The 57,671-nt window shown below is 41.3% G+C and carries 56 protein-coding genes and 2 pseudogenes (1 of these 58 running past the window's edge); 11 read left to right on the top strand and 47 right to left on the bottom strand.

Going from position 1 to position 57,671, the window contains the following annotated elements; all coding sequences use genetic code 11:
* Together metH and KH943_RS00285 are read left to right on the top strand one after the other, a co-directional pair.
* Positions 1-3,113: pseudogene (metH, locus tag KH943_RS00290) on the top strand (methionine synthase); it begins 555 nt to the left of the window's first position.
* Positions 3,114-3,226: 113 nt separating this feature from the next.
* The gene (locus KH943_RS00285) at positions 3,227-3,421 is read left to right on the top strand and encodes a hypothetical protein (protein ID WP_304106211.1); all 195 of its coding nucleotides are present in this window, start codon (positions 3,227-3,229) and stop codon (positions 3,419-3,421) included.
* A 52-nt stretch (positions 3,422-3,473) separates the two neighbouring features.
* On the opposite strand, the gene purL is transcribed toward KH943_RS00285, so the two are convergent.
* From purL to rsmH, 17 genes are all read right to left on the bottom strand, one after another.
* Complete coding sequence (gene purL, locus KH943_RS00280) at positions 3,474-7,370, bottom strand: phosphoribosylformylglycinamidine synthase (protein WP_304106209.1); 3,897 nt, start codon at positions 7,368-7,370, stop codon at positions 3,474-3,476.
* A 267-nt stretch (positions 7,371-7,637) separates the two neighbouring features.
* A complete protein-coding gene (lpxC, locus tag KH943_RS00275; RefSeq protein ID WP_304106207.1) occupies positions 7,638-8,558 on the bottom strand; it encodes a UDP-3-O-acyl-N-acetylglucosamine deacetylase in 921 nt (306 codons plus the stop codon).
* A 26-nt stretch (positions 8,559-8,584) separates the two neighbouring features.
* A complete protein-coding gene (gene ftsZ / locus KH943_RS00270; RefSeq protein WP_304106205.1) occupies positions 8,585-9,814 on the bottom strand; it encodes a cell division protein FtsZ in 1,230 nt (409 codons plus the stop codon).
* A gap of 42 nt (positions 9,815-9,856) precedes the next feature.
* Positions 9,857-11,143: a cell division protein FtsA gene (ftsA, locus tag KH943_RS00265; protein WP_304106204.1), complete on the bottom strand. Its 1,287-nt coding sequence runs from the start codon at positions 11,141-11,143 to the stop codon at positions 9,857-9,859.
* 17 nt (positions 11,144-11,160) lie between these two features.
* Positions 11,161-11,928, bottom strand: a complete 768-nt coding sequence (locus KH943_RS00260) for a cell division protein FtsQ/DivIB (protein WP_438359812.1) — start codon at positions 11,926-11,928, stop codon at positions 11,161-11,163.
* 41 nt (positions 11,929-11,969) lie between these two features.
* Positions 11,970-12,881: a D-alanine--D-alanine ligase gene (locus tag KH943_RS00255; RefSeq protein ID WP_304106202.1), complete on the bottom strand. Its 912-nt coding sequence runs from the start codon at positions 12,879-12,881 to the stop codon at positions 11,970-11,972.
* 114 nt (positions 12,882-12,995) lie between these two features.
* Positions 12,996-14,423: a UDP-N-acetylmuramate--L-alanine ligase gene (gene murC, locus KH943_RS00250; protein ID WP_304106200.1), complete on the bottom strand. Its 1,428-nt coding sequence runs from the start codon at positions 14,421-14,423 to the stop codon at positions 12,996-12,998.
* Between the two features lie 15 nt (positions 14,424-14,438).
* Positions 14,439-15,494, bottom strand: coding sequence for an undecaprenyldiphospho-muramoylpentapeptide beta-N-acetylglucosaminyltransferase (gene murG / locus KH943_RS00245; protein WP_304106198.1), 1,056 nt, complete (start codon positions 15,492-15,494; stop codon positions 14,439-14,441).
* A gap of 141 nt (positions 15,495-15,635) precedes the next feature.
* Positions 15,636-16,814 carry a putative lipid II flippase FtsW gene (gene ftsW / locus KH943_RS00240; RefSeq protein ID WP_304106197.1) on the bottom strand — a complete coding sequence of 393 codons (1,179 nt, stop codon included), beginning with the start codon at positions 16,812-16,814 and terminating at the stop codon, positions 15,636-15,638.
* Positions 16,814-18,115: a UDP-N-acetylmuramoyl-L-alanine--D-glutamate ligase gene (gene murD / locus KH943_RS00235; protein WP_304106196.1), complete on the bottom strand. Its 1,302-nt coding sequence runs from the start codon at positions 18,113-18,115 to the stop codon at positions 16,814-16,816. The genes ftsW and murD overlap by 1 nt, the downstream gene beginning before the upstream one ends.
* Positions 18,116-18,177: 62 nt before the next feature.
* On the bottom strand, positions 18,178-18,609 hold the full coding sequence (locus KH943_RS00230) for a hypothetical protein (protein WP_304106194.1): 432 nt from the start codon (positions 18,607-18,609) through the stop codon (positions 18,178-18,180).
* Between the two features lie 148 nt (positions 18,610-18,757).
* On the bottom strand, positions 18,758-19,840 hold the full coding sequence (mraY, locus tag KH943_RS00225) for a phospho-N-acetylmuramoyl-pentapeptide-transferase (protein WP_005707185.1): 1,083 nt from the start codon (positions 19,838-19,840) through the stop codon (positions 18,758-18,760).
* Between the two features lie 9 nt (positions 19,841-19,849).
* Positions 19,850-21,244 carry a UDP-N-acetylmuramoyl-tripeptide--D-alanyl-D-alanine ligase gene (gene murF / locus KH943_RS00220; protein WP_304106191.1) on the bottom strand — a complete coding sequence of 465 codons (1,395 nt, stop codon included), beginning with the start codon at positions 21,242-21,244 and terminating at the stop codon, positions 19,850-19,852.
* 215 nt (positions 21,245-21,459) lie between these two features.
* On the bottom strand, positions 21,460-22,932 hold the full coding sequence (gene murE, locus KH943_RS00215; protein WP_304106189.1) for a UDP-N-acetylmuramoyl-L-alanyl-D-glutamate--2,6-diaminopimelate ligase: 1,473 nt from the start codon (positions 22,930-22,932) through the stop codon (positions 21,460-21,462).
* A 10-nt stretch (positions 22,933-22,942) separates the two neighbouring features.
* A complete protein-coding gene (locus KH943_RS00210; protein WP_438359811.1) occupies positions 22,943-25,000 on the bottom strand; it encodes a penicillin-binding transpeptidase domain-containing protein in 2,058 nt (685 codons plus the stop codon).
* Between the two features lie 9 nt (positions 25,001-25,009).
* A complete protein-coding gene (ftsL, locus tag KH943_RS00205; RefSeq protein ID WP_304106186.1) occupies positions 25,010-25,330 on the bottom strand; it encodes a cell division protein FtsL in 321 nt (106 codons plus the stop codon).
* A gap of 9 nt (positions 25,331-25,339) precedes the next feature.
* Positions 25,340-26,281, bottom strand: coding sequence for a 16S rRNA (cytosine(1402)-N(4))-methyltransferase RsmH (rsmH, locus tag KH943_RS00200; protein WP_304106184.1), 942 nt, complete (start codon positions 26,279-26,281; stop codon positions 25,340-25,342).
* 337 nt (positions 26,282-26,618) lie between these two features.
* Between rsmH and rnr the strand changes: the two genes are divergently transcribed.
* On the top strand, positions 26,619-28,979 hold the full coding sequence (rnr, locus tag KH943_RS00195) for a ribonuclease R (RefSeq protein WP_304106183.1): 2,361 nt from the start codon (positions 26,619-26,621) through the stop codon (positions 28,977-28,979).
* A gap of 87 nt (positions 28,980-29,066) precedes the next feature.
* On the opposite strand, the gene KH943_RS00190 is transcribed toward rnr, so the two are convergent.
* Positions 29,067-29,447 carry a cupin domain-containing protein gene (locus tag KH943_RS00190; protein WP_304106182.1) on the bottom strand — a complete coding sequence of 127 codons (381 nt, stop codon included), beginning with the start codon at positions 29,445-29,447 and terminating at the stop codon, positions 29,067-29,069.
* A gap of 164 nt (positions 29,448-29,611) precedes the next feature.
* The gene (gene thrC / locus KH943_RS00185; RefSeq protein ID WP_304106180.1) at positions 29,612-30,886 is read right to left on the bottom strand and encodes a threonine synthase; all 1,275 of its coding nucleotides are present in this window, start codon (positions 30,884-30,886) and stop codon (positions 29,612-29,614) included.
* 262 nt (positions 30,887-31,148) lie between these two features.
* Between thrC and mgsA the strand changes: the two genes are divergently transcribed.
* Positions 31,149-31,610, top strand: a complete 462-nt coding sequence (mgsA, locus tag KH943_RS00180; protein ID WP_304106178.1) for a methylglyoxal synthase — start codon at positions 31,149-31,151, stop codon at positions 31,608-31,610.
* An 18-nt stretch (positions 31,611-31,628) separates the two neighbouring features.
* On the top strand, positions 31,629-33,869 hold the full coding sequence (gene yccS, locus KH943_RS00175; RefSeq protein WP_304106177.1) for a YccS family putative transporter: 2,241 nt from the start codon (positions 31,629-31,631) through the stop codon (positions 33,867-33,869).
* An 85-nt stretch (positions 33,870-33,954) separates the two neighbouring features.
* On the opposite strand, the gene accA is transcribed toward yccS, so the two are convergent.
* The 3 genes from accA to KH943_RS00160 form a co-directional block, all read right to left on the bottom strand.
* Positions 33,955-34,902 (bottom strand): acetyl-CoA carboxylase carboxyl transferase subunit alpha, encoded by a 948-nt coding sequence (gene accA, locus KH943_RS00170; protein ID WP_304106176.1) that lies wholly within the window; start codon positions 34,900-34,902, stop codon positions 33,955-33,957.
* Between the two features lie 230 nt (positions 34,903-35,132).
* Entirely contained in the window at positions 35,133-36,554 is a 1,422-nt protein-coding gene (locus KH943_RS00165; protein ID WP_304106175.1) for a multicopper oxidase domain-containing protein, read from the bottom strand.
* Between the two features lie 59 nt (positions 36,555-36,613).
* Positions 36,614-37,333: a 1-acylglycerol-3-phosphate O-acyltransferase gene (locus tag KH943_RS00160; RefSeq protein WP_304106174.1), complete on the bottom strand. Its 720-nt coding sequence runs from the start codon at positions 37,331-37,333 to the stop codon at positions 36,614-36,616.
* Between the two features lie 132 nt (positions 37,334-37,465).
* Here KH943_RS00160 and tpx point away from each other — a divergent pair, with 132 nt between their 5' ends.
* Positions 37,466-37,963, top strand: coding sequence for a thiol peroxidase (gene tpx / locus KH943_RS00155; RefSeq protein ID WP_304106173.1), 498 nt, complete (start codon positions 37,466-37,468; stop codon positions 37,961-37,963).
* Between the two features lie 54 nt (positions 37,964-38,017).
* Here tpx and rppH read toward each other — a convergent pair whose 3' ends face one another.
* The 3 genes from rppH to KH943_RS00140 form a co-directional block, all read right to left on the bottom strand.
* Complete coding sequence (gene rppH / locus KH943_RS00150) at positions 38,018-38,662, bottom strand: RNA pyrophosphohydrolase (protein ID WP_304106172.1); 645 nt, start codon at positions 38,660-38,662, stop codon at positions 38,018-38,020.
* 618 nt (positions 38,663-39,280) lie between these two features.
* A complete protein-coding gene (locus KH943_RS00145) occupies positions 39,281-39,421 on the bottom strand; it encodes a hypothetical protein (RefSeq protein WP_304106171.1) in 141 nt (46 codons plus the stop codon).
* 210 nt (positions 39,422-39,631) lie between these two features.
* On the bottom strand, positions 39,632-40,375 hold the full coding sequence (locus KH943_RS00140) for an MlaA family lipoprotein (protein WP_304106170.1): 744 nt from the start codon (positions 40,373-40,375) through the stop codon (positions 39,632-39,634).
* A gap of 156 nt (positions 40,376-40,531) precedes the next feature.
* Between KH943_RS00140 and metJ the strand changes: the two genes are divergently transcribed.
* The 5 genes and pseudogenes from metJ to KH943_RS00115 all read left to right on the top strand — a co-directional run.
* A complete protein-coding gene (gene metJ / locus KH943_RS00135; RefSeq protein WP_005709104.1) occupies positions 40,532-40,849 on the top strand; it encodes a met regulon transcriptional regulator MetJ in 318 nt (105 codons plus the stop codon).
* 58 nt (positions 40,850-40,907) lie between these two features.
* Positions 40,908-41,144, top strand: a complete 237-nt coding sequence (locus tag KH943_RS00130) for a YhdT family protein (RefSeq protein ID WP_304106168.1) — start codon at positions 40,908-40,910, stop codon at positions 41,142-41,144.
* Positions 41,145-41,147: 3 nt separating this feature from the next.
* Complete coding sequence (gene panF, locus KH943_RS00125; protein ID WP_304106166.1) at positions 41,148-42,590, top strand: sodium/pantothenate symporter; 1,443 nt, start codon at positions 41,148-41,150, stop codon at positions 42,588-42,590.
* Positions 42,591-42,618: 28 nt separating this feature from the next.
* The gene (locus KH943_RS00120; protein WP_304106164.1) at positions 42,619-42,984 is read left to right on the top strand and encodes a DUF4870 family protein; all 366 of its coding nucleotides are present in this window, start codon (positions 42,619-42,621) and stop codon (positions 42,982-42,984) included.
* Positions 42,985-43,205: 221 nt separating this feature from the next.
* A pseudogene (locus KH943_RS00115) lies at positions 43,206-43,409 on the top strand (IS3 family transposase); the annotation flags it as partial.
* A 131-nt stretch (positions 43,410-43,540) separates the two neighbouring features.
* On the opposite strand, the gene rplQ reads toward KH943_RS00115, so the two are convergent.
* The 22 genes from rplQ to KH943_RS00005 all read right to left on the bottom strand — a co-directional run bounded on the left by rplQ (position 43,541) and on the right by KH943_RS00005 (position 57,405).
* Positions 43,541-43,924, bottom strand: coding sequence for a 50S ribosomal protein L17 (gene rplQ / locus KH943_RS00110; RefSeq protein ID WP_005708118.1), 384 nt, complete (start codon positions 43,922-43,924; stop codon positions 43,541-43,543).
* 36 nt (positions 43,925-43,960) lie between these two features.
* The gene (locus KH943_RS00105) at positions 43,961-44,950 is read right to left on the bottom strand and encodes a DNA-directed RNA polymerase subunit alpha (protein WP_304106160.1); all 990 of its coding nucleotides are present in this window, start codon (positions 44,948-44,950) and stop codon (positions 43,961-43,963) included.
* A gap of 64 nt (positions 44,951-45,014) precedes the next feature.
* Positions 45,015-45,641: a 30S ribosomal protein S4 gene (gene rpsD, locus KH943_RS00100; protein WP_005705947.1), complete on the bottom strand. Its 627-nt coding sequence runs from the start codon at positions 45,639-45,641 to the stop codon at positions 45,015-45,017.
* Between the two features lie 28 nt (positions 45,642-45,669).
* The gene (gene rpsK, locus KH943_RS00095; protein WP_005705959.1) at positions 45,670-46,059 is read right to left on the bottom strand and encodes a 30S ribosomal protein S11; all 390 of its coding nucleotides are present in this window, start codon (positions 46,057-46,059) and stop codon (positions 45,670-45,672) included.
* Between the two features lie 15 nt (positions 46,060-46,074).
* A complete protein-coding gene (rpsM, locus tag KH943_RS00090; RefSeq protein ID WP_005705966.1) occupies positions 46,075-46,431 on the bottom strand; it encodes a 30S ribosomal protein S13 in 357 nt (118 codons plus the stop codon).
* 135 nt (positions 46,432-46,566) lie between these two features.
* Positions 46,567-46,680: a 50S ribosomal protein L36 gene (gene rpmJ / locus KH943_RS00085; protein WP_005705974.1), complete on the bottom strand. Its 114-nt coding sequence runs from the start codon at positions 46,678-46,680 to the stop codon at positions 46,567-46,569.
* 20 nt (positions 46,681-46,700) lie between these two features.
* A complete protein-coding gene (secY, locus tag KH943_RS00080; RefSeq protein ID WP_005705999.1) occupies positions 46,701-48,026 on the bottom strand; it encodes a preprotein translocase subunit SecY in 1,326 nt (441 codons plus the stop codon).
* Between the two features lie 3 nt (positions 48,027-48,029).
* Positions 48,030-48,464, bottom strand: coding sequence for a 50S ribosomal protein L15 (gene rplO / locus KH943_RS00075; protein WP_304106148.1), 435 nt, complete (start codon positions 48,462-48,464; stop codon positions 48,030-48,032).
* A 4-nt stretch (positions 48,465-48,468) separates the two neighbouring features.
* A complete protein-coding gene (gene rpmD / locus KH943_RS00070) occupies positions 48,469-48,645 on the bottom strand; it encodes a 50S ribosomal protein L30 (RefSeq protein WP_006250021.1) in 177 nt (58 codons plus the stop codon).
* Positions 48,646-48,651: 6 nt separating this feature from the next.
* On the bottom strand, positions 48,652-49,152 hold the full coding sequence (gene rpsE, locus KH943_RS00065; protein ID WP_005705945.1) for a 30S ribosomal protein S5: 501 nt from the start codon (positions 49,150-49,152) through the stop codon (positions 48,652-48,654).
* Positions 49,153-49,166: 14 nt separating this feature from the next.
* A complete protein-coding gene (gene rplR, locus KH943_RS00060; protein WP_005706001.1) occupies positions 49,167-49,520 on the bottom strand; it encodes a 50S ribosomal protein L18 in 354 nt (117 codons plus the stop codon).
* A 14-nt stretch (positions 49,521-49,534) separates the two neighbouring features.
* Positions 49,535-50,068, bottom strand: coding sequence for a 50S ribosomal protein L6 (gene rplF / locus KH943_RS00055; RefSeq protein ID WP_005705968.1), 534 nt, complete (start codon positions 50,066-50,068; stop codon positions 49,535-49,537).
* Positions 50,069-50,084: 16 nt separating this feature from the next.
* Positions 50,085-50,477, bottom strand: coding sequence for a 30S ribosomal protein S8 (gene rpsH / locus KH943_RS00050; RefSeq protein ID WP_005705955.1), 393 nt, complete (start codon positions 50,475-50,477; stop codon positions 50,085-50,087).
* 36 nt (positions 50,478-50,513) lie between these two features.
* A complete protein-coding gene (gene rpsN, locus KH943_RS00045; RefSeq protein ID WP_005705950.1) occupies positions 50,514-50,819 on the bottom strand; it encodes a 30S ribosomal protein S14 in 306 nt (101 codons plus the stop codon).
* A gap of 11 nt (positions 50,820-50,830) precedes the next feature.
* Positions 50,831-51,370: a 50S ribosomal protein L5 gene (gene rplE, locus KH943_RS00040; protein ID WP_005705961.1), complete on the bottom strand. Its 540-nt coding sequence runs from the start codon at positions 51,368-51,370 to the stop codon at positions 50,831-50,833.
* Positions 51,371-51,389: 19 nt separating this feature from the next.
* Positions 51,390-51,701 (bottom strand): 50S ribosomal protein L24, encoded by a 312-nt coding sequence (rplX, locus tag KH943_RS00035; RefSeq protein ID WP_005705990.1) that lies wholly within the window; start codon positions 51,699-51,701, stop codon positions 51,390-51,392.
* A 10-nt stretch (positions 51,702-51,711) separates the two neighbouring features.
* Positions 51,712-52,083, bottom strand: a complete 372-nt coding sequence (gene rplN, locus KH943_RS00030; protein WP_005619403.1) for a 50S ribosomal protein L14 — start codon at positions 52,081-52,083, stop codon at positions 51,712-51,714.
* Positions 52,084-52,296: 213 nt separating this feature from the next.
* On the bottom strand, positions 52,297-53,418 hold the full coding sequence (locus KH943_RS00025; protein ID WP_304106086.1) for a hypothetical protein: 1,122 nt from the start codon (positions 53,416-53,418) through the stop codon (positions 52,297-52,299).
* A gap of 58 nt (positions 53,419-53,476) precedes the next feature.
* A complete protein-coding gene (locus tag KH943_RS00020) occupies positions 53,477-54,205 on the bottom strand; it encodes a hypothetical protein (protein WP_304106085.1) in 729 nt (242 codons plus the stop codon).
* Between the two features lie 266 nt (positions 54,206-54,471).
* Positions 54,472-54,840, bottom strand: coding sequence for a 50S ribosomal protein L7/L12 (gene rplL / locus KH943_RS00015; protein WP_304106083.1), 369 nt, complete (start codon positions 54,838-54,840; stop codon positions 54,472-54,474).
* 54 nt (positions 54,841-54,894) lie between these two features.
* Positions 54,895-55,389 (bottom strand): 50S ribosomal protein L10, encoded by a 495-nt coding sequence (gene rplJ / locus KH943_RS00010; RefSeq protein ID WP_005705978.1) that lies wholly within the window; start codon positions 55,387-55,389, stop codon positions 54,895-54,897.
* Between the two features lie 348 nt (positions 55,390-55,737).
* On the bottom strand, positions 55,738-57,405 hold the full coding sequence (locus KH943_RS00005) for an anaerobic C4-dicarboxylate transporter (protein ID WP_304106079.1): 1,668 nt from the start codon (positions 57,403-57,405) through the stop codon (positions 55,738-55,740).
* Positions 57,406-57,671 lie beyond the last annotated feature (266 nt).

Raw genomic sequence — 57,671 nt, 5'->3', positions numbered from 1 at the left:
AACGCCAAAGCAGCAGTATTCGCCATTGAAAACGTGTTTGAGGAAATAGGCGTAGAATTGCCGATTATGATTTCTGGCACAATTACTGATGCATCAGGACGTACACTTTCGGGACAAACTACGGAAGCCTTCTACAACTCTCTTTGCCACGCCAAACCGCTGACTTTCGGATTGAACTGTGCGTTGGTCCGAAAGAGCTTCGCCAATATGCCGAGCAACTTTCCAAAGTGAGCGAAACCTACGTTTCCGTTCACCCGAATGCAGGCTTGCCAAATGCTTTTGGTGGTTATGATTTAGGGGCAGAAGAGATGGCTGCTCACTTAAAAGAGTGGGCTGAAAGTGGTTTTGTAAACATTATCGGAGGTTGTTGTGGTACGACACCAGAGCACATTAAAGCCTTTGCCGAGGCGGTAGAGGGCGTTCCCCCACGTAAACTCCCTGAAATCAAAACTGCCATGCGTTTATCAGGTTTAGAACCTATCAATATTGATGATAAAAGCCTGTTTGTGAACGTGGGCGAACGTAATAATGTAACAGGTTCAGCAAAATTCAAACGCTTAATCAAGGAAGAAAAATTCGCAGAAGCTATTGAAATTGCCATCGATCAAGTAGAAAACGGTGCACAAGTGATCGACGTAAACCTGGACGAAGCCTTGCTTGACAGTAAAAAATGTATGACCCGTTTTCTCAACATTATGGCGACCGAACCTGATGCAGCCAAAGTACCAGTGATGATAGACTCCTCCAAATGGGAAGTGATTGAAGCGGGTTTGCAATCAGTACAAGGTAAACCAATCGTTAACTCTATTTCCTTAAAAGAGGGCGAGGAAAAATTTATTCATCAGGCTAAATTGGTGCGTAAATACGGTGCGGCAGTTGTGGTGGGCAAGCTGATACCGAAGAGCGTAAAGTGGAAATCTGTACCCGTGCCTATCGTATTTTGGTAGATCAGCTTAACTTCCCACCTGAAGACATTATTTTCGACCCGAATATTTTTGCCATCGGCACGGGTATTGAAGAACACAACAACTACAACGTAGATTTTATCAACGCCACGGGTCGCATTAAACGCTTGTTGCCACACGCCAAAATTTCGGGCGGAGTATCAAACGTGTCCTTTTCCTTCCGCGGAAACAACGTGATGCGCGAGGCAATTCATGCTGTATTCCTGTATCATGCCATCAAACAAGGTATGGATATGGGGATCGTAAATGCGGTGCAGCTCGCCATTTATGACGATCTCGATCCTGAATTACGTGAAATTGTGGAAGATGCGGTATTAAACCGCAGCCCAGATGCAACTGAAAAATTACTCGATATTGCGGAAAAATATCGTAACCAAGGCAACGATGAAAGTGCGGTCGATTCTGTCGCAGAATGGCGCACTTGGCCAGTGGAAGAACGTTTAAAACACGCTCTTGTGAAAGGGATTACTACTCATATTGTGGAAGATACTGAAGAAGCTCGCCAAACATTACCAAGTCCATTAGATGTGATTGAAGGCCCGTTGATGGCTGGCATGGACGTAGTAGGCGATTTATTCGGTGACGGAAAAATGTTCCTACCACAAGTGGTGAAATCGGCACGTGTGATGAAGCAATCGGTCGCCTATTTAGAGCCATTCATCAATGCTACTAAACAGAAAGGATCAAGCAACGGCAAAGTGGTGATCGCCACGGTAAAAGGCGACGTGCATGACATCGGCAAAAACATCGTGAGCGTAGTGATGCAATGTAATAACTTTGAAGTGATTGATTTGGGCGTAATGGTGCCAGCAGACAAAATCATTCAAACCGCTATCGACGAAAAAGCAGACATCATCGCTCTAAGTGGTTTAATCACGCCATCTTTGGACGAAATGGAATATTTCTTAGGCGAAATGACCCGTTTAGGCTTAAATCTGCCAGTAATGATCGGCGGGGCGACCACGTCCAAAGAACACACGGCGATTAAACTTTATCCAAAATATAAAGAACATGGCGTGTTTTACACCTCCAACGCCTCCCGTGCTGTAACGGTGTGTGCCACCTTGATGAACCCAGAAAGCCGTGCAACGTCGTGGGAGCAGTTCAAAGCGGATTACGAGAAAATACAAAAATCCTTCGCCAACCGCAAACCGTTACGCAAGCAACTTAGCATTTCAGACGCAAGAAATAACCGCTTGCGTGCTTTCGAGGGCGAATGGGCGGATTATGTGCCGCCAGTGCCGAATCAGACAGGCATTGTGGAATATAAAAACGTGCCGATTGCCGAGCTGCGCAAATTTATCGACTGGTCACCGTTCTTCCGCGTATGGGGCTTAATGGGCGGCTACCCTGATGCATTCGATTACCCAGAAGGCGGCGAAGAAGCACGTAAAGTGTGGAACGATGCCCAAATGGTGTTAGATGAATTAGAGCAAAACCACAAGCTCAACCCAAGTGGCATTTTAGGTATTTTCCCTGCGGAACGTGTGGGCGATGATGTGGTACTTTTCGCTGATGAAGAACGCAAACAACCAATCGGCACCGCTTACGGCTTACGCCAACAAACCGAACGTGGCAAAAACAGCAAAAGCCCGTTTAACTTTGCCTTAAGCGACTTTATTGCCGATCGCGAAAGCGGCAAAAAAGACTGGATGGGGATGTTCGCCGTCTGTGCGGGTATTGAAGAAATGGAATTAGTGGAAGGCTATAAAGCAGCAGGCGATGACTACAACGCTATCTTGCTACAAGCTGTGGGCGACCGTTTAGCCGAAGCCATGGCGGAGTACCTGCATTTTGAACTGCGTACCAAAGTGTGGGGCTACTCTAATGAAACCTTCGACAACGCAGGCTTAATTTCCGAAAACTACCAGGGCATCCGCCCTGCCCCTGGCTACCCAAGTTGCCCAGAACACACAGAAAAAGCCTTGATTTGGGATTTACTGGGAGTAGAACAACGCATCGGTATGCGCTTAACTGAAAGTTATGCCATGTACCCAGCGGCTTCCGTCTGCGGTTGGTACTTCATCCACCCAGCAAGCAACTATTTCACTCTTGGACGCATTGATGAAGACCAAGCAGTGGATTACGCGAAGCGTAAAGGCTGGGATGAGAGAGATGGTGAAGTGGTTAGGTGTGGCGATGAAGTAAAAAAATCTTTTTTTAACTCTTCGTAAGAGTACAACTATACTGTTTATAATCATAGGTAAGAATGGCGTACTTAATAAATTTTCACACTTCATCTTTACTGCAAGACAAGTAATGTGAATCAAGGCTTAACTTTTAAAGCACAAGATAGCACCTCTGCGACGAAGAAACTAAGCAAGATCTTAGATGTAGTCTGCGAAAACCGCATTATGACAACAATTATAGCAGCAGACGAATTAACCGATAACAATATTGGCGTTGAAGCGGATAGTAACGATATGTTACGCATAAAATTAGTAAAAAACGGATAAAAAAATCGCTTATTATCCGTTTTACTCAGAAATTACTGTGATTTAACTTAAATTACTTCAACGCCACTCTCGCATTTCTAAACAATCTCATCCACGGACCATCTTCTGTCCAGTCTTCTGGATGCCATGAGTTGCTTACTGCACGGAATACACGTTCTGGGTGTGGCATCATAATGGCAACGCGACCGTCCACGTTGGTAATCGCGGTAATACCTTCCACCGAGCCGTTCGGGTTAGCTGGATACACTTCGGTTGGATTGCCGTTGTTGTCGATGTATTGTGCAGCAATTAAGCCTTGTGCTTTTAAGCCCGCTAATTGAGTAGCGAATTTGAACTCAACTTGACCTTCCCCGTGTGCAACCGCGATTGGCATATGCGAACCTGCCATTCCCGCAAACCAAGGTGATGCCACTTCATTGATTTTCACTAAGCCCACGCGTGCTTCATAACGTTCAGATTTGTTGCGAACGAAACGTGGCCAATTTTCTGTGCCAGGGATAATTTCCGCTAAGTTTGACACCATTTGGCAACCGTTACATACGCCTAAAGTAAGGGTATTCGGGTTCGCAAAAAACTGGCTAAATTGGTCACGTAGTTGTGGATTGAAGAGAATTGATTTCGCCCAGCCACCACCTGCACCTAATACGTCGCCGTAAGAGAAACCACCACACGCTACTAATGCGTTGAAGTCGGCAAGATTGCGACGACTAGACATTAAGTCAGACATATGCACATCAATCGCATTGAAGCCTGCACGGTCGAATGCCGCCGCCATTTCGTAATGACTGTTCACGCCTTGTTCACGTAGAATCGCAATGGTTGGTTTCGTACCTTTGTTGATAAATGGAGCTGCAATATCTTCGTTCACATCGTAAGTTAAGAATGCTGATAAACCTTTATCCGTTGGGTTTTTCTTAGCTTCAAACTCTTGGTCGGCACACTCAGGATTATCGCGTAAACGTTGCATTTGGTGGGTTAATTCTGCCCAAATGCCGCGTAATTCAGAGCGTTTTTCGCTGAGTAATTTACGGCTGCTGCGGCTAATCTCAAAGCGGTCATCAGCAGTTACCGCACCAAGTTCGTGGGTGATGCCAAGCAAGTTATGTGCTTTTAACACTTCACGCACGCTTTCTAATTGGCTATCAGCAACTTGGATTACCGCACCTAACTCTTCGTTGAATAATACTGCTAAGTCGTTATCGCCCAAAGCTGAAATATCCACTTCCACCCCGCAATGTCCCGCAAACGCCATTTCTGCTAATGTCGTAATTAAACCGCCATCTGAACGGTCGTGATACGCCAACAATTGATCTTCTGCCACTAACGCTTGCATTGCGTTGTAAAAATCTTTTAAGCGTTGCACGTTGACTACGTCCGCTGGTTTATCGCCCAATTGTTTATACACTTGAGCCAGAGCGGTTGCACCTAAACGGTTTTTACCTTCGCCCAAGTCAATGAATAAGAGGCTAGATAAACCTTTATCGGTGCGAAGTTGTGGCGTGATAGTTTTACGTACATCTTCCACGCGTGCAAACGCAGAAATTACTAATGAAAGTGGTGCAGTCACCGCTTTTTGCTCGCCATTTTCTTCCCAAGTGGTACGCATTGACATGGAGTCTTTACCCACTGGAATAGTTAAGCCTAATGCAGGGCAAAGCTCTTCGCCCACCGCTTTCACGGCTTCGTATAAGCCTGCATCTTCGCCTGTATGACCTGCGGCACTCATCCAGTTCGCAGAAAGTTTAATGCGTTTGATGTCGCCAATGTTGGTTGCGGCGATATTGGTAATAGATTCCGCCACTGCTAAACGTGCAGAAGCCCCGAAGTCTAATAAAGCAACAGGTGCACGTTCGCCCATCGTCATTGCCTCACCGTGATAGCTGTCTAATGAAGCGGTAGTTATGGCAACATCAGACACTGGGATTTGCCACGGACCGACCATCTGATCTCGTGCTACCATCCCTGTAACAGACCTGTCACCGATGGTGATTAAGAAGGTTTTTTCTGCCACTACGGGTAAGCGTAACACACGGTGCAGTGCTTCTTTTAATTGAATGCCTTGCTGATCAAGCGGTTGATTTTCCACAGTTTTTGACGAAACTTCACGGTGCATTTTCGGGGTTTTGCCGAGCAACACATTCATTGGTAAATCAATCGGATTATTGTCAAAATGGTTGTCGTGTAAGGTTAAGTGTTTCTCTTCAGTCGCCTCCCCAATTACCGCATAAGGTGCACGCTCACGGCGGCAGATCTCTTCAAATTGAGCTAATTTATCTGCGGCAACCGCTAACACATAACGCTCTTGCGATTCGTTACACCAAATTTCAAGCGGCGACATCCCTTTTTCATCGCACAGGATTGAGCGTAAATCGAACTTACCACCGCGATCGCCATCGTGAACCAGTTCAGGCATCGCATTTGATAAACCGCCCGCACCCACATCATGGATGAATGCGATTGGATTTTCTTCGCCTAACTGCCAGCAACGGTCGATTACCTCTTGGCAACGACGTTCCATCTCTGGATTCTCACGCTGTACGGAAGCAAAATCTAAATCTTCTTTTGATTTGCCAGAAGCCATTGAAGAAGCCGCACCACCGCCTAAACCGATGTTCATTGCAGGGCCACCAAGCACCACGAGTTTTGCACCTACTGGAATTTCGCCTTTTTTAACGTGTTCGGCACGAATGTTACCAATACCGCCTGCCAACATAATTGGCTTGTGGTAGCCACGCACTTCTTCGCCCGCAAAGCTGTTTACTTTTTCTTCATAGGTACGGAAATAACCAAGCAACGCAGGGCGACCAAATTCGTTGTTAAACGCAGCACCGCCTAATGGACCTTCGATCATAATATCTAAAGCGGAAGCGATGCGATTTGGTTTAGAGAGATCATTTTCCCACGGCTGTTTGAAGTCTGGAATCACAAGGTTAGATACCGAAAAGCCTGTTAAACCTGCTTTTGGTTTTGCACCACGCCCTGTTGCGCCTTCATCGCGAATTTCCCCGCCCGAACCTGTTGCCGCACCAGGGAATGGCGAAATCGCCGTTGGGTGATTATGGGTTTCTACTTTCATTAATATGTGGGCATCTTCTTGATGTGCACGATATTGCCCATCTTGATCTGGGAACCAACGCCCTACAGTTGAACCTTCCATTACCGCAGCGTTATCTTTATACGCAGAAAGAACGTAGTCTGGCGTTTGTTCAAAGGTGTTTTTGATCATTTTGAATAACGATTTTTCTTGTTTTTCACCGTCGATTGTCCAGTCTGCATTGAAGATTTTGTGGCGGCAGTGTTCTGAGTTTGCCTGTGCGAACATATAGAGTTCGATGTCGTTCGGATTGCGGTTTAACACCGTAAAATTTTCCACCAAATAATCCATCTCATCATCAGCTAATGCTAAGCCCAACTCGATATTTGCTTGTTCTAATGCTTGACGGCCACCGTTTAAAATGTCGATAGTGGTAAACGGTTTTGGCTCTTGTTGCGTGAACAGCGAACCTGCCTCCTCTTCATTATTTAACACCGTTTCTAACATACGGTCGTGCAATAAACCTTTTAGCGTTGCCAATTCTGCTTCGGTTAACTCACGTTCAAAGCTGAAATAGTACGCCAAACCACGCTCAATACGGCTCACATTTGCCAAACCGCAGTTGTGAGCGATATCGGTCGCTTTAGAAGACCAAGAGGAAATCGTCCCTATACGAGGGGTCACAATTAAACAAAAACCCGTGGGATCGTGTTCTGTAAGGGTTGGACCGTAGTGCAATAATTCTTGTAATTTAGTAATTTCGCCTTCTGCAAGCGGTGCATTTTGCTCAACAAAATGCAAATACTCTGCATACACTGAAGTGACAGGCAGCTGATGTTGCTGGAATTTTTGTTGAAGTTGGGTTAAACGAAATTCTGAAAGGGCAGGAGAGCCGCGAAAGGTTTTTACAGTCATATTGCAGTTCCGTATTAAGAAAAGTAAAAAATCGGGCGTATTATAACGGATAACGCAAACGTTTGCATTTTAAAAATGCACAAGTGTGATTGACTCCTTATTATGTGGGTGGGTAGTAATTCAGGAACGAGAGATAGTTTGGAATTGCGTAATGTAATTTCAGGAAGAGAGAGAAGGAAGAAAATAGAGAATGAAAGTGACTTTGTAAAAAAGCGGTCAAAATCGACCGCTTACCCCTCTTTCACAAGGAAAGAGGGGTAGAATTGATTAGATAAAAACTAAATCTTTTAAGCGATAACCTTGCGGCACGGTTTCTTTGTCCTCGAAAGTGACAAATTCCCACGCATTTTCATTCGCAAGCACGGCACGGAGTAACTTATTGTTCACACCGTGACCCGATTTATACGCTCTGAAATCGCCTAAGATGTTGTAACCGCACATAAAAAGATCGCCGATAGAATCGAGCATTTTATGTTTTACTAATTCATCTTTATAGCGTAAGCCATCTTCATTCAAAATGCGGTAATCATCTAACACGATGGCATTATCTAAGCTACCGCCTAGTGCTAAACCAATTGATTGGAGATATTCCACATCTTTCATAAAAGTAAAGGTTCTTGCACGGCTAATTTGCTGAATGAAATTTTCGGCTGAAAGATCCATCGTAAAATGGCGTACATCTTTGCTAATCATCGGGTGATTGAAATCAATGGTGAAATCTAATTTTAAGCCATTTGCATAAGGTCTGATTTCTGCCCATTTATCACCCTCTTCCACACGTACAGTTTCTTTAATGCGGATGAATTTTTTCGGAGCATTTTGTTCTTCGATACCCGCATCTAAGAAGAGATAGATAAACGGACTTGCACTGCCATCCATAATTGGAATTTCAGGAGCATCAACTTCCACGATAAGGTTGTCTAACCCTAATGCTGCCATCGCCGCATTTAAGTGTTCAACGGTTGAAATACGCACACCGTCATCGTTGATCATACAAGTACAAAGCTGTGTATCACGAATCGATTCCGCACTTGCAGGGAAGTAAACTGCAGGTTCTAAATCGGTTCGAGCATAAATAATCCCCGTATTGGCAGGTGCAGGACGCAAAGTAAGCGTCACTTTTTTACCGCTGTGCAAACCAATGCCAGTGACTTTGGTTGCTTGTTTTAGGGTTCTTTGTTTAATCATTTTTTATTCCTCGCAAGCGGTCGAAATTAACGACCGTTTCGCATAAATCCTGGAATAGAGCTCGGTGAGAACACTTGGTTTGGATCAATTGTTCTTGGCTGTTGCGTTGTTCCAGCATTTTGTGGTGCTTGGTTAAAGCCAGTTGGTTGTGGTTGATGACCATAACCAAGATTAGGTTGAGTAGGCTGAACAGGTTGTTGAATGCCATATCCTACAGGTTTTTGAGTAGGTTGTTGAGCAGGTGCAGGCTGTTCTAACATACCTGTTCTCGGCATAGCAAGTTCTTCGGTCTGACCTAAACCTGTTGCTACTAATGTTACACGGATTTGACCTTCCATTTCAGGATAGAATGTTGTACCAAAGATGATGGTTGCATCAGGATCTGCTGCTTCTGTTACATATTTTACGACAGCATCTACTTCATTCAGTTCTAAATCATCACCTGCAGAGATGTTAATTAATACGCCTTTTGCACCAGATAAATCTACATCTTCTAATAATGGGCTTGCAACCGCATCCATTGCTGCACGTTCTGCACGACCTTCACCTTCAGCAACACCTGTTCCCATCATTGCACGCCCCATTTCAGACATTACCTTTTTCACGTCGGCAAAGTCTACGTTTACTAAGCCTTCTTTAGTAATCATATCTGTGATACCTAATACGGCATTGCGTAATACATCATCAGCATAAGCGTAGGCTTCTTTAAATTTAATATTTTTAGGAAGTACTTTTAGTAATTTTTCATTTTGGATAATAATGAGAGAGTCTACGTTTTTAGACAACTCTTTAATACCTTGTTCTGCAAAATGAGCACGTTTTTTACCTTCAAAGTTAAACGGTTTGGTCACAATTGCAACGGTCAATGCTTCTTGGCTTTTCGCAATTTCTGCAATCACAGGTGCGGCACCAGTACCTGTGCCACCACCCATACCTGCTGCGATAAACACCATATCAGCACCATTAATCATGTTGCTTAATGCTTCACGATCTTCTTCAGCAGATTGATAACCAATGTTTGGATCAGCCCCAGCACCTAAACCATTGGTTATATTCGCCCCGATTTGAACAGTGTTACGAACAGAGCTTGAACGTAAAACTTGTGCATCTGTATTGACAGAGAAAAACTCAACACTACCAATATCATCTTCTTGGCAGCTCTTTACCATATGGTTAAGAGCATTACCGCCACCGCCACCAACACCAACGACTTTAATGATCGCATCAGGTGTCATTTCAAAAACTGGTTCGAACATTCTTTTACTCCCTAAAAATAAGTACTGTATCGACTTATTAATTTAAAAATTTGATTTAATCCAATTCAGAGCTTTACGTGTTTTTTTCTTCACGCCTTCAAATACATCCGCAACATTTTGATTGCTAATTAGTGCCGTATTTTTAAGTTGTATTGGATAGTGATAATGATATTGCAAAAGCCCTAAAACCGTAGCATATTGTGGTTTGTTTACATAATCAGTTAACCCTGTAATATGTAATGGACTCCCTACACGCACATGCGCATCAAAGACATTTTTTGCACATTTTACAATATCTTCTATTTGTGAACCACCACCAGTTAACACAAAACCTGCAATTAATTCCTGTTTTATTCCCTGCATATACAAATCTTGACGTAATTGCATTAAATCGGCATTAATTACTTTGAATAAATCGCTATAACATTTAGCAGTTACTTCTGCAACATGTGCTTTAGTATAAATGCGAGGCGCACCACCTGCTAATCCTGCAATTGAGAATTTTTTATCAGGATTATTAGACGGTGGTGAAACGGTACTCCCATAATTAATTTTAATATTTTCTGCTTCTTTACGTGATGTTGTAAAAGTACGAGCGAGGAAATCGGTTACATCGTTTCCACCAAAGGGATAAACTTTACTAAAACGTAGCGCACCATCGGTATACACCATCACATCCATCGTGCCTGCACCAATATCAACTAAGCAAACACCTAACTCTTTTTCATCTTCCGTCAATACGGAGCAAGCTGAAGCCAAACCAGAAAAAACAACACCTGCCACTTCTGATTTTTTATCGCGTTCGACAGCATTAACTAAATTGCGTTTCCAATCTTGATGAGCCGCAATTAAGTGAATGTGGGCGGTTAATCGGCTACCAGATAACCCCACTGGATTTTTAGTTGAGGGTAAGCGATCCACCTTAAACTCCTGAGGAATAATATGTAACATTTCTAATCCATCAGGTAAACGCACGGAACTGGCATTGTATTTTGCATCATCAACATCTTCCTTTCTTACAATATTTTCTAAAGGAATCTGTCCAACTTCATTTAGACCCGTAATATGTGGACCTGAAATGGCAAGCATTACTTGGAAGAAATCCAGATTTGAAACGGATTCAGCTTCTTCAATAGCATTGCGAATGGAGCGCACCACAGCATCTAAATCAATAATACCACCACGATCTACACCTTTTGAAGGTGATACGCCAGTGCCCAATACTTTAATTACGCCGTCAGGTAAGATTTCTCCAATTACGGCGACCGTCTTAGATGTACCAATATCAAGCCCTACAACGGTATCTAGCTCATCTCTATTATCACTCATTTTCTCTTTCGTTTTATTTATAATTTAGGTTTTTGTATTGGATAGAAGCCGACTGCAGCACCATGTTCATAACGTAAATCAACATAGGCAACACGCTGCCCCTCAGGCACTTCTATTTCTGGGAAAATCATTATAAAGCGGTCAATTTTAGGAATCCATTCACCGCGCCCTAATTTTAATTCAATATTATTTGCCAGCGTAATCGACCAAGAGCCGCGATTATCTACGGCAAGTGATTTCAGTGATAAATCTCTTGAAGTCAGTTCTTTTTGGATTTTACTCCATGCTTCAAGCACATCTTTACTTTCTGCGTCAGGTCCAAACATAACAGGTAAATCTGCTTTATCAAAGCGATCTGCTGGCAAACTAAACACAACCCCTTGGTCAGACAAATAATGAACATTATTCCATACGGCAACAGGTTTATATTCAACAATACCAATGCTTAAACGATCAGGATAAGATTTCCGTACAACAACATCTTTTACCCAAGAAAGCTGCTTTAATTTCTCTTTAACTTCTTGAATATCCTGAGAAAAATAGCCTTTAAGCACAGGTTCTTTAGCTAATACTTCACGAATATCTGCATTGGTTGTAAATTGGGTTTTATGTGTTAATGCATAAGCACGAATAGGTGTTCTATCTAAACTTTCTAATATCGTCGACCAACTTGCATATAAAGCATATATCACAATGAAACAAAATAACAGAATCAACGGCTTAAATGAAGTTAGCCATTTCATTGGCAATAAATGAATTTTTGCTACCACATGCTCTTTAACCATATGGGCATAGTTGGGTTTTCTCTTTCGAGCAAACTTAGCCATTACGCACTTAACTCCAATACGCGTTCAACTAAACGTTCAAAGCTATAACCCACGGTTGCTGCCGATTTCGGGAAGATGCTGTGGCTTGTCATACCTGGGCAGGTATTTACTTCCACCAAACGGAATTTGCCATTTGCATCTTCCATCACATCAATACGACTCCAACCACGACAACCCACCACATCAAAGGCTTGTTTCACAATTTTTGCCACTTCTGCTTGGCGTTCATCGTTTAATGCAGGCACCACATATTGGGTGTTGTCTGAAATATATTTGGCGTGGTAATCATAAAACTCACCTTCTGGAATCACTTGCACCGCTGGCAATACTTCGCCATCTAACACTGGCACAGAATATTCCGCCCCTGCTAAAAATTCTTCAACTAACACAATACTGTCAAATTTTAACGCCTCTTCAATCGCAGGTTGTAATTCCGCTTCAGTTTTTACCTTGAACACGCCAACGCTTGAGCCTTCACAAGAAGGTTTAACAAACACTGGCAAGCCTAATTTTGCAATAATTGCTGCAGAATCGACCGCTTGTCCGCGTTTTACCACCACCATTTCTGCGGTCGGTAAACCAACAGCTTGCCACAATAATTTGGTGCGGAATTTATCTAAAGTAATTGCTGATGCCATCACGCCACAGCCTGTGTAAGGAATGCCCATCTGTTCCAAAGCACCTTGCAACACACCGTTCTCACCAATGCCGCCGTGTAAAATGTTGAAAACCCGTTGAATCCCTTTTTCTTTTAATTTTTCAATTGGGAACTCTTTGGTATCAATGCCTTCCACATTATAGCCAAGGCTTTTAAGGGCTTCGGTTACCGCTGCACCAGAGTTTAACGATACCTCGCGTTCCATTGAAACGCCACCAAATAACACTGCAATTTTTTCGTTTTTAATGCTCATTGTATTCTCAATTTTCTATAAAGTGGGCTTTCTTGCCCTCTATGATATTTGGTGGGCAAGAAAACCCACCCTACAAGCGATGTAATTTGCAAAATATATTGTAAAAACAACCGCTTACGCTTTCCAACTCTCTGCTAAATCACGCGACAGTTTGCTCACGTTACCTGCACCTTGTGCCAAAATTAAATCGCCATCTTGAATAATCTGGTCGAGAACTTCACCTAGCTGGCTGATATCCGACACCAAAATCGGATCAACCTTACCCAAGTTACGGATGGAACGACACAACGCTTTACTATCCGCCCCAACAATTGGAGCTTCACCTGCGGCATACACATCCAACATCACTAAAGCGTCTACTTGTGAAAGCACTTGCACAAAATCGTCAAACAAATCACGAGTACGCGAATAACGGTGCGGTTGGAATACCATCACAATGCGTTTACCATCCCAACCTTGGCGAGCGGCTTTAATTGTTACGTCCACCTCAGTTGGATGGTGACCATAATCATCCACCAACATCACTTTACCATTCGGGCGAATAAATGAACCCAGCTGGTCAAAGCGGCGTCCTGCCCCTTGGAAATCCGCAAGGGCAGCTAAAATTGCCTCATTAGCAATGCCTTCTTCTTTAGCAACCGCAAGTGCCGCAGTCGCATTCAATGCATTATGACGACCAGGTACGTTTAACAGCACCTCAATACGTTCCCCGTTCGGGCAAATCACCGTGTAGTGTCCTTGGAAGCCTGTTTGTTGGTAATCTTCAATACGGTAATCTGCATTTTCACTAAATCCGTAAGTAATCACTTGGCGACCTACTTTCGGTGCGATTTCCATCACTGTTGCATCATCAGCACACATTACTGCCAAGCCGTAGAAAGGCAAGTTACGCAAGAATTTAACGTAAGTCTCTTTCATCTTCTCGAAGTCGCCACCGTAGGTGTCCATATGGTCTGGCTCAATGTTAGTGACAACAGAAACCATTGGTTGTAAATGTAAGAATGACGCATCACTTTCATCTGCCTCCGCCACTAAATAACGGCTTGCACCTAAGTGAGCATTTTTACCCGCAGATTTTACTAAACCGCCGTTTACGAAGGTTGGATCTAAACCAGCTTCGGTGTAAATCATTGAGATCATTGCAGTGGTTGTGGTTTTGCCATGGGTGCCCGCAATCGCAATTCCGTGGCGGAAACGCATAATTTCTGCCAACATTTGTGCACGTTGAATCACAGGAATACGTGCTTCTTTTGCTGCTTTTACTTCAGAGTTTTCTTCGTTAATCGCACTGGATGCCACCACTACGCTTGCCCCTGCAATATTTTCCGCACTGTGACCAATAAAAATATGTGCCCCTGCAGCAGCTAGGCGTTTGGTAACCACACCATCGGCAATATCTGAACCGCTGATTTTGTAGCCTGCATTCAGTAATACTTCAGCAATACCGCTCATCCCCGCACCGCCAATCCCGATAAAGTGAATTTGGCTCACACGGCGCATTTCAGGCACGAGTTTTTTTATATTATCTTGGAAATTTTTCATTTTATATTCTCTAAATTAATGACTTTCTTCTACAATTACTTCCGCCACGCGTTTTGCAGCAGTTGGCGTGGCTTTTGCTCTGGCTTTGATTGCCATCTCGGTTAATTTAGTACGATCAGCAATCAACGGCTCTAACACCGCTAACAGTTTTTCTGGCGTAAATTCAGGTTGCTCAATCACATAAGCTGCCCCCGCTTCCACCAAATATTCCGCATTTAAAAATTGCTGTCTATCTTTATGTTGGAACGGCACAAAAATAGCAGGCAAACCCGCGGCAGCAATTTCGCATACCGTTAATGCCCCCGAACGGCAAATGACTAAATCCGCCCATTCGTAAGCCGCTTTCATATCATCGATAAACTCGCTTGCCACGCCATTGCCTGTAGTGTGATAAACCTCTTCAACGCCCGCTAATTTGCCTTTACCCACTTGATGGCTAATGAACACCTGATTGCCCAACATTTTCGCCACTTCGGGGACAGTTTGGTTAATCACTTGTGCACCTTGGCTGCCACCCATCACTAAAATGTTAATCGGATAATCACGCGCTGCAAAACGCTGTTCTGGTGCTTCAATCTCAAATAAATCTTGGCGAACAGGATTGCCCACCACTTCTGCATTCGGGAAAGCATTTGGAAAGGCTTGCAACACACAGCGAGCAATTTTTGAAAGCCACACATTGGTTAGCCCTGCCACCGCATTTTGCTCGTGTAAGATCACAGGCACACCACACAATTTCGCAGCAATCCCACCAGGGCCTGAAACATAACCGCCCATCCCGAGCACCGCATCTGGCTTAAATTTTTTAATGATTTTGTATGCTTGCAACACCGCCCTTAGAATGGCAAAAGGGGCTGTCAGTAAGGCTTTTACGCCCTTACCTTTTAGCCCTGAAATTTGGATAAATTCAATCGGAATACCGTGCTTGGGAACAAGATCTGCTTCCATTCGATCTTTTGTGCCTAACCAACAAATTTCCCATCCTTGTTGCTGTAATTCACGTGCAACAGCAATGGCTGGAAATACGTGTCCGCCTGTTCCACCTGCCATCACTAATAATTTTTTTGCCATCGGTATTCTCTTTTCGGTTTATTTTTAGACTATTTTCAGCTGTAAAGAAAAAATTATGGATATTGTACAAGAATTTACACATTTTCGGAAAAAGAAAGCGGTTGAATTTGTACATTTTCTTACAAAATTAACTGCTTAAATTTAATTTTTCTTCGCACGGGTGTAGCCTATTCTTTCCAATCGGTTTTCGTGATCAATTCGAACTAAAATTGCCATTGCAATAGAAAGGAGAATTAAACTTGAACCACCGTAACTGATAAAAGGAAATGTCAGCCCTTTTGTCGGTAACAGCCCAGTGGCTACACCTAAATTAATTACGCCTTGCAAAAACATCCATACCGAAATACCAAAGGCAAAGTAGCCTTTAAAGCGAGCCTCCATTTGTAACGATTCTCGACTAATTTTTATGCTTCGTATCAATAAACAAATCATTAAGAAAATGATGAATAATATTCCAATTAATCCAAATTCTTCGCCCACGACCGCCATAATAAAATCGGTATGTGCTTCAGGTAAATAGTCTAATTTTTGGATTGAGTTGCCTAAGCCCCGACCAAAAATCTCACCTTGCCCAAATGCCATTTGAGAGTTGGCTAGTTGATGTCCATCACCATAAACATCCGCAAAAGGATCAAGATAAGATGTTACCCTTTTCATTCGATATTCCGAAGAATAGACATAACCGAAGAAACCTAAAACGCCAACGATGCCTAGAGCAATAAATTGTTGCCATTTCGCTCCCATAATAAAGAGCATACTAAAGGTAAGTACGAATAAAATAAAAATACTCCCTAAGTCTGATTGGGCGGTTAAAATCGCAATAAAAATTAAAACAACAACAAATGGTCGAATAAAACTCAAAGTTTTTTGGCGGATTTCATCGTAACGTCGAACATAGAAGCTAGAGAAATAGCAAATAATTGCTAATTTAGCTAATTCCGATGCTTGGAAATTAACAAAACCTAAAGAAATCCAACGTTTTGCACCATTTACAGCTTGTCCAAAAAATAATACGGAAAGCAGCATAGCAAACGAAATAAAAAATAAAGCAACATTGTATTTTTCCCATCTTTTTATTGGTTGTTGAATAAAAAAGGCAAAAATACATAATGCCATTCCAATATATATGGCATCATTAATTGCAAAATGAAAAGCTTCTTTATATAAGCGCCAGCTTACAGGAATGGATGCTGAGCTAACTGCAATTAGTCCAATGGTCATTAGACTGACATAGATCCAAAGTAATGTGCGATCATAAAGCGAGTCTTTAGGGGTAATACGAAACCAATTATCAACCCCCGTTTTGATTGCTTGCCACATTAAGCTTCTTCTCCTTTCGCTAATGCCATAAAAATATCGCCACGTTGTTCAAAGTTTTTGAACTGATCTAAGCTTGCACAAGCAGGAGAAAGCAACACCATATCGCCTCGTTTTAACTGCGGGCGGATTTTTTCCACCGCTTCATACATCGTTTCTACCAACACGCTTTGGCTAGAGAGTTTCGCCAACGCTGCTCCATCTTGCCCAAAGCAGTAGCAAACGATATTCGGTTTGTTGATTAACGGTTTCAGTTCTGAAAAATCTGCAGCTTTACCGTCTCCGCCTAATAATAAATATAGCTTACCCGCTACCTCTAAGCCGTTCAGTGCTGCCACCGTGCTGCCCACATTGGTCGCTTTGGAATCGTTCACCCAACGCACGCCATCATTAGTTGGCACAGCTTGGAAGCGGTGTGCTAATCCACCGTAAGTTTGCAAGGCTTTCACTATGCCTTCGCGAGGAATACCCGCCGCATCAGCTAATGCCATTGCCGCTAAAGCGTTCATCTCATTATGGCGACCGTGAATCAGCATCTGTTTCGTACCCATCACCGCAGTTTCACCCGCATAAAGCACACCGTGGCGTAAGGTGTATTCCGCATTGTGTTCTGCAAAACGAATCAGATTTTTGACCGCTTGTTCAGGATATGTTTGGGGATCTTCGCCATTCACAATGACATTTTCTGCATTGTTATAAATTTTAAGTTTTGCTGCACGGTAATCAGCAATTGAATCATATCGGTCCATATGATCTTCACTCACATTCAGTACAGTTGCCGCAACCGCTTTGAGTGAAGAAGTCGTTTCAAGCTGGAAGCTTGAAAGTTCCAATACATAAAGTGCATAATCACCATTTAACAGGCTTAATGCAGGCACGCCGATATTGCCGCCCATTCCGACTTTAATACTCGCTTGCTTTGCCATTTCGGTCACCAAGGTTGTGACCGTGCTTTTACCATTTGAGCCTGTAATCGCAATAATTGGTGCGGTTGCCTCACGGCAAAACAGCTCAATATCGCCCACCACTTCTACGCCTGCGTTAATCGCTTGCTGAATTTCAGGCGTTGCCAATGCAAGCCCTGGACTAATCACGATTAAATCGGAATTAAGCAACCACTCAATATTTAATCCGCCTATATGTAATGGAATTTCTTTTGATAATTGTTCGATTCCAGCTGGTTTCTCACGGGTATCAATCACCTGTACTTTCGCATTTTTATCTGCAAAAAAATCGACACAAGATAAGCCCGTTTTACCCAAGCCTATAATCGTTACTGTTTTATTTTCGTATTGGTTTTGCATTTTTTATTCTCTTTTTGTTGTCTTACTTTCCAAACTATCCGCAAGCTAAGGAGTATAAATAACTATCTCTGCGGGCTTGTGTTTTTAGCAGGAATAAACGATTTCCAAGCTAGTTTTGAAGGTTCAATAGCTAAATCTGCCAAAACATCATTCGTATTAAAATAACGAGCAGCAGGTAAGCCTCTTATACAAATTTTTTGCCATGCTTTGGGAATACGAATTTCTGCATATTCAGAGAAAGTAATTAAATATCTGCCTTCATATTGCCCATCTAACATTTTTTGAAATCCCGCTACTTTAGCAATGAAAAACGCCGTACCTTGAGGAATATTTTTGTCCGACACTGCCCAATCTTTGGTGTAATTTTTACAAGCAATCAAGTATTCTACTTGTTGAAGAGAAGAAGCGCCTAATTTCCAATATCCCGATCCACCTTCTGCAATCATCATATTAAGATCAACACCTGTATAAACCAAAAGCGTTTTATTTTTCATTACATATCCTTTTGCAAACGTTTTGCGAAATCTGCCCGCTTGTTTTTCACATCGTTATGACTAACTGCTTATCCATTGATAAAATAGGCTTTATCCCACCTTTGATTTTTCATCATATTTTGGTAGAAGAAAGCCTACTCAACTGACCTTAACGTAATTTCAATGTTACCAAGCCAATTAACACCAGCATTAAAGTAATAATCCAGAAACGAACAATAACACGCGGTTCTGGCCAGCCTTTTAATTCAAAGTGGTGATGAATTGGTGCCATGCGGAAAATACGTTTTTGACGAAGTTTATAAGATCCTACTTGGAGAATAACGGATAAGGCTTCCACCACAAACACGCCCCCCATAATCACAAGCAATAATTCTTGGCGAACCAATACTGCAATCGTGCCTAATGCACCGCCTAGTGAGAGTGAGCCAACGTCGCCCATAAACACTTGTGCAGGGTAGGTGTTGTACCATAAAAAGCCTAAGCCCGCACCAACGATGGCGGTACATAAAATCACTAATTCCCCTGCATTTTGGACGAATGGAATATGTAAGTATTGGGCGAAGTTGTAGTTACCTGTTGCCCACGCAATTAAAGCGAATGCACTTGCCACCATAATGGTGGGCACAATTGCCAAGCCGTCTAAGCCGTCAGTCAGGTTCACAGCGTTACTAGTGCCGACAATCACGAAGTAAGAAAGCACCACGAATAAGATGCCAAGCTGTGGCATAAATTCTTTGAAGAATGGCACCACCAGCTGTGTGGCGGTAGTATCTTTACCGATGGCATAAATGCCCAAAATGGCAACCAAGGCAATGACAGACAACCAGAAGTATTTCCAACGAGGAATTAAACCATCGGTATTTTTACGTTTGATTTTCCAATAATCGTCCACAAAACCGACGATCCCATAACCAAATAAAACAAACAACACGAACCAAACATAACTGTTGCGTAAATCTGCCCAAAGCACAGTACTGATACCAATAGAGGCTAAAATCATCACACCGCCCATCGTTGGTGTGCCGCGTTTTTTGAAGTGGCTTTCAGGCCCATCATTACGTACTTCTTGCCCGAATTTTAATACTTGTAAACGGCGAATAACAGTCGGCCCAATCCATAATCCAATACCAAGAGCAGTCAATAATGCCATAATGGCACGGAAAGTAATATAAGAAACGACATTAAACGCCGTATTAAACTGAACAAGATATTCAGCAAGCCAAACTAGCATAATAAATCCTTAAAATTGAATATGAAAAGCACGGCATAAATCCGCAATCAAAGTTTCCATTTTTTGGCTACGAGAGCCTTTTGCCAATAAAACAAGCGGTTGTTTTTCTGCAATTTTTTGCGAAATAATCGGTAGCAAGAAATCACTCATGGTTTGCTTATCGGTAAAATGGTGCTGAGCATTAGCACTAATCAATGCACTTTCTTTACCAAAAGAGACGATTAAATCTAACCCTGCCTGTTGAGCAAAATCTGCAACTTCTTGATGGCACTGCGTACTTTCTTTGCCAAGTTCCGCCATATCACCTACCGCAAAAATACGAAATGCAGGGTAATTTTTCAGCACAGAAATCGCTGATTTCATCGAATCGACATTCGCATTGTAAGTATCATCAATCAGCAAACAGTGCTCGTTAATTTCAACAGGATATAAACGTCCTTTCACTTGTGAGCGCTGTTCAAGCCCAGCTTTAACATCCGCTAAACTTGCACCAACTGCCATCGCTAACGCAGTTGCCGCTAAAGCATTAGAAACATTATGTGCACCTAAATAAGGCAAATTGATTTCAATTTCCTCTTCAAAGGCATGCAAAATGAACGTTGAGCCATTTAAATTAAGTGAAACGTTTTCCGCCCAGAAATCCGCATAAGAATCTTGGTCTGAACCAGTATAACTAAAAGATTGCAATTCATGATCACCGATTTCTTTACACCATTGCGGATAATAAAAAGCTTGGTTAATAATCGCTTTACCGTTTTCTTTTAGTCCTCGATAAATTTCGCCTTTTGCAGCTGCAACACCTTCAATTGAGCCAAAACCTTCTAAATGGGCAGGGGCAATGTTATTCACTAAACAGGCATCAGGTTGGGCGATTTGTGTGGTGTAAGCAATTTCGCCAATATGGTTTGCACCCAGTTCTACCACCGCAAATTTGTGTTGCTCAGTTAGACGGAGCAAGGTCATCGGCACACCTAAATCATTGTTCAGATTGCCGAAAGTATAAAGCACCTCGTCTTCACAAGCGGCTGTTTTTTGCAAGATTTTTGCAGTCATCTCTTTCACGGTTGTTTTACCCGATGAGCCAGTCATAGCAACCGTTTTAGGATTCAATGTGCTTTTCAGCCATTTCGCTAATTCGCCTAAAGCTAATCGCGTATCCGCCACAATAATTTGCGGTACAGCAATCTGCAACTCACGCTCAACAACGAGTGCTACACAGCCTTGTTCTACCGCTTTTTCTGCATAATCATGTGCATCAAATTTTTCGCCTTTTAATGCAAAAAATAGTCCATTTTCGACCGCTTGACGGGTGTCGGTACTGACTGTCGTTACCGTTACATTACCATCACCAAACAGCCTTGCATGAAGGATTTCGGCGATTTGTTGGATTGTTTGTTTAATCATTGTTTTCCTCCTAGGGCTGTTGCCCTAGGTTACGCATAAATTTGCCCCACTGGAGCAGTTATTTTCTTCATTAAAATTCAATGCTTAGAGATCAGCCCCCTCTTTAGCAAAGAGGGAGGGGGAGATTTGGCAGAAGTAAAAACGGAGTCCATACGAAAAATAAACATCGTAATCAAATCTCCCCTAGCCCCTCTTTTCTAAAGAGGGGGATCGTCCTACAAATACTTTCTAGCCACTTCTTGATCTGAAAAATGATGCTTGGTCGAGCCAATAATTTGATAATCTTCATGACCTTTGCCAGCGATTAAAATCACATCTTGCGGTTTCGCTTGCAGAATGGCAGTTTTAATCGCTTGTTCTCGATCATGAATGACTTGAACAACTCCAACATTCTCAAAGCCCTTAAGAATATCTGCCATAATTTTATGATTATCTTCAGTACGCGGATTATCATCTGTCGCAATCACACGATCTGCAAGCTGTTCAGCAATGTTTGCCATCATTGGACGCTTACCAGCATCACGATCGCCACCGCAGCCGAAAATGCAGTAAAGTTCGCCCTCACAATGCAGACGTGCAGCTTGTAATGCTTTTTCTAACGCATCAGGCGTGTGAGCATAATCAACCAACACCAGTGGGCGATTTTCCGCAGTCACACACTCCATTCGCCCTGCCACACCTTTTAAAAGCGGTGCGGTTTCAACTAATTTTTGCAAATCATGCCCAAGTGCTAACAAGCCAGCTAGCGCGAGTAGTAAATTGGCAACATTAAATGCCCCAATAAGCTGGCTGTGTAACGTACCGTTACCCCAGCTACTTTCAAATTCGATGGTTGCACCTTGTAAGGTAAATTGTACATTGGTTGCTTTTACAAAACGATGTGAATTGCTGAATGCAGGGTTCGTACTCACTGCAATTGCATTCGGTAATTTTGCCAACCATTCAGCCCCGATTTCATCGTCCACATTCAACACTTGAACTTTGGTGTCGAGTTCGCTAAACAAGCGGAATTTCGCCGCAGCGTACTCTTCCATTGTGTTGTGGTAGTCCAGATGGTCACGGCTTAAATTGGTGAACATCGCTAAATCAAATTGCAATGCTTCCACGCGATACTGCACTAAACCGTGAGAACTCACTTCCATCGCACAAAAATCAGCACCAAGTGCAATAAAGTTTGCAAGATTTTGTTGAATTTCAACAGCAGAGCCTGTGGTGTTAGCCGCTTCTTGAACTTGCCCGAATAAACCGTTGCCGATGGTTCCCATCACTGCCGATTTACCGCCTAGCAAGTTATGCCATTGGGCTAACAGCTGAGCCGTTGTCGTTTTGCCATTTGTGCCAGTAATGCCCGCTAACGTTAATTTTTCGCTTGGGTTGCCATAAAATTCACCCGCGATTTGTGAGAGCAATTTTGGCAAATGTGGCACATTCAACACACAAGCGGTAGCATTTGCAAACTCTTTGGCAATTTCGACCGCTTGTACACCTTCGTCCGCTTCTGCCAAAATAAGGCTTGCACCTTGTTCAATCGCTTTTGGAATAAAGGTTCTGCCATCCACATTATGTCCTTTTAAAGCAATAAACAGATCGCCGTTGCCCACTTTGCGGGAATCGAGCGTCATTTTTGCAAGCGGTGAAATTTGCACGCTATCTTGCAATTGAGGGAAAAAGGTGAGTAATCGTTTCATTTTATTTGGCTTATTCTATTAAGTTATCTGGTTTGATGTTGTATGCTTTTAATGTATATCCCATGATTTTTGAGAATAGCGGTGCTGAAACTGCACCACCATAGTAATTGCCTGCTTTTGGTTCATTCATCAGTACCACTAAAGCAAAACGTGGATTGCTTGCAGGAGCAAGACCCGCAGTATAAGCAAAGTATTTCTTCACATATTGCCCTTTCTCAAGCTTACGTGCCGTCCCCGTTTTGACTGCCACGCGATAGCCCTCTACCATCGCTTTCTGACCACCTTCACCTTTTTGAGCAACACTTTCCATCATATGCACGACATCACGCGTAATTTTCTCAGGCAACACACGTTCGCCAATCACAGGCGGATCGACTTTGGTAATCGAGAGCGGGCGATAAATGCCGAAACTACCGAGTGTTGCGTAAGCTCGAGCCAATTGAAGCGGGGTAACATTCAAACCATAACCATAAGCTAAGGTTGCACGCTCAATATCTGACCAGCGTTTGCGGTCACCATTGGTACCGCGTTGTTCGCCCAAACCTAAGCCCGTATCTTTACCAAATCCAATCTTGCTGTAAGTATCTACTAGTGCCGTAGAAGGCATACGCAACGCCAAACGGCTCACCCCGATGTTACTTGATTTTTGCAAAATCCCCGTAATCGAGAGGCTATCTCTCGGTGCCACATCGCGGATAGTGTGTCCATTTACCACAAATGGATGGGTATTAATCACTTCGTCACGATAGGTCACGCCATTTTGCAAAGCGGTTAAAACTGTAAAAGGTTTTACCGTTGAACCTGGTTCAAACGTATCAGTAATCGCACGGTTACGTATCAACTCAGGTTTAAGATCTGAACGATTATTTGGATTGAAAGAGGGCGCATTTGCCATCGCTAAAATTTCACCCGTTTGCACATCGACCAACACAGCCGTAGCTGATTCAGCATTATTCTCTGCAACCGCATTTTTAATCTCACGGTAAATCATAGATTGTAAATCTTGGTCGATACTCAATACGACATCTTGTGGGTTGTATTGTTTTTGATGGCTAATATTTTGGATAATATTTCCTTTTTTATCCTTAAGAATAATTTGCCTGCCTTTTTTACCTACTAATAAAGAATCAAAACTACGTTCTAAGCCTTCAGCCCCTTTTTCTATAATCTCTTTTTTCTTCTTCTCATCTCGTAATTCATATACATTTGAAAAACCAATTAACTGAGAAGCCTCCTCAGCTATCGGATAAAAACGGCGAGGGCTTTCTAAGATACTTACAGCAGGCATCTTTAATTCTTTAATATAATTCATCACCTCTTCTGTTTGTTGGCTAGCTAAATTATAAGTACCTTTATTATATTTTTTATATAAATTATCCATTAAAACGTTGTAATTTATATTGAGCACTTTTGCAATAGAACGCCATTTATCCTGTTCTAATCTTTCAGCTTCATTCTCAAGTTGAATAAAATTAGAATAAGGATTGGTTTTAATAGCCTCAAGTTGTATAAGTGGAATATCAAATATTTCAGAAAGTAATTCCCAATATTTCGGGTCTTTAGGATTCTGAATTGAGCGAGGATCAAATATGACTTTCTCAGCAGGGCGATTTTTCTTTTTAATAAAGTTATTCATATTTTTACTGATTCTACTTTCTGAATCACTTGATTCTCTTGCAAGTAATCTAATACTCTCTTTGTTACGTTTGATTCGAGTACTGAAATATTCACTTGGGCTAATTTCTATGGAATACATAGGTGCGCTAATAGATAATATTTTTCCATTTCGATCTAAAATATTTCCGCGTTTAAATGGAAGGTAAATTGTTCTTTGAGAACGATCTTTCGCTTCACTTATAAGACGAGAAGATTCAATAACTTGAACTGAAACCGCTTTATAAATTAAAGCGATGACTAAGAGAATAACAATGATCCAGAATATAATAAAACGGTTAGGTAAATAACTTGGTTCAACCGTTTTAACTGTATTCATTTTTTCAGTTTTTTTTTGTTTGGGAGGTGCAGGATGAGATTTATTTTTATGTGAAGATTTCACTTTATATATCATATTAAAACTCTATTTTTTCTCTAATAAAATGACTTCTTGTTCTTTTTTAATTGGCTGTAATAATGCTTTTGTAGCAAAAGTTTCAATAATATTTTTCCGACTAAGACTATTCTCTTCAAGCTGTAAATGAATATATTGGTTTTCAAGTCGACGATTTATTTCTATAGTCTTTCCTTGACTTGTTGTGAGCATGCGCGTTTGTTCTGTAATCCACACTGTTGCAAGTGCTGTAACAATAATCAGCATTAACAGCAATAAAGCAATTTTATTTTCACCAATTAAATCTTCAAAAATTTCTTGCCCTAACGGATAACGATCATTTCCTGCCATTTTTATTCCTTAACGTTTTTCTGCCACACGTAACACCGCACTGCGTGAGCGTGGATTAGCATCAATTTCTGCCTCACTTGGCATAATCGCTTTGCCAACGGCTTTCAGCGGAATATCTTTGTTCAATTCACTTTCCAAAATCGGCAAGCCACGCGGCACTTCTTTGCCTTTGCTGTTTTTCTTGATGAATTGTTTGACCATTCGGTCTTCCAAAGAATGGAAGCTGATAATCGACAAACGTCCTCCGGGGGCTAACACGCTTAACGCAGAGCTTAACGCTTTTTCCAGCTCGTCCAATTCGCTATTGATAAAGATGCGAATCGCTTGGAAGGAACGCGTTGCGGGGTGTTTGTGCTTATCTTTAAACGGCACAGCATCGCTGATAACTTGAGCTAATTGCAAAGTACGGGTAATTTTTTGACCGCTTGTTTTGTTGAAATTCACAATCGCCGTGGCAATGCGTTTGGCAAAGCGTTCTTCGCCAAATTCTTTCAGCACCCACGTTAAATCGTCAATCGAAACTTGATCGAGCCATTCGGCAGCAGATAAGCCCTTGGTGGTGTCCATTCGCATATCGAGAGGCCCATCACGCATAAAGCTAAAACCACGCTCTGCATCGTCCAATTGTGGAGAAGAAACGCCAAGATCGAGCAAAATGCCGTCAATTTTTCCGATTAACCCCAACTCTTCGCAGACTTCTGGAATCGCCGAAAAAGTGGTGTGGTGAATTTCAAAACGAGAGTCATCAATAGTTCGTGCTTCAAGAATAGCACGCGGGTCGCGATCAGTGGCAATTAAACGTCCCTGTTCGCTAAGCTGAGAGAGAATAAATCGAGAGTGCCCACCACGCCCAAAAGTCCCGTCAATATAGATGCCGTTTGGTTTGATTGCCAAGCCGTCCACGGCTTCATGAAGTAAGACGGTAATGTGTTTGTGGTGCGTATCGCTCATCGTGTAGCCTTAAATGAAGTATTATTTTATCGGTTATTTTATAGAGAATTGTGCCAGCTAAAAAGTTCCCTGACAAAAGGCTAAATTCTATCGGTTCACAATAGGTCGGGCAAGCTGTTTTCTAAATTTGTTTAGGATTATTGGTAAAAACTTGATACTATGCCCAATATCATTTCACAAGCGGTAGAATTTTACCAAAGTTTTGCCAAATTCCTTTCCGTAGGGTGTGTCAGCTGGCTGACGCACGCTTTTCTATTATTGATTGTGCGTGAAACCATATTTAATACCCCCTACATTTTATTTCATAAAAAATAACAACAAATCAAAAGAGAACCCAATGATAGTCGATCCTAATTATCAACAAGAATTAGAAAAATACGAAAACCCCGTACCCTCACGCGAATTTATTTTACAAACCATACACCAATTTGATGCACCAATGAGTCGCGAGGCACTGCTTGAAGCCTTCCATATTTACGATGAAGAACGCACCGAAGGCGTGCGTCGTCGCTTGCGTGCGATGGAAAACGATGGGCAGTTAGTTTTTACCAAAGGGAAACGCTATGCCCTACCTGAAAAAATGGATTTACTCAAAGGCACGGTAATCGGTCATCGCGATGGCTATGGCTTTTTGCAAGTTGAAGGAGCAGATAAAGGTGACGATTGGTTTATTCCAAACGTACAAATGAACCGTGTGATGCACGGCGATTTTGTGCTCGCTCAACCAAATGGAATAGATCACCGAGGGCGTAAAGAAGTGCGTATCGTACGCGTGTTAGAAGCCCGTAAAAAACAGCTCGTTGGTCGCTTTTTCCTTGAAAGTGGCATCGGGTTTGTCGTACCAGATGATAGCCGTATCACGCAAGATATTTTGATTCCTGATGAACACCGCCAAGGTGCTCGAATGGGGCAAGTGGTAGTAGTTGAGCTGTTTGAACGCAAAGCCAGTTTTAATCGCCCGATGGGGAAAATCACCGAAATTTTAGGCGACAATCTCGCCCCTGGTATGGAAATCGAAATCGCCTTACGTAACCACGATATCCCGCATGTTTGGGGTGAGGCAGTTGAAAAACAGATCCGCCATTTTAGCGAAGACGTCCCCGAAGAAGCGAAAAAAGGGCGAGTAGATTTACGAAATCTACCGCTTGTGACCATTGATGGCGAAAGTGCCCGCGATTTTGACGATGCGGTATTTGCCCAAAAAGAGCCAAACGGCTGGCGTTTATGGGTGGCGATTGCCGATGTAAGCTACTACGTTCGCCCAAAAACGGCTCTGGATTTAGAAGCAGCAAATCGCGGAAACTCAGTCTATTTCCCAAATCGGGTGATCCCAATGCTGCCTGAAGTGCTTTCCAACGGCTTATGCTCACTCAATCCGCAGATAGACCGCTTATGCTTGGTGGCAGAAATGACGGTTTCCGAGCAGGGTGAACTTACAGGCTATGAATTTTATGAAGCGGTGATGAATTCACACGCACGTTTAACCTACACCAAAGTGTGGAAAATGTTGGAGGGCGATGAGGCATTGCGTGAGCGTTATGCCCCGCTTGTCCCGCATATCGAAGAACTTTATCACTTATATAATTCACTGGCAGAGGCTCGCCAAAAACGGGGAGCGATTGAATTCGAAACAGTCGAAAATCAATTTATTTTCAATCCTCAGGGAAGAATTGAACGAATTGAACCGCTTGTTCGCAACGATGCACACAAACTGATTGAAGAATGTATGATTTTGGCAAATATTGCCTCAGCACGTTTTGTGGAAGAAGCGAACGAGCCAGCGTTGTTCCGTATTCACGATAAGCCGAGTGAAGAGAAATTAACCAGTTTCAAAACCTTTATTCGTGAATGTGGCTTAACGTGGAATGTAGGCTTAGATCCAACACCTAAAGATTATGCGGCATTGATTAAGCAGCTTGAAGGTCGCCCAGATCGCGAGCTTATCCAAACGATGTTGCTCCGCTCGCTCAAACAAGCCGTCTATGCAGCGGATAACGTAGGGCACTTCGGCTTGGCATTAACCGAATACGCTCACTTTACTTCACCAATTCGCCGTTACCCCGATTTACTGTTGCACCGTGCAATTAAATATTTAATCGAAAAGGGAAAAGGTAATACCAGAAATTACACCGATGGCGGCGGCTATCATTACAAATTAGACGATATCGACCAATTTGGTGATAAATGCTCTGCCACCGAACGCCGAGCAGATGAAGCAACCCGAGAGGTGGCAGATTGGTTGAAATGCGAATTTATGCAAGACCATTTAGGTGAAGAGTTTGAAGGTGTAATTTCCTCCGTCACAGGCTTCGGTCTGTTCGTGAAATTAGACGAGTTGTTAATTGATGGCTTAGTACACATTTCTACGCTTAAAAACGACTACTATCATTTCGATGCAGACAGACAGCGTTTAGTCGGTGGTTCAGGTATCATTTACCGATTGGGCGACAAAGTAAAAATACAAGTAATCAATGTAAATTTAGACGATAAAAAAATCGACTTTGCCCTGTTAGACAACTACCGCAAAGGAATGAACCTCGGTAAAACCGCCAAACAAAAAGCTAAAAAGACAGAGAAACCCGTGTTCAAAGAAGTGAAAACTTTCAAGAAAGAGAAACCTAGAAAGGAGAAGACAAAAAAGAAAAAACAAGCGGTGAAATCTAAGAAAAAAGTTGCAAAGAAAGCAAAAAGAAAATAATTCTACAAAGCTACCTTTTACATAACAGTTATATAATAAAAGGTAGCTTTTCTTTTGAGCAGAAACATAAATGATGTATCGCAAGCCTTAATGTTTATGCTCGTAATGATGTTCATTTGAGGCATCACTATTTTCAACTAAAGTTACCATAATGATCGAGTCTTCAGCTGATTCGCCTTGAATAAAATATTTTCCATCAAAGTTAAGCACTTGCCCCATGTTAATTTCATGTTTTTCACTGTCATTTAATACCACGTTCATTTTTCCGCTTAGTACGGTAAAAATAACGCTATTCCCCTCGTGATTATGGCGTTTTAGCTGCTCGCCTTTCTTTAAAGCTTTTTTTACTACGGTAAACTGCTCTGTTTGCATAATTTTACCGAAGCCATCTTTTACTACACCAATATCTGCTTGTGCAATAGAAGTAATACCAACGCTGAGTAATGAAGCTAATAATGCTTTTTTCATCACAATTCTCCTTTTATGTTGTAAATAAAACAGCCTAATTCTGACAGTTTTACTCAATCATTTCAATGCGAATTATTCTCAAATGTTAAGTTTTCACAAAAAAACCGCTTGTACGATGATGCTTCATCAAACAAGCGGTCATTTTCTATCAAAAATCTACCAAACTACTTCAACAAATACGCACGCAATGTGGCGAAATCTGCTGGCATTGTGTCGGATAACAATTCCATTTTATTGTGTTTATCCAATGCTTCTGGCAATGGTAACTCAATGTCTAAAATGCATTCTACTGATTCTTTAAATTTCGCTGGGTGGGCTGTGCAGAGGAAAATGCCTGTTTCGCCTGCTTGAAGTTGGTCTTTCAACACTTGGTAAGCAATTGCACCATGTGGTTCGCAGAGGTAGCCTTCCGCATATTGTGCTTTTAATGCAGCTTCAGTTTCTGCATCGTTTAACGCATCTGAACCTAAATCCGCTAAGTTCCAGCCATTGCGTTTGAAAAGTTCTTCCACACGTGGCCAGTTGTTTGGACGGCTCACATCCATTGCATTTGAAAGCGTTGCCACCGTTGCATTCGGCTCCCATTTGCCTGATTTTAAGTAGCGTGGAACGGTGTCATTTGCATTGGTTGAAGCAATGAAACGCTTGATTGGCAAACCTAAAGTTTTTGCAATTAAACCTGCGGTCAAGTTGCCAAAGTTGCCACTTGGCACAGAAACGACCACTTCTGAATGTTTCTCTTTCGGTAATTGTGCCACGGCTTCAAAATAGTAGCATACTTGAGCAAGCAGGCGGCTGATATTAATTGAGTTTGCTGAGTTTAAGCCAATCGCTTGGCGAAGTTCTGCATCATCAAAGGCTTGTTTCACTAACGCTTGGCAAGCATCAAAATCAGACTCAATCGCCACAGTACGGATATTGCCGCCAAGGGTACAGAATAATTTTTCTTGAAGCGGGCTGATTTTGCCTTTTGGATACAAAATCACCACATTAATGTTCTCTAAACCATAGAAAGCGTGTGCCACTGCCGCACCTGTGTCGCCAGAAGTTGCGGTTAAAATGGTAATTTTGCCCTCACCACGCACGGCACTTAATGCTTGTGCCATAAAGCGACCGCCGAAATCTTTAAATGCGAGTGTTGGGCCGTGGAAAAGCTCTAACGCATAAATGTCATCATTCACACGAGCAAGTGGTGCAGGGAAGGTAAACGCATTTGCCACCATTTTGTTGAGTGTCTCTCTTGGTAATTCATCCCCAATTAACGCACCTAAGATTTTTTGGCTACGTTCAACTAATGGTAAGGCTAAAAGTGCATCAATATCATCAAATTTTGGCAGCACTTCAGGGAAAAAAAGCCCCTGATCTTTACCTAAACCTTGACGCACGCCCTGTGCGAAATTTACTTGTTCTTCTGGGTGTTTGATGTTGTATAAATTCATTCGGAATGTCCTTTACTATTTATGGAGTTATGCGTAGGGGCAGGGTTTATCCCCCGCCCAAATATATTAAAGAGCAACATTGTTGCTAAAAACTATCTGGATTTTTAACTATTATGCGAGCTTAGTCAATCTCAAGCGGTCAGATCTTAAAATTTTTTGCAAATCGCAGGAATTATTCCCCATTCTTGGCTTTGGGCTTGCTAACCTTTTCCAAATAGGGGTATGATTTTACTATCTTGCGAAAAAGCAAAAGGAGCAAAGAATGTACAAAACTACTCGCAAAATTGAATTACACAAACGCATTGCCTTAGTGGCACACGACAGCTGCAAACAGAGCTTATTGGCGTGGACGAAAAAACACGCTGAAGCCTTGAAGCCGCATACTTTATACGCCACTGGTACAACGGGCAATTTACTTTCTCGTGAAACAGGCTTGGAAATTCACGCTTTATTGAGCGGCCCGATGGGCGGCGATCAACAGCTAGGAGGATTGATTGCAGAGAAAAAAATCGACTTGATGATTTTCTTCTGGGATCCAATGAACGCTGCTCCTCACGATCCTGATGTAAAAGCCTTAATGCGCATTGCGACTGTCTGGAATATTCCCGTAGCAATCAATGAAGCAACCGCTGATTTCTTATTACACTCTAGCTGTTTTAACCACGAAGTAGAGATTGAAGTGCCTGATTACGATCGCTATTTGACGGAACGTTTACAGCGTTAATGGATTAAAAATTAAACAATGAAAATTGCAACAAAAATGCCATCTCATTGGTTGAGTGCTCACGTGTTGAGCACTTTACCGATTTTTATTACCACCAACCTTGCTGCCATTGGTATCTGGTTGCTTAATATTTCTGAGCACAGTATGCCATTGATTTTGGGCATTATTGCAGGCGGTTTGGTAGATTTAGACAACAATCTTTCTGGGCGATTTAAAAACCTTATCATTACCCTGATTGCCTTTGCGATTTCGTCCGCAGGGGCAACGCTTTCTTTGGAATTTGGCTGGCTTTTTGTACCGCTTGCGGTGCTCAGCACCTTTATTTTGGTCATGCTCGGCAGCATTGGGCAGCGTTATAGCACCATCGCTTTTGGTACTCTCGTTGTATCTGTTTATGCCTCGCTTACCTACATGCCCGAAACTACTTGGTACACCAATACATTGCTGATTTTAGCGGGGGCGTTGCTTTATGGTTTAGTCGCAATGTTAGTTTATATCGTCTTTCCAAACCGCACGGTGCAAGAGAATTTGGCGAAATCTTACGAAGCATTGGGCAGATATTTACAAGCGAAAGCTGCCTATTTTGACCCCGATGATGACGATGTCGACGCGAAACAGCGTGCTTTAGCCCGTGCGAATAGTGAAGTAGTGCAAACATTTGAGCAAACCCGCGTATCGCTCTTCTATCGCTTGCGTCGCCATAATCGCCAAACTCGGACGCAAAAAATGTTGCGTTATTACTACACCGCCCAAGATATTCTGGAACGAGCCAGTTCAAGCCATTATCAATATCACGAATTCTTCCAACAGCTTAAAAATAGCGATTTGATTTTTCGCTTCCAACGTGTCTTGGAGCTGCAAGCTATGGCGTGCCAAAAGGTCGCGGTGGCGTTGCGTTATGCGGAACGTTATCAGCACAGCTCTCGCGGGGAAAAAGCAATGCAAGGCTTATTTAATTCTCTCAATTATCATCAAAAACAGGGGTTAAAAAGTGCGTATCGCTGGCAGTCGATTGCGGAAAATTTACGCAATATTGAAAGCCAACTTTGCCAGATTGAGCACAGCCAAAGCGAACAAGAAGAGGGCATGGAACAAGCGGTTAAAATGAACAATAAATTTGCATCTAGCAAATCGCAGCACCTTTCTAACCGCTTGTTGGCAGAAAATGTGTCAGGTTTTCGCAATATGTGGCAAACCATTCAAAGCCATTGCAATCTCTCATCGCAACTTTTTCGCCACGCCATCCGTTTATCGGTTGTGGTAGGGTTGTGTAGTGCCATCGTGCCGATTTTCCATTTAGACGGCAAGGGCTACTGGGTTTTACTCACAGCAATTTTCGTCTGCCAGCCGAACTATTCGGCAACTAAGAAACGTTTAGGACAGCGGGTTATCGGCACTATCTTGGGCGTGTTGGTCGGGATGCTGTTGCGGGAATATTACCTTACTTCCACGCTGGAAGCCGAGCTGGGCTTGATTGTGATTACCTCCAGCCTTTACACCTATTTCCGTTTCCGTCATTACAGTTTCTCAACCTTCTACATCACGCTGTTGGTGTTGGTAAGCCTTGATATTATTGGCATCGGTGCGGATGAGGGTATTTTACCGAGGGTGATTGATACGTTGGTCGGCACATCGATTGCGTGGTTTGCCGTCTCTTTTATTTTCCCCGATTGGAAGTATATCAACCTCAAACAGAACTTGAAATCGACCGTGCTAGCGAGCAGTAACTACCTACGCCACATCATCGCACAGCTGCAGTTTGGCTATAACGAACAGTTGCCATACCGCACCGCTCGCCGCGAAGTGCACAACTACATTTCTGCTCTGAGTTCTGCGGTGTCAAACCTAGACAGCGAGCCGAAAAAATACCAAGCGATTTCAGCTGTTGCCCCGAATTTACTAGGTATAAATTACACTTTGCTTGGCTATATTTCTGCACTGGGAGCCTATCGCATCGCCAGCCCGATGCTGAATCAACAGGTGGATTTTTCCGCGATTTTCTTCTCACACGGACGGGAAGTGGCAACCATTATCGGACAGATGGCAGAGGGCAAACGTTCACCTGCAAAATTGGAAGCAAATTTAACTGCTATTGATAGCGATCTTGCCCAATTTGAGCAAACACATCACGAAAAACAGGACGAATTGAGCTTGGTACTCATCCAACAATTACGCCTGATAGTGCAACTGCTTCCACAATTACAACATTTGATGCAAGAGAATGCGTTAAATGAGTTAGGAGAGACAGGAAAAGAATAAAAAGGGAGAATATAGGTGAGCACATAATGTTAGTGTTTGTACTCAATTATGCTCCCTCCATTTAGAGGGAGCGATAAAAGGATGGTTAGCAATAACCATAATTCATCAAACGTTGATAACGACGATGTAACAACGCTTCTTTATCCAGATTATCCAATTCGTGTAAATCGGTTAGAATGCGTTGTTTGAGGTTTTCTGCTATTTCTGTGTAATTACGGTGAGCTCCACCGAGGGGTTCTGCCACGATTTCATCGATCAGTTTCAACTCTTTTAAACGTTGTGCGGTTAAGCCCATTACTTCCGCAGCGGTTGAGGCTTTTTCGGCACTTTTCCAAAGAATTGAAGCACAGCCTTCTGGTGAAATAACTGAGTAAGTTGAATATTGCAACATATTGACTTTATCGCCTACACCAATGGCTAATGCACCACCTGAACCACCTTCACCGATAACGGTACAAATCACAGGCACTTTAAGCTGTGACATTTCACGCAAGTTGCGAGCAATCGCTTCCGCCTGACCACGCTCTTCCGCACCGATACCAGGGTATGCTCCAGGGGTGTCGATAAAAGTAATGATTGGCAAGTTAAAACGCTCTGCCATTTCCATTAAACGTAATGCCTTGCGGTAGCCTTCTGGAGCTGGCATCCCAAAGTTACGTATCACTTTTTCTTTTGTGCTTCTACCTTTTTGATGCCCAATAACCATCACAGGACGTCCATCTAAGCGTGCAATTCCACCGACAATCGCTTTATCATCTGCAAAAGCACGATCGCCCGCAAGTTCATCAAATTCGGTGAAAATATGCTCAATATAATCTAAGGTATAAGGACGATTTGGGTGACGAGCCATTTTAGAAGTCTGCCACGCATCTAAATTAGCAAAGGTTTTTTTGGTGAGCTCTTGCGCTTTTTTCTCTAAACGTTTGATTTCATCATCAAGATTGATTTTGTCATCTTGCTCTGCCACTGCCTTTAGCGACTCAATTTTCGCCTCAAGTTCGGCAATCGGTAGTTCAAAATCTAAATATTCCATACGTTATCCTATTTGTTTATGTGTCGGACATTTTAAAAACGTGGTATTCGATGTAGAGGTTTAGCCCACTTAATGAAGAATCATTATGTGGGGCGGAGGTAACCTTACCCCTACGAAATAATACCTAAAAAATTGGCTTATTTTACCTGATAGACAGCAAGTTGTCGCAAAAAGCGGTTATTTTTCCGCAATTTTTTGCAGATTTTCATACAGATCCGACCGCTTGTATTTTATGTTTCAACCGTAAACTGTCCCATTGCCCCTCGATCTCGCAACATCAAATCCGACACGCCAAAGCTAAATGGCAGCTCGTTGCTGGCTTCGTGTTCAAATTTCACTAACAAAGTTACTTCCTGATCTTTTGGTAGCCAAACCGTATCCTTCCACGCTAAGTATTTGTTCTGCAAACGTTGGCGGTTGCGAGTTTCCACCACAAATTTCGCCCCTTGTAAGGTAAAGCCAATATCACTGTCGCTGGTAAGATACCAACGCTCCACTCTCCCTTTTTTCACACTGAAATCAATCCGTTTCGGGTCGAAGCGTTGTTGGTTAATCAGATAATCTAGCGGGCGGAGATGAAATTTTCGCTCATTGACGATATTCATCTGGAAATCTTCCAGCTTAAACGGCACGGTTTCTGGCACTTGCGTAAACACAGCGGCTAAGCCTTGTGGCTGTAAGGTTAAGATAATATTATCCGCCAGCTCATTACCATCGCTAAACAGCAATTTTGCCTTATCCAGCAAGCTACGTGGCTCGCCCGTAATTAATGACACTGGCGTCTCTTCTTCCACTTTCACCAACACCTCCACCCGTTCACTTGGAGCAAGCATTACCATCGGCTGGGCAATCGGCTTTTCAAACATTCCTAACCCTGTGGCAATTAAGTGCAACGGCTGACCGTTATCCAAGTGTAATTCATATGCACGAGAGAGTGAGGCATTTACAATTCGCAGACGAATCCAGCCCGCTTGCACTTTTAGGTAAGGCGATTCCTGTCCATTCACAAACAGACGTGAACCGAAAAATTGCGATTGGCTCGGATCGAGCACCTGCTTGCCTTCCTTATTGATTTGCTGATCTTGCAAAATCAGTGGAATATCATTCACACCATATTGGTTTGGCAGATTAGTTTTCTTGCTCTCCGCATCCTCAATAATCCACAGCCCCGCCAAGCCACGATAAACTTGAAGAGCAGAATTAAGCAGGGTGTCCGCGTGATACCAGCACGTGCAAGCGGATTGATTTACGCTCACAATTGGAGACCAGCTAGTTTTAGGCTCGAGCTTACGATGCGAAGAACCAAGCATCTCACTGGGTGTAAGTAAACCTTGAATGTTCATTGAAATTGTCTGCGGGAGGTTATTTAAGTAAGTGAGTTTGACAAAATCTTGCGACCGCACACGAACTGTCGGGGCGAGATATTGCCCATTTACGCCCCACACATCAACCAACTTCCCAGCCTTAAATTGCGTTTGAGCAGGGCGAAGATCAAGGCGAATAGGGCGACCGCGACCGACAGCAACAAGCGGTGGGATTTTCAATGCAGGTTGCGAATTTGCCCACACAGGTGAAGGCAGTGCGACCATTGCAGAAGCCAAACCCGTGCGTTGCAAAAGCTGGCGACGGGTTAAGTGAAGAGGTTCGTTCATGTTTTTTTATTTTATATATTAAAATATTAAAGTGTTACTCTCCCCTTGTGGGAGTAAAACTATTTATCCAACTGCTCGATTTCCTCATCAAGCTCCGCAATTCTTTTCTGCATTATTTGATGGCAATGTTCGATAAGCTCTTTCAAATTATCACGGCTGTAACCGCTAGTATCAATCGGATCAAGCTCTTCGCAAATCACCGTGCCATTGTCCCAACGGTTTAAATCCACTTTATTGTGTAGCGTTGAGCAAACAATCGGGATAATTGGTACACCAGCGGAAATAGCGGTGTGGAATGCTCCCGTTTTGAATGGCAATAAACCACGTCCACGGCTACGCGTGCCTTCAGGGAACATCCAAATCGAAATTTGACGTTTTTTAATAATCTCACCCACTTTCGCCATTGTACTAATAGCACTACTGCGTTTCTCACGGTTGATGAAAATATTGCCCGTTGCCCAATAAACTAAGCCGAAGAAAGGGATCCAAATCAAGCTACGTTTACCGATAGTCACGGTTTTTTCAGGCACCATAGAAGAGATGGTCACCATATCATAGTTATTTTGGTGATTAGCGATATAAATCGCGGGTTGATGTCCGCTAGTATGGGAGCGGCGAATCAATTTAATGCCAAGCAGCTTATGCATTTTGCTATACCAATAAGCAATTTCGCCCACACAATTTGGGTTGCGGAAGCGGATTAATGCATAACAAAAACCGACCACAGAGATGAGGATTGAGCAGCATAACACCAACAAAATTCGAATAAGTTTTAACATAAAATTCCCTCAAAAGTTAGACGAAGAGTATAGCAAAAAATAAACTATTAGAGAAAAAGGTTTGTTTTGACTTGTATTGAAAAGCAGATTGGGTATAGTAACCTCATTTTTCCAAACCAAAAAGAGGATTTTATGGCAGTAACATTAGCAGGCAACCCAATTGAGGTTGGCGGACATTTTCCACAAGCGGGCGAAAAAGTTGAAAACTTTACTTTAGTCGGCAATGATTTAGCCGATGTTTCATTAAATGATTTTGCAGGCAAACGCAAAGTATTGAACATCTTCCCAAGCATCGACACAGGCGTGTGTGCTACTTCGGTGCGTAAATTCAACCAACAAGCGGCAGATTTAAACAACACTGTGGTGCTTTGCATTTCAGCCGATTTGCCATTCGCACAAGCTCGTTTCTGCGGTGCAGAAGGGATTGAAAACGCAAAAACGGTTTCTACTTTCCGCAATCATGCAGTGCACGTGCAATTGGGCGTGGATATTAAAACTGGACCGCTTGCGGGCTTAACCTCACGTGCGGTTGTTGTGTTAGATGAGCAAAACAACGTATTACACAGCCAATTGGTTTCAGAAATTAAAGAAGAACCAAATTACGACGCGGCATTAGCAGTATTGGCTTAGTAGGTACATAACAAAACAAAGGGTATCCAATGGAAATGGATACCCTTTTACTTTTTATTTTTTAGTACACCAAGGATGAGCCCCTTTGCGTTTCTTATATTTGAAATAAGCAGGCTGAGCAGATTTTGGCTTGTAGACTGCGAACGATGCTTTTTTCACATTTTCTTTCGAATGCTCTTTTTCTTCTTTTGGATTATCTTCTTGTGGTTTGATAAAAGGGTCGTTGATTAACATGCTGGCAAACTCTTTCATCACCTTGCGATAAACATCACGTTTAAATGAAACCACCTGACGTACAGGATACCAAAAGCTTACCCAACGCCAACCATCAAATTCAGGCGATTTGGTGGTTTTAAGATTGATACTTGCTTCATCACCAATAAATTGCAACAAAAACCAACGCTGTTTTTGCCCAATACAGACAGGCTGATTGCCTGAATTCTCACGCACTAAGCGTCTTGGCAGCTTGTATTTCAACCAATATTTTGATGCCCAAATTAATCGCACATCTTTTCTAGTTAAGCCGACCTCTTCAAAGAGCTCACGGTACATCGCTGTTTCGATGTTTTCGCCTTCGTTAATGCCACCTTGCGGAAACTGCCACGAATTTTGCCCAAACCGTTTCGCCCAGAGAACCTGACCGTACTTATTACAGATGACGATACCCACATTCGGGCGATAACCATCGGAATCGATCACTTCATTCCCTATTTCATATTAAAAATGCAGAGATTGTTTCATAAATAGCTCATTTAGACAAGTCTAAAACAAATTGTAGATAAATCTGTAGATAACTTTTAAGATTCCTGTGAAAAGATGTTTGATAAGTGGGGAAAATCAGCGATTTAACTAGTTTGGGAAATAATCCAGAAGTGGATCTTTTAGCTAATTTCAAACACTATATGGATCTTCATTTTTGCACAAAAAATAGATAAGTTCTGGATAACCATCCATTTCTTTTTGTATTCAAACCAAATTGGTGGCTTTATTCACACAAGCAGAAAAATTATCCCCATCAGTTGTGGATAAAAATGTGATAAAAATTCAAAAAGCAGGTGAATAACTTAGATTAACTCTAGTTGTTTAAGAAAAAGATTAATGAAAACAAGATCTTATGTAGTAAATGAAAAGTAGAGAAAAATAAGCACGTGGAGAGATTATTTTTTAATCAGTTGGATATGTGTTTATTTTACAAGATATTTTAAATTAAAATGTTGGTAGAGATTGTTCTCAAAACCAACATTTCATTAGATCTTGTAAATTCTTCAAAATGGCTTGTAACGAAAGCAATTTTTCGTTAAAACAAATTTTAATCGATTAATCAATAATATCTGGTGTAACAGCATCAACCACACTCACCGCGGTACCAACTACACCGCCTACAACAGAGGTTACTAAACAGCCACTTAATGTGAGCATAATGAATGATAATGCGAGTAATTTTTTGATAACTTTCATTTTTCCTCTCAAATTGACATTATTCAAATTTTGATTTACCTAAATAGGTAGAAAATTAAAATATTGTTACTGGGTTTGATTCACTTAATACATCTGCTGAAGCCATTAAACTTGCACTTATAAGCGGTAAAATGATAAAAAGTTTTTTCAAATTCATACCAGTTCCTCTTCATAAAAAATGCAATTGCTTTTATTAAAATTACGTTAATTCTAATCAATCCCCTTCAACTCATCTTCCGACAGCGTCTCTTTCTCTTCACTCGCTTTGCCGTTATTTACTTTAAATTCCAAGTTTTGGAAATAAGCTTCACGGAAAGTTACATAAGGGTCGAGCGATTGTTTGATTAACGCATCTTGGTCAAGTAAGTTAGCACGGGTATTAATGCCTTGAACGCTAAATTTTAAAATACTCCAAGGGGTAGTTAAAAGTGAAAGCACAGGATATGCAGAATCTACTACTTTTCCGACCGCTTGTCGTGGGGTGGTTGGTCCGTAGCCTGGCACCATAATATATGCCCCTGTGCCCACGCCATAGTGCCCAAGCGTTTCGCCAAATTCACGGTTGCCGTTATCAAGTTTTAAGTCTGGTGTTTTGCTTGCCCAGTCGATTAAACCGCCAATACCGAATACGGAGTTAATCCAGAAACGGTTGAAGTGAATCATCGCTTTTTTCACTTCACCCTCTAACAAACGATTGACAAAACTCGCTGGCTCATCCAAGTTATTCGCCACATTCACTAAACCTGTTTTAACTGGACTTGGCACATAGTCTCGCCAACCTGTCGCCACTGGTTTAACCACATAAGGATCAAGATAGTTGTAATTTACATTCCACATCGCACGGTTAAACCCTTCGAGTGGATCTTTGCGTTCGCCCGTGTTTGGGTCGATGACAGATGAACAAGCGGTCAATAATAGACTTGCAGTTACCAATGCAGTGGCTTTTAATTTCATAGTGTTTCCTTGTTAAACTCAATGCGGTTATTGTACTTGTTCGACGCCTAAAAGACCAACAGCTTTCTGCATAAAATCACAATAGAAATCTAGACGTCTAGATTGCGATATAGTTCAGATTTGATTACAATAACGCCATTTTAGTGGGGAAAATATATGAAAGATTGGCGAGGCGAATACATTAGCCCTTATGCAGAACACGGTAAAAAAAGTGAACAAGTGAAGAAGATCACCGTATCAATTCCAATTAAGGTATTGGAAATTCTAACCAATGAGCGTACGCGCCGTCAGATTAAAAATCTGCGTCACGCCACTAATAGCGAACTACTTTGTGAAGCCTTTTTACATGCGTTCACAGGGCAGCCTTTGCCAACCGATGAGGATTTAATGAAAGAACGCAGCGATGAGATTCCAGAGCAAGCAAAAGAAAAAATGCGTGAGCTTGGCATTGATCCTGAGAATTGGCAATACTGATTAATTCCCACGTTTGTGGGATTTTTTATACTACAACAAAAGCACAAAAGGAGTTTTTATGCAAACAAAACAACTGACGAGAGAGGCTCAATGGGCTTTGGGCTTAACCATACTCTATATGTTCGGCTGGATTATTTTAGCCTACTTTTTCCCTGTGAAATTAGGCATTCTAGGCTTACCGATTTGGTTCGAACTTTCTTGCGTTTTTCTACCGCTTCTGTTTACCCTGTTGGTGTACATCGTGGTGAAAAAGGTGTATCAAAATATTGACTTAGACAGCAACGTGGAGGAATAAGCGATGAATATGGAAATGGTTATCCCACTGATTGCCTATCTTTTGTTTGTGTTTGGCGTGGCATATTATGCTTATCGCCAACGTCAAGGCGGCAGTTTCTTATCTGAATATTATGTAGGCAATCGCTCAATGTCTGGCTTTGTATTGGCAATGACTACCGCAGCTACCTACGTGGGGGCGAGTTCTTTTATTGGTGGTCCAGGAGCGGCTTACAAATATGGATTAGGCTGGGTATTACTTGCAATGATCCAAGTACCCGCTGTATTGCTCGCATTAGGCGTACTTGGCAAAAAATTCGCCCAACTCGCTCGCAAACATAAAGCAGTTACCATTAACGATTTACTATTTGCACGTTACAAAAATCGCTTCGTCGTGTGGATCGCAAGTCTTGCATTATTACTCTCTTTCTTTGCGATGATGACGGTACAATTTATCGGAGCAGGTCGCTTGCTTGAAACCACGCTGGGAATGGACTACAAGCTAGCAGTGATGATTTTTGCAGTTACCGTTGGCATTTATACCTTCATCGGAGGATTCCGTGCTGTGGTAATGACCGATACTGTGCAAGGTCTAGTCATGCTTATCGGTACATTTTTCCTTCTTGGTGGCGTAATTTATGCTGCTAACGGGCTAGAAAATGCAATGGAGACTTTGAACAACATCAACCCGCAGCTACTTGCTCCATATGGTATTGATGAACGTCCGCTTGACTTCACTTTTATGACGTCGTTCTGGGTACTTGTTTGCTTTGGTTTGATTGGCTTACCACCGCTTGCGGTTAGAAGTATGGCATATAAAGATAGCCAATCTCTCCATCGAGCATTAGTTATAGGTACATTAGTCGTCTCTCTTTTAATGCTTGGAATGCACTTAACTGGCGTGATTGGACGTGCAGTTGTGCCAGATTTAAAGATTCCCGATCAAGTGATTCCAATGTTAATGATACAAGTATTACCACCTGTCGTAGCAGGCATTTTCCTTGCCGCACCGATGGCAGCCATTATGTCTTCCATCGACTCACTACTTATTCAATCTTCCTCAACATTGATTAAAGATTTATACCTTGCGGTAAAACCAAGTGCAGTGCATAACGAGAGTAAACTCAAACTGTTCTCAACGCTCACCACGCTCACCTTTACTTTCTTGCTCGTGTTTGCCGCTCTTAATCCACCAGATATGCTAATTTGGCTGAACTTACTCTCACTCGGCGGTTTAGAGGCAACCTTCTTATGGGTAATCGTACTCGGGCTTTATTGGGACAAAGCGAATGCAACAGGTGCAATGAGTTCAATGTTGGTCGGCTTAATCAGCTATGTGATTATCTCAACCTTTAAAATCAGCATTTTCAGCTTCCACGCCATTGTGCCATCGCTTGTTTTAGGCTTGATTGCGTTCTTGATTGGAAATCAATTTGGAAAATCAGTAAATAGACAAGCGGTCAAATAATCAGATTTTTTTACAAATAGGAATGATGATGAACGAGCCATTATTGCAACCACCTCACAATCCAAATCAACGCACTATGATGATTATCACATATGTGCTATTTGGAGCAGGTGCTATTTTCGGCGGTTTACCTGCTATCGCAGGTGTGATTTTGGCTTATACCAAACGACAAGATATGTTGCCAAATTCACTTTACCATAACCATCTTACCTTTCTGATTCGAACCTTCTGGGGCTCAGTCGCGGGTACGGTGATAGGATTTATCCTTAGCTTTATCGGCATTGGCATTTTGGTACTTTTTGCGGTGGGAATTTGGTATCTTTTCCGTGTGATTTACGGCTTTGTCAAATTGATGGATGAGAAATCCGTCACAACAACAGGCTGGTTTGTGTAACAAAAAAGCTGATATTATCAAAGCGGTTCAATTTTGTAAATATTTTACACGATTGAACTTGCTTAAATTATCCTAATCATAGCCCTTATAAGCACTCACGATTTGGACGTCGGATAAAGGTAAACCTTTTTGCTCTGTTTCAAAAGTTGGACTAAACAACCAACTGACTAAAGTACAGATTTTTTATGACCGAATACAACACTCTTTTTAAATAACAAGTCATTGAATTTTTCTTCAAAATAGTAAAAATCATTCACTTACCCGTAAACATTTTCAACTTGCCAGCAGAACATTGCAATATTGGGTTAGCCAATTTAATTAGTAGAATCAATGAGTTAGCTATGCTAGATAAGAAGCGAAATTACTCACCTGAATTTAAACTTAACATGATACAAGCGGTTAAAAATGGGCAATTTTCTGCAGAAAAATTTACTTACATTTTGATATTACTGGGTAAAATCGCACTTTTCTAAAAATACGATCTCACCATAATAAAAAAGTTGATTTTGGAATACCAAAATCAACCTCAAAAAAGCTAACTCAATCTGAGTTTAAATTATTCCGCAGCTTCAGCTGAAACTTCAGGACGATCTACAAGCTCAATGTATGCCATTGGAGCATTGTCGCCTGCACGGAAACCACATTTTAAGATGCGAGTATAACCACCCGCACGTTGTGCAAAACGTGGACCTAATTCATTGAATAATTTAGCAACTGTTTCGATGTTGCGTGTACGAGCAAAAGCTAAACGACGGTTTGCAACGCTGTCTTCTTTTGCTAAAGTAATTAATGGTTCAACTACACGACGTAACTCTTTAGCTTTAGGCAATGTTGTTTTGATGATTTCGTGTTCAACTAAAGAACTTGCCATATTACGGAACATCGCTTGGCGATGGCTGCTGTTACGGTTTAATTGACGTCCACTCTTACGATGGCGCATAACCTATTCCTTCTTAGAAAATCTATTGACCCGAAATTAGTCTTCAGCAATGCTTGCTGGTGGCCAATTTTCAAGGCGCATACCCAGTGATAAGCCACGAGAAGCGAGAACATCTTTAATCTCTGTAAGTGATTTCTTACCAAGATTAGGCGTTTTTAATAACTCAACTTCTGTACGTTGTACTAAATCACCGATATAGTGAATTGTCTCTGCTTTCAAACAGTTAGCAGAACGAACTGTTAATTCAAGATCATCAACTGGACGGAGTAAAATCGGATCAAACTCTGGTTTCTCTTCTTTCACTTCTGGTTGACGAACATCACGTAAATCAACAAATGCGTCTAACTGTTCAGCTAAGATCGTTGCAGCACGACGGATGGCTTCTTCTGGATCGATTGTGCCATTTGTTTCCATCTCAATAACGAGTTTATCTAAGTCCGTACGTTGTTCAACACGAGCCGCTTCTACATTATAAGCAATGCGATCAATTGGGCTGAAACGTGCATCTACAAGTAAACGACCGATAGGACGATCATCGTCTTGAGCATGTACACGAGCTGATGCTGGTACATAACCACGACCACGTTGTACACGAATACGCATATTGATGGTCGCATTTTTATCTGTCAAATGACAAATAATATGGTTAGGATTTACAATTTCAACATCACCATCATGTGTAATGTCGCCTGCAGTCACAGGGCCAATTCCAGATTTAGTTAGTGTCAAAACAATATCATCTTTGTTTTGCACTTTTACCGCTAGACCTTTAAGGTTTAATAATACTTCAAGAATATCTTCTTGTACGCCTTCCTTGCTGCTGTATTCATGTAATACACCATCAATTTCAACTTCAGTTACGGCACAGCCTGGCATTGACGAAAGTAAAATGCGACGGAGTGCGTTACCTAATGTATGGCCAAAACCACGTTCTAACGGCTCTAGGGTCACTTTTGCGTGAGTTAAACTAATTTGTTCAATATTCACTAAGTGCGGCTTTAAAAATTCTGTCACAGAACCCTGCATTTTATCCTCTCTTTGTTTATAAGCTTACTGATAATTAAATAATATGTGTTAAGTAAATTAACTATTATTTAGAGTAAAGCTCAACGATCAGATGTTCATTGATGTCTGCTGATAAATCAGAGCGTTCAGGGGTACGTTTAAATACACCTTCCATTTTAGTTGCATCAACTTCTAACCAAGTTGGTTTTTCACGTTGAGTAGCTAATTCTAATGATGCTTTAATACGTGCTTGTTTTTTAGATTTTTCACGAACAGCAACTACATCATCAACAGAAACTTGGAATGAAGGAATATTTACTACACGACCATTTACTACGATAGATTTGTGGCTTACTAATTGACGTGCTTCAGCACGAGTAGCTGCAAAACCCATACGGTAAACTACGTTGTCTAAACGACCTTCTAATAATACTAATAAGTTCTCACCCGTATTACCTTTTAAGCGGTTAGCTTCTTTGTAATAGTTACGGAATTGACGCTCTAAAATACCATAGATGCGGCGAACTTTTTGTTTTTCACGTAACTGACTACCATAGTCAGATAAACGTGGCTTACGAGCACCGTGTTGACCTGGTGCTACATCAAGTCTATTTCTACATTTTGATTCAATCGCACGAACGCCTGATTTTAAGAACAAATCAGTACCTTCACGACGGCTTAGCTTGAGCTTAGGACCCAAATATCTTGCCATTTTCTTTCTCCAATTATTCTAACGTCAATTATACGCGACGTTTTTTCGGTGGACGACAACCGTTATGAGGAATCGGAGTCACATCTGTAATGTTCGTGATACGAAAACCTGCTGCATTTAATGCACGGATTGTTGATTCACGACCTGGACCCGGACCTTTAACCATAACTTCCAAATTCTTTAAACCAAATTCTTTAACCATTTCTGCACAACGCTCTGCAGCAACTTGAGCAGCGAATGGAGTTGATTTACGAGAACCACGGAAACCTGAACCACCAGCAGTAGCCCATGCTAATGCGTTACCTTGACGGTCAGTGATGGTTACGATTGTGTTATTGAAAGATGCGTGGATATGAGCTACGCCATCTGCAATCTGTTTTTTAACGCGCTTACGTGCGCGAACTGGTGTTTTAGCCATTATTATCTACTCCGACTATTTTTTGATCGGTTTGCGTGGACCCTTACGAGTACGCGCATTAGTCTTAGTACGTTGACCACGTACTGGTAAACTACGACGATGACGTAAACCACGGTAGCAACCTAGGTCTAAAAGACGTTTGATGCTTAAAGTTACTTCACGACGTAAATCACCTTCGACAGTAAATTTACCAACTTCTTCACGCAGTTTTTCAATCTGCTCTTCAGACAATTCTCTGATCTTTACATCTTCAGCAATACCCGCTGCAGCACAAATAGCTTTAGCACGAGTTTTACCGATACCGTAAATTGCAGTTAATGCGATTACAGTGTGTTTTTGATCAGGAATGTTAATGCCTGCAATACGGGCCACTATGCACTCCTATTATTTAAAGTTTATTGATATGCTGATCTTGAAAAGCCCGTTTCAGGATACTCAAACAGCATATCAGGACGAATGAGCTGAGCAGTATACCTGCTCAGCGGGTTCTTTGCAAGAAATATACGATTAACCTTGACGTTGTTTGTGTTTAGGATCGCTACAAATTACGCGAACAACACCTTCACGTTTAACAACTTTACAGTTACGGCACATTCTTTTAACTGAAGCACGAACTTTCATTGCTTATCCTTTTTTAAGGGCTATTGCCCTAAGCCTTTCAAATTGGCTTTCTTCAACACAGAATCATATTGTAAAGACATCATATGACTTTGAACCTGTGCGATGAAATCCATAATAACTACCACTACGATTAATAATGAAGTACCGCCTAATTGAAATGGCACTTTCCATAATGATGTAATGATATAAGGAACCAAACAAACAAAGGTAATATACAACGCACCAATTAAAGTTAAACGAGTCATTACTCTATCAATATAACGCGATGTTTGTTCGCCTGGTCTATAACCTGGTACAAACGCACCTGATTTCTTAAGATTATCCGCTGTATCTCGTGGATTATACTGCATTCCTGTATAAAAGAAAGCAAAGAAAATTACAGCCATCGTAAATAATACAATGTATAACGGCTGTCCTGGCTGTAGTAATTGAGATAAATCAAATAACCATTCAAAACCTTCGCTACTTTGACCAAACCACTGCGTAATACTTGCAGGGAATAAAATGATACTAGAGGCAAAGATTGCAGGGATTACACCTGCCATATTTACTTTTAATGGTAAATGAGATGATCTTGCAGGTGCCATCATTCTACCTTGTTGGCGACTTGCATAGTTTACCACAATTCTTCTTTGTCCACGTTCAACAAAGACAACAAAATATGTTACTGCAAATGCGATAATTGCTATTAGTAGTAAAACAAGAAATGAAATCTCGCCTTGTCTTGCTTCTTCAATTGTTTGACCGATTGTTGCTGGAAGACCCGCAACGATACCTGCAAAGATAATTAAAGAAATACCATTACCAATACCACGCTCTGTAATTTGCTCACCTAGCCACATTAAGAACATTGTTCCTGTTACTAAACTAATTACGGCTGTGATATAGAATAACATGTTCGGATTAGGTACTAATCCTGACAACATATTAGGAAGGGCAATTGAGATACCAATAGACTGAATAAATGCTAATAACAAAGTTGCATAGCGTGTATATTTGCTAATTTTACGACGCCCAGCTTCGCCTTCTTTTTTCAATTCAGCTAAAGGTGGGTGAATTGCTGTCAATAATTGGATAATAATTGACGCAGAGATGTAAGGCATAATACCTAATGCAAATATAGAAGCTCTGCTTAATGCACCACCAGAGAACATATTAAACATATCAATGATGGTGCCTTGTTGTTGTCGAACTAACTCAGATAAAACAGAAGCATCAATGCCAGGAACAGGTATAAAAGAACCGATACGGAATACGATTAACGCACCTAAAACAAATAATAATCTTGATTTAAGCTCGCCAGTTCCTTTTTGTGTACTACCTTGGTACCCTGGTTGCTTTGCCATTTATTATTCCTCGATAGAACCACCAGCAGCTTCGATAGCAGCTTTAGCACCTTTAGTTACACCTAAGCCTTTAACTTTAACCGCTTTTTCAATTTTACCTGCTAAGATTACTTTTGCAGATAAGATATCTTTAGTGATTACGTTAGCCGCTTTTAACGCTTCTAAAGTTACAACTTCGCCATCTACTTTCGCTAAGTCGTTTAAACGAATTTCAGCAACGCGGAATGATTTTAATGAAGTAAAACCAAATTTTGGTAAACGACGGTATAAAGGCATTTGACCACCCTCGAAACCACGACGAACACCGCCGCCTGTACGAGATTTTTGACCTTTGTGACCACGACCACCAGTTTTACCTAAACCAGAACCAATACCACGACCTAAACGTTTAGCATTGTGCTTAGCACCTTCAGCTGGAGAAAGAGTATTTAAACGCATTCTATTACTCCTCCACTTTAACCATATAAGAAACTTGATTGATCATACCGCGTACTGCTGGAGTATCTTCAAGTTCTACGGTATGACGAATATGACGAAGACCTAAGCCTTTTAACGTTGCTTTATGTTTCGGTAAACGAGCAATAGAGCTACGAGTTTGAGTTACTTTAATTTTTGCCATATTCAATTACCCCAAAATTTCTTCAACTGTTTTGCCACGTTTTGCAGCAACCATTTCAGGTGATTTCATGTTCTCAAGTGCATCAATTGTTGCACGAACAACGTTAATTGGGTTAGTTGAACCGTATGCTTTAGAAAGAACGTTACGAACACCCGCAACTTCTAACACTGCACGCATTGCACCACCTGCGATGATACCAGTACCTTCGCTTGCTGGTTGCATGAATACGCGTGAACCTGTATGTGAACCTTTAACAGGGTGTTGTAATGTACCTTCGTTTAAAGCTACATTGATCATATTGCGACGAGCTTTTTCCATCGCCTTTTGGATCGCTGCTGGAACTTCACGTGCTTTACCGTAACCAAAACCTACACGACCATTACCATCGCCCACTACTGTTAAAGCAGTGAAACTCATGATACGACCACCTTTAACGGTTTTTGATACACGGTTAACCGCGATTAGCTTCTCTTGCAGTTCACCAGCTTGTTTTTCGATGTTTGACATCTCAAATTCCTCTATTAGAACTGTAGACCAGCTTCACGAGCAGCGTCTGCTAATGCTTGCACACGACCGTGGTATTTGAAACCTGAACGATCAAATGCAACCGCTTGAACACCTTTAGCTAAAGCACGTTCTGCAACTAATTTACCAACTACTGCAGCTGCGTCTTTATTACCAGTGTATTTAACTTGCTCTTTAATTTCTTTTTCAACAGTTGAAGCTGCTGCTAAAACTTCTGAGCCATTAGGTGCAATTACCTGCGCATAAATATGGCGAGGTGTGCGATGCACAACTAAACGTGTTGCACCTTGCTCTCTCATTAAATGACGTGCACGGGTTGCACGACGGATACGAGCTACTTTCTTATCCATAGTGTTACCTTACTTTACTTTTTCTTCGCTTCTTTAGTACGTACAACTTCATCAGCGTAACGTACACCTTTGCCTTTATAAGGCTCTGGACGGCGATATGCACGAATATCTGCTGCTACTTGGCCAATTAACTGTTTGTCTGCACTTTTGAGAACGATCTCAGTTTGTGATGGACATTCACCAGTTACACCAGCTGGCAACGCGTGTTCAATTGGGTGTGAGAAACCTAAACTTAAAGCAACTGAGTTACCTTTCATTTGTGCTCTATAACCAACACCAACTAATTGTAATTTCTTCGTAAAGCCTTCAGTAACACCGATAACCATAGCATTAACTAATGCACGAGCTGTACCTGCCTGCGCATCTGCACCTGCAAGACCTTCGCGTGGTGCGAATGTTAATGTATCAGCTTCGTATTTTACTTCAACTGCATTATGAATTTCGCGAGATAACTCGCCGTTTTTACCTTTAACTGTTAATAGCTGACCGTTCAAAGTAACTTGAACACCGGCAGGAACATTAACAGGTGCTTTTGCAACACGAGACATTTTTCCTACCTCTCTATTATGCTACGTAACAGATGATTTCACCGCCGAGACCTGCTTGACGTGCAGCACGGTCGGTCATAACACCTTTCGATGTAGAAACAACTGCGATACCTAAACCACCCATTACTTTTGGTAATTCGTCTTTACGTTTGTAAATACGAAGACCAGGACGGCTTACGCGTTGGATACTTTCTACTACTGGTTTGTTTTGGAAATATTTTAAAGTGATTTCCAACTCAGGTTTTGAACCTTCAACAACTTTGAAGCTCTCAACATAACCTTCTTCAGCTAAAACGCTTGCAATAGCAACTTTTAACTTAGATGAAGGCATACTGATTGCAACTTTATTCGCAGCTTGACCGTTACGAATACGGGTCAGCATATCTGCGATTGGATCTTGCATGCTCATGTATTTACTCCCATGATTCCAAACTAAAAGAGGTTATTACCAGCTTGCTTTCTTAAGGCCAGGAATTTCACCGCGCATAGCAGCTTCACGAACCTTAATACGGCTTAAACCAAACTTACGAAGTACACCGTGTGGACGACCAGTTTGGCGGCAACGATTACGCTGACGGATTGGGCTTGAATCACGTGGAAGTGTTTGTAACTTCAAGACTGCTGCCCAACGCTCTTCATCTGAAGCAGATTCAGATGAGATAATTTTCTTTAATTCTTCACGTTTTGCGTAGAATTTATCAGCTAATTTCGCACGTTTTACATCACGTGCAATCATTGATTGTTTTGCCACGATAACCTACCTTATTTACGGAATGGGAAATTGAAAGCCGCTAATAAAGCTTGACCTTCTTCGTCATTTTTCGCTGTTGTGGTAATAGTAATATCTAAACCACGTACACGATCTACTTTATCGTAGTCGATTTCAGGGAAAATAATTTGTTCACGAACACCCATACTGTAATTACCACGACCATCAAAAGACTTCGCATTTAAACCACGGAAGTCACGGATACGTGGAACAGCGATAGAAATCAATCTTTCAAAGAACTCCCACATGCGTTCACCGCGAAGAGTTACCTTACATCCGATTGGATATCCCTGACGGATTTTAAAGCCAGCAACTGATTTACGAGCTTTAGTAATTAAAGGTTTTTGACCGCTGATTGCTGTTAGATCTGCTACTGCGTTATCTAAAAGTTTTTTGTCGGTCAATGCTTCACCCACACCCATATTCAGGGTAATCTTTTCGATTCGTGGGACTTGCATGACAGATGAGTAGTTGAATTTTGCTTTTAATTCATTCACTACTGTATCTCTGTAGTAATCATGCAGTTTCGCCATCGCATTACTCCAGTTTTAATTAAATAATTTCATTATTAGATTTGAAGAAACGTACTTTTTTACCATCTTCGAATCTAAAACCTACACGGTCAGCTTTGTTTGTTTTCGGGTTGAAGATTGCAACGTTTGAACCATCGATTGCAGCTTCTTTTTTCACTAAACCACCAGCTTTACCTAAAGCAGGAACTGGTTTTTCGTGTTTAGTGATGATGTTGATACCTTCAACAACAACTTTACCATTTGGTAACACTTGAGTTACCTTACCACGTTTGCCCTTGTCTTTACCAGCAAGAACAATTACTTCATCATTTTGACGGATTTTAGCAGCCATTACATTCCCCTTACAGTACTTCTGGAGCTAAAGAAATGATCTTCATGAATTTTTCAGAACGAAGTTCACGAGTCACAGGTCCAAAAATACGAGTACCGATTGGTTGCTCAGTGTTATTATTTAAAATTACACAAGCATTGCCATCGAAACGAATAACTGAGCCATCTGGGCGACGAACACCCTTCTTGGTGCGCACAACAACTGCTTTTAACACATCACCTTTTTTCACTTTACCGCGTGGAATTGCTTCTTTTACAGTAACTTTGATGATATCGCCAATAGCAGCGTAACGACGGTGCGATCCACCTAGAACCTTGATACACATTACGCTACGAGCCCCTGAGTTATCAGCAACATCCAGCATAGTCTGTTCTTGGATCATATTAGTGCTCCGTTAAATAAAAAAAACACCCTTTCGGGACGACACTATCCCTTAAAAGGAAATAGCCTGACAATTATACATTTTTTCTATAGCTAATACAACTTTATTTGCCACTTACTAAAAGAAAATTGCCTCCTATATTTTATTTCAAATAAATTCAAAAGCTAAAAACGTGGGTAAAGGATTACCCACGCTGAAAATAACCGTATTTAGCTAATAAGCACAAACATGTATCATATCGCATGATTTTCTACACGCATCCCCATCTCTCCCACTCTTACATTCCCACTTACATATCTCTCTCTTAGTTAAACATTGAGCAAACGCTTTATTACTAGGAGATTGTGAAATAGTTTTTGAATCTAACACATCAGTTTTATTATTTGTGCCTAACTCATTATTACGAAGAGAAATATCAGTACTGAGCCCAAGCATTTTTGCGGTTGATTCTAAACCAGCCTCTAAATTTTTACTTGATGAATAACCATTTAAAGTACAACGTTCCGTTTTATCTACAACGGTTTGTTCATAATTATTTGAATCAAAAAAACCGCCACTAACTGTCCGACTATAACTACTTCCTGTCGCGACATTCCGACAATCTGCTGCCATTTCAATTGTTGGCACTTTACTTAAATTCAATGGATATACAGGTTCAAGCGTAATTTTAAATACGTTTTTAGCAGTGTTTTGAGCAACTAACTTAAATGGAATCGCAGAAAAAAGTTTAAAATCATTATCATTTTTCAAACTTAATGGAGAATTTATTAATTTTTGTTCAATATTTGAGGCATAGCGAGCAAAATTCTGAGATTGTAGATAACGACTAGCAATGACTGAGCCAAATTGTTTCGTTTTGGCATATTTTGTATTAAGAACAGCTGTTGCAGCCGAAGTGAAAGAATGGCTTTTATCTAATGAATAAGTAAATAAATCTCTTAAACCTTGTTTTTCTTGACTCCCTAAATCATCAACACGAAAAACAAAATCATCTCGTTGTTTATTTAAACTATAATAATGTGTAAGCCAAGGAGAAATATCCTCATCACGATCAATTTCACGAAATCCATTTTGACTTAATACTGAAGAAATATTCGACTTTTGTTTCACACCATCAGACACTTTCTTACAATTTTTAAGATCATAAACATATTCCATCGTATCATATCGCCCATCATCATAATCAAAAGTTGCATAAGTGTCACCATTACTATTTATATAGACACTGCTACCACTATAATTACTTTGTAAATCAATTTTACACTGATAAGCATGAGCAGTAGGCAGAGCAAACAACGCAGTCAACATAAGTGATATTTTCTTAAAGTTTTTCATTTTTTCGCTCCTAAAAAATGCTTGCATAAAGTTATCTTTATACAAGCATAGCATTAGATTAGAATTTTGCACCCAACACGAGTCCATAGAGTTTTTCTCTATTAGTTTGCACTTGTGTCCCTGTTTGGTATTCAGATTTATAAGTACCATAAGTAAAGCGAGCAAATGGAATCAGATTGTCTTTACCTGTCCATTGATATTCTATATAAGCTCCCTGACCTGGTTTATATTTCAATGAATCTTTTAAATTTGTACCTACAATTTGTTTTTCAGAAAATTGCGATTTTGCAACAAAATCTTGATATACCCCTGTTGCAATCGCAGAGGAAGCGCCTGGAAAACGGAATACTAACCCTGCATATGCACTACCTGAAGCTAAGCCACTGTATGATTTTTCTTCCACCATTCTTGTTCTCTGATTTTCCGACTTCTTATCGTGAGGAAAAACATATAAACCTCTAACTCCAAGTTCAATATCAGCCCAATCACGAATTGGGTTCACCAAAGTATAAAGACCTAACTCAACCGCTAAACCACTCATATTAGGATAATTATCGACTGAAGCACTTTTATAATATCCACCACCAACGGATACACCAAAACGGAAACGCCCTAAACCAGATGTAGCGTTGTTTAAATCTTTATTTAAATCCATATTAGTTTGAGTACTAGCAGCCTTGCCAGAGAGGATTTCTTGTTCTAATAATGCATCACTATCAGTTTCAGCGAAAGAAATTGCAGGAATAGAGAGAAGAAGACCTAATGAAAGTAGAGAAAGTTTTTTCATATTAACTCCTAGAAGTTAAAGTTATTCAGAATAGAAGGTCATTCTTCCTGTCAAGGAAGAATGACTACATAGTACTATGTAGCTTGGAATCAATATCTAAGGCTGTTTAAACGAAGAGGAAAGGGAGGGGGTTAAAGGAAAATAGTTAACTTGAGAACGGTTAAGATAAGGGTTATATGATAAGTTACGATTAAAACGAAAAAGCCAACGGCATAACCATTGGCTTTCTCTTGAACCTGAAGATAGGTTAAAAGTTAAAATCAAAATTATTTGATTTCTACTTGTGCACCAGCTTCTTCTAATTCTTTTTTAAGTGCTTCAGCTTCCGCTTTAGAAATGCCTTCTTTTAAGTTAGCTGGAGCAGATTCTACTAAGTCTTTAGCTTCTTTTAAGCCTAAACCAGTTGCACCACGTACTGCTTTGATTACAGCAACTTTGTTTGCACCTGCATTAGTAAGAACTACGTCGAATTCAGTTTTTTCTTCTGCCGCTGCTGCACCTGCTGCTGGAGCTGCTGCTACTGCTGCCGCTGCTGAAACACCGAATTTTTCTTCCATCGCTGTGATTAATTCAACGATTTCTGATACTGATTTAGAAGCAATAGCTTCGATGATTTGTTCGTTAGTTAATGACATAACAATCAATTCCTAAAGTAAATAAGTTAAACGATTTGAGAAAACGGCGGAAAATTAAGCCGCTTCTGCTTGTAATTTGTCGCGTAATGCCGCAAGAGTGCGAGCAAGTTTGCCTGCCGCAGCTTCTTTCATTGTGCCCATTAAACGTGCAATTGCTTCTTCGTAAGTTGGTAATGTTGCTAAGAATTCAACATCTTGTGTTTTACCTTCAAAGGCTGCACCTTTAATTTCGAACTCTTTGTTTGCTTTTGCAAACTCAGTGAACAAACGTGCTGCAGCACCTGGGTGTTCATTTGAGAAAGCAATAAGAGTTGGACCAGTAAACGCATCTTTTAAGCATTCGAATTCAGTGCCTTCTACCGCACGACGTAATAAAGTATTACGTACTACGCGCATAGTTACACCTGCTTCACGTGCATTTTTACGTAACTCAGTCATTTTCTCAACTGTTACGCCACGAGAATCCGCAACAACAGCTGAAAGGGCACCTTTGGCAGCTTCATTTACTTCAGCAACAATTGCTTGTTTGTCTTGAAGATTTAATGCCATTGGTTTTAGCTCCTGATACACTCTACTATTTACATAGCAGAATTACAAAAAACCTCAAAAATTTCACCGCTTACGCGTTTCTTCTTGAGCCTAAGGTGTCCAGAAGCAGAGAAATTCTGTCTGTTCACCATCTATGTAGGATAATTAAGTGCCAAGCACTCCTACAGTCTTCGATGGGGCTTGATGAGGCAAGCACCATCAGTTTTTACACGTTACCGTGCAAAATGAGAGCAAAATTATAGTCTGAACTTGTTTATTTGTAAAGCAATAATCTAAAAAATGGTCAAAAATTTCAGACAAAAAAACGCCACGCTGGATTTCACGTGGCGTATGGAAATGCTTATCTATTTATAGATAGCCATAAATACCTGCAAAAAGGTAACCAAATACACAAGCGGTAAACACTCCAATTAACCCTGGTAGAATGAAACTGTGGTTAATTACAAATTTACCGATATGTGTTGTGCCTGAACGGTCAAATTGAATCGCCGCCAAATCACTTGGGTAAGTTGGTAAAATATAGTAGCCGTAACACGCACTTGCGAACGCCAAAATAACACCTGGTTCAACCCCGATATTTAACGCAAGTGGAACGAATGCCACCAATGCCGCAGCTTGTGAATTTACAAATTTAGAAATCAATAACAACATGACCGCATAAGTCCAAGGATGAGCACGTACGATATCACCTAATGCAGATTTCATCATTGGCGTATGCACCGCAAACATTGTTTCAGCCATCCAAGAGATACCAAACACCGCAACAAGGGCAATCATACCTGAACGGAAAATCTCATTTTTACTGATTTTGCCCGCATCCATTTTGGTGAAAATTACAATCAATGCACCTGCAAGCAACATAAAGATCTGAATCACATTCACCATACCAAGTGGTGAAGATTTTTTCATCGTATCTTTCAAAACGATGGTCGCATTTTCAATGCTTTCCACTTTATCTTTTACAGTAACAACCACTTTGCCTTCTTCTGCAACAATGGTTTGTTTCACGTTACCTTTTTCATCTAATACTTGCACATTATCAAAAGTGGTTTTTGCTTTCGCTTTATTATCTTTCACATCAAGTAATACGGTGCCGTCTTTCGCTTGTGCGACAATTTTACCCTCTTTTACGTTGATGCTTTGAACTGGTTTATTATCAACCACAATCTCTACCACTTGAGCTGGCACGGTTTTATCAAAAGAAGGACGTAATTCTTTGAAATAACCTAATACCGCCACAACCACAATCGCACCGAAGAAAATCCACATCGCATTCCAGCTTGATTGCGGTAATTTTTTATCTAAAAGTGAAGCAGAATCGCCATACACATATTTTTTGAACTCTGGATTTTTGATTTTTTCTTGGAACACAGGGTCTTTGTCTAAGTCTTTACCACGGAACCAACTGAAAATACCTATCGCTAACACACCGCAAAGGGTTGAAGGCACAGTAATTTTCAATAAATCTAAATAACCATCAAAACCTGCGAGAGGTGTTTTTGAATTCACTAAAAACGCTGTCAAAGTCACCACTGCAACTGATACCGGTGAAGCAATAATCCCTAACTGAGACGCAATTGAACTTGCCGCCATCGGACGCTCTGGGCGAATATCGTTTTTAATCGCAATGTCGTAAATAATCGGCAACATCGTATAAACCACGTGCCCTGTACCGCAAAGAATGGTTAACGTACAGGTTACAAACGGTGCAAGAATACTCACATATTTCGGGTTTTTACGCAGCATTTTTTCTGCAATTTGCAACATTACATCCAAACCACCGCTGGCTTGAAGGGTTGCAGAGGTTACCACCACCGCAAGAATAGTGAGCATTACATCAATCGCTGGTTTACCTGGTTCAATCCCAAACCCAAATACCAAAACGATCAATCCAATTCCTCCAAGCATCCCAAGTGCAATGCCTCCCTTTTTCGCTCCATAGAACAAACAGATCAACACAATCACAAGTTGAATTGCAAACTGGGTCCCTTCCCCTAAGTTCATCAGAAAATCCATAGATACCTCTATCTAGTTACAAACAAAAACAGAGCAAGTTTAGCATAAACTTCTCATAAAATTTGTGATCAAACTCAAACTATTTATTTAGGATCAAACTTCTTACCAATTTTGAGAATTTTTTAACCGCTTGAAGAAGTCAAAAACAAAAAAACCGTACAGGATTTTGATCTGCACCCCAAAAGTTAGACTAAACTTCTAACTGATTCAGGTGCAGATTTTTTTATGACTAAATACAATCAACTTTTCAAACAACAAGTCGTGAA

The sequence above is a fragment of the Haemophilus parahaemolyticus genome, from assembly GCF_018373095.1.
GTDB lineage: Bacteria > Pseudomonadota > Gammaproteobacteria > Enterobacterales > Pasteurellaceae > Haemophilus_A > Haemophilus_A parahaemolyticus_A.
Note: the sequence above shows the minus strand (reverse complement) of the source record. Positions and strands in the feature narration are given on the sequence as shown.

Excerpts from the sequence above, each read along its gene's own strand:
- purL (WP_304106209.1), bottom strand. The coding sequence starts at position 7,370 with ATGACTGTAAAAACCTTTCGCGGCTCTCCTGCCCTTTCAGAATTTCGT.
- lpxC (WP_304106207.1), bottom strand. The coding sequence starts at position 8,558 with ATGATTAAACAAAGAACCCTAAAACAAGCAACCAAAGTCACTGGCATT.
- ftsZ (WP_304106205.1), bottom strand. The coding sequence starts at position 9,814 with ATGTTCGAACCAGTTTTTGAAATGACACCTGATGCGATCATTAAAGTC.
- ftsA (WP_304106204.1), bottom strand. The coding sequence starts at position 11,143 with ATGAGTGATAATAGAGATGAGCTAGATACCGTTGTAGGGCTTGATATT.
- KH943_RS00260 (WP_438359812.1), bottom strand. The coding sequence starts at position 11,928 with ATGGTTAAAGAGCATGTGGTAGCAAAAATTCATTTATTGCCAATGAAA.
- KH943_RS00255 (WP_304106202.1), bottom strand. The coding sequence starts at position 12,881 with ATGAGCATTAAAAACGAAAAAATTGCAGTGTTATTTGGTGGCGTTTCA.
- murC (WP_304106200.1), bottom strand. The coding sequence starts at position 14,423 with ATGAAAAATTTCCAAGATAATATAAAAAAACTCGTGCCTGAAATGCGC.
- murG (WP_304106198.1), bottom strand. The coding sequence starts at position 15,494 with ATGGCAAAAAAATTATTAGTGATGGCAGGTGGAACAGGCGGACACGTA.
- ftsW (WP_304106197.1), bottom strand. The coding sequence starts at position 16,814 with ATGTGGCAAGCAATCAAAACGGGGGTTGATAATTGGTTTCGTATTACC.
- murD (WP_304106196.1), bottom strand. The coding sequence starts at position 18,115 with ATGCAAAACCAATACGAAAATAAAACAGTAACGATTATAGGCTTGGGT.
- KH943_RS00230 (WP_304106194.1), bottom strand. The coding sequence starts at position 18,609 with ATGAAAAATAAAACGCTTTTGGTTTATACAGGTGTTGATCTTAATATG.
- mraY (WP_005707185.1), bottom strand. The coding sequence starts at position 19,840 with ATGCTAGTTTGGCTTGCTGAATATCTTGTTCAGTTTAATACGGCGTTT.
- murF (WP_304106191.1), bottom strand. The coding sequence starts at position 21,244 with ATGATTAAACAAACAATCCAACAAATCGCCGAAATCCTTCATGCAAGG.
- murE (WP_304106189.1), bottom strand. The coding sequence starts at position 22,932 with ATGAAACGATTACTCACCTTTTTCCCTCAATTGCAAGATAGCGTGCAA.
- KH943_RS00210 (WP_438359811.1), bottom strand. The coding sequence starts at position 25,000 with ATGATATATAAAGTGAAATCTTCACATAAAAATAAATCTCATCCTGCA.
- ftsL (WP_304106186.1), bottom strand. The coding sequence starts at position 25,330 with ATGGCAGGAAATGATCGTTATCCGTTAGGGCAAGAAATTTTTGAAGAT.
- rsmH (WP_304106184.1), bottom strand. The coding sequence starts at position 26,281 with ATGAGCGATACGCACCACAAACACATTACCGTCTTACTTCATGAAGCC.
- rnr (WP_304106183.1), top strand. The coding sequence starts at position 26,619 with ATGATAGTCGATCCTAATTATCAACAAGAATTAGAAAAATACGAAAAC.
- KH943_RS00190 (WP_304106182.1), bottom strand. The coding sequence starts at position 29,447 with ATGAAAAAAGCATTATTAGCTTCATTACTCAGCGTTGGTATTACTTCT.
- thrC (WP_304106180.1), bottom strand. The coding sequence starts at position 30,886 with ATGAATTTATACAACATCAAACACCCAGAAGAACAAGTAAATTTCGCA.
- mgsA (WP_304106178.1), top strand. The coding sequence starts at position 31,149 with ATGTACAAAACTACTCGCAAAATTGAATTACACAAACGCATTGCCTTA.
- yccS (WP_304106177.1), top strand. The coding sequence starts at position 31,629 with ATGAAAATTGCAACAAAAATGCCATCTCATTGGTTGAGTGCTCACGTG.
- accA (WP_304106176.1), bottom strand. The coding sequence starts at position 34,902 with ATGGAATATTTAGATTTTGAACTACCGATTGCCGAACTTGAGGCGAAA.
- KH943_RS00165 (WP_304106175.1), bottom strand. The coding sequence starts at position 36,554 with ATGAACGAACCTCTTCACTTAACCCGTCGCCAGCTTTTGCAACGCACG.
- KH943_RS00160 (WP_304106174.1), bottom strand. The coding sequence starts at position 37,333 with ATGTTAAAACTTATTCGAATTTTGTTGGTGTTATGCTGCTCAATCCTC.
- tpx (WP_304106173.1), top strand. The coding sequence starts at position 37,466 with ATGGCAGTAACATTAGCAGGCAACCCAATTGAGGTTGGCGGACATTTT.
- KH943_RS00145 (WP_304106171.1), bottom strand. The coding sequence starts at position 39,421 with ATGAAAGTTATCAAAAAATTACTCGCATTATCATTCATTATGCTCACA.
- KH943_RS00140 (WP_304106170.1), bottom strand. The coding sequence starts at position 40,375 with ATGAAATTAAAAGCCACTGCATTGGTAACTGCAAGTCTATTATTGACC.
- metJ (WP_005709104.1), top strand. The coding sequence starts at position 40,532 with ATGAAAGATTGGCGAGGCGAATACATTAGCCCTTATGCAGAACACGGT.
- KH943_RS00130 (WP_304106168.1), top strand. The coding sequence starts at position 40,908 with ATGCAAACAAAACAACTGACGAGAGAGGCTCAATGGGCTTTGGGCTTA.
- panF (WP_304106166.1), top strand. The coding sequence starts at position 41,148 with ATGAATATGGAAATGGTTATCCCACTGATTGCCTATCTTTTGTTTGTG.
- KH943_RS00120 (WP_304106164.1), top strand. The coding sequence starts at position 42,619 with ATGAACGAGCCATTATTGCAACCACCTCACAATCCAAATCAACGCACT.
- rplQ (WP_005708118.1), bottom strand. The coding sequence starts at position 43,924 with ATGCGCCATCGTAAGAGTGGACGTCAATTAAACCGTAACAGCAGCCAT.
- KH943_RS00105 (WP_304106160.1), bottom strand. The coding sequence starts at position 44,950 with ATGCAGGGTTCTGTGACAGAATTTTTAAAGCCGCACTTAGTGAATATT.
- rpsD (WP_005705947.1), bottom strand. The coding sequence starts at position 45,641 with ATGGCAAGATATTTGGGTCCTAAGCTCAAGCTAAGCCGTCGTGAAGGT.
- rpsK (WP_005705959.1), bottom strand. The coding sequence starts at position 46,059 with ATGGCTAAAACACCAGTTCGCGCACGTAAGCGCGTTAAAAAACAGATT.
- rpmJ (WP_005705974.1), bottom strand. The coding sequence starts at position 46,680 with ATGAAAGTTCGTGCTTCAGTTAAAAGAATGTGCCGTAACTGTAAAGTT.
- secY (WP_005705999.1), bottom strand. The coding sequence starts at position 48,026 with ATGGCAAAGCAACCAGGGTACCAAGGTAGTACACAAAAAGGAACTGGC.
- rplO (WP_304106148.1), bottom strand. The coding sequence starts at position 48,464 with ATGCGTTTAAATACTCTTTCTCCAGCTGAAGGTGCTAAGCACAATGCT.
- rpmD (WP_006250021.1), bottom strand. The coding sequence starts at position 48,645 with ATGGCAAAAATTAAAGTAACTCAAACTCGTAGCTCTATTGCTCGTTTA.
- rpsE (WP_005705945.1), bottom strand. The coding sequence starts at position 49,152 with ATGTCAAACATCGAAAAACAAGCTGGTGAACTGCAAGAGAAGCTAATC.
- rplR (WP_005706001.1), bottom strand. The coding sequence starts at position 49,520 with ATGGATAAGAAAGTAGCTCGTATCCGTCGTGCAACCCGTGCACGTCAT.
- rplF (WP_005705968.1), bottom strand. The coding sequence starts at position 50,068 with ATGTCTCGTGTTGCAAAAGCACCTGTTAATGTTCCTGCCGGTGTTCAA.
- rpsH (WP_005705955.1), bottom strand. The coding sequence starts at position 50,477 with ATGAGCATGCAAGATCCAATCGCAGATATGCTGACCCGTATTCGTAAC.
- rplE (WP_005705961.1), bottom strand. The coding sequence starts at position 51,370 with ATGGCGAAACTGCATGATTACTACAGAGATACAGTAGTGAATGAATTA.
- rplX (WP_005705990.1), bottom strand. The coding sequence starts at position 51,701 with ATGGCTGCTAAAATCCGTCAAAATGATGAAGTAATTGTTCTTGCTGGT.
- rplN (WP_005619403.1), bottom strand. The coding sequence starts at position 52,083 with ATGATCCAAGAACAGACTATGCTGGATGTTGCTGATAACTCAGGGGCT.
- KH943_RS00025 (WP_304106086.1), bottom strand. The coding sequence starts at position 53,418 with ATGAAAAACTTTAAGAAAATATCACTTATGTTGACTGCGTTGTTTGCT.
- KH943_RS00020 (WP_304106085.1), bottom strand. The coding sequence starts at position 54,205 with ATGAAAAAACTTTCTCTACTTTCATTAGGTCTTCTTCTCTCTATTCCT.
- rplL (WP_304106083.1), bottom strand. The coding sequence starts at position 54,840 with ATGTCATTAACTAACGAACAAATCATCGAAGCTATTGCTTCTAAATCA.
- rplJ (WP_005705978.1), bottom strand. The coding sequence starts at position 55,389 with ATGGCATTAAATCTTCAAGACAAACAAGCAATTGTTGCTGAAGTAAAT.
- KH943_RS00005 (WP_304106079.1), bottom strand. The coding sequence starts at position 57,405 with ATGGATTTTCTGATGAACTTAGGGGAAGGGACCCAGTTTGCAATTCAA.